Origin of the sequence: Necropsobacter rosorum, assembly GCF_964241405.1 — a bacterium.
Classification (GTDB): Bacteria; Pseudomonadota; Gammaproteobacteria; order Enterobacterales; family Pasteurellaceae; genus Necropsobacter; species Necropsobacter rosorum.
Genome location: NZ_CAXSXF010000006.1, coordinates 57672 through 115342, shown reverse-complemented (window position 1 = coordinate 115342; position 57671 = coordinate 57672). Strand labels below are relative to the sequence as shown.

The 57671-nt window shown below is 49.2% G+C and carries 60 protein-coding genes and 1 other annotated feature (2 of these 61 cut by a window edge); of the genes, 26 read left to right on the top strand and 34 right to left on the bottom strand.

Annotated features, from left to right (window positions below; genetic code table 11):
* Positions 1-371: the 5' portion of an SRPBCC domain-containing protein gene (locus ACESOH_RS10820; RefSeq protein ID WP_373101128.1), read on the bottom strand. Its footprint begins 154 nt before the window's first position; the window shows 371 of its 525 coding nt (coding positions 1-371); the start codon lies at positions 369-371; its stop codon lies off the left edge, out of view.
* 168 nt (positions 372-539) lie between these two features.
* On the opposite strand from ACESOH_RS10820, the gene ACESOH_RS10815 reads away from it, so the two are divergent.
* Positions 540-1436: a LysR family transcriptional regulator gene (locus ACESOH_RS10815; protein ID WP_373101126.1), complete on the top strand. Its 897-nt coding sequence runs from the start codon at positions 540-542 to the stop codon at positions 1434-1436.
* 105 nt (positions 1437-1541) lie between these two features.
* On the opposite strand, the gene ACESOH_RS10810 is transcribed toward ACESOH_RS10815, so the two are convergent.
* Positions 1542-3713 (bottom strand): YecA family protein, encoded by a 2172-nt coding sequence (locus ACESOH_RS10810; protein ID WP_373101125.1) that lies wholly within the window; start codon positions 3711-3713, stop codon positions 1542-1544.
* A 210-nt stretch (positions 3714-3923) separates the two neighbouring features.
* On the bottom strand, positions 3924-4469 hold the full coding sequence (locus ACESOH_RS10805) for a TetR/AcrR family transcriptional regulator (protein ID WP_373101123.1): 546 nt from the start codon (positions 4467-4469) through the stop codon (positions 3924-3926).
* Between the two features lie 167 nt (positions 4470-4636).
* Here ACESOH_RS10805 and ACESOH_RS10800 point away from each other — a divergent pair, with 167 nt between their 5' ends.
* From ACESOH_RS10800 to ACESOH_RS10790, 3 genes are all read left to right on the top strand, one after another.
* Positions 4637-4849 (top strand): hypothetical protein, encoded by a 213-nt coding sequence (locus ACESOH_RS10800; RefSeq protein WP_373101121.1) that lies wholly within the window; start codon positions 4637-4639, stop codon positions 4847-4849.
* 162 nt (positions 4850-5011) lie between these two features.
* Positions 5012-5569, top strand: coding sequence for an HXXEE domain-containing protein (locus ACESOH_RS10795; RefSeq protein WP_373101120.1), 558 nt, complete (start codon positions 5012-5014; stop codon positions 5567-5569).
* A gap of 368 nt (positions 5570-5937) precedes the next feature.
* A complete protein-coding gene (locus ACESOH_RS10790; protein WP_373101119.1) occupies positions 5938-6792 on the top strand; it encodes an aldo/keto reductase in 855 nt (284 codons plus the stop codon).
* A gap of 67 nt (positions 6793-6859) precedes the next feature.
* Here ACESOH_RS10790 and ACESOH_RS10785 read toward each other — a convergent pair whose 3' ends face one another.
* Entirely contained in the window at positions 6860-7756 is an 897-nt protein-coding gene (locus tag ACESOH_RS10785; RefSeq protein ID WP_373101118.1) for a LysR family transcriptional regulator, read from the bottom strand.
* A 107-nt stretch (positions 7757-7863) separates the two neighbouring features.
* Between ACESOH_RS10785 and ACESOH_RS10780 the strand changes: the two genes are divergently transcribed.
* On the top strand, positions 7864-8934 hold the full coding sequence (locus ACESOH_RS10780) for a carboxymuconolactone decarboxylase family protein (protein WP_373101117.1): 1071 nt from the start codon (positions 7864-7866) through the stop codon (positions 8932-8934).
* Positions 8935-8961: 27 nt separating this feature from the next.
* Complete coding sequence (locus ACESOH_RS10775) at positions 8962-10110, top strand: iron-containing alcohol dehydrogenase (RefSeq protein WP_373101116.1); 1149 nt, start codon at positions 8962-8964, stop codon at positions 10108-10110.
* Positions 10111-10417: 307 nt separating this feature from the next.
* Here ACESOH_RS10775 and ssb read toward each other — a convergent pair whose 3' ends face one another.
* A complete protein-coding gene (ssb, locus tag ACESOH_RS10770; RefSeq protein ID WP_373101115.1) occupies positions 10418-10900 on the bottom strand; it encodes a single-stranded DNA-binding protein in 483 nt (160 codons plus the stop codon).
* Positions 10901-11071: 171 nt separating this feature from the next.
* Here ssb and uvrA point away from each other — a divergent pair, with 171 nt between their 5' ends.
* From uvrA to mreD, 4 genes are all read left to right on the top strand, one after another.
* Positions 11072-13903 carry an excinuclease ABC subunit UvrA gene (uvrA, locus tag ACESOH_RS10765; RefSeq protein ID WP_032092304.1) on the top strand — a complete coding sequence of 944 codons (2832 nt, stop codon included), beginning with the start codon at positions 11072-11074 and terminating at the stop codon, positions 13901-13903.
* Between the two features lie 204 nt (positions 13904-14107).
* Positions 14108-15163: a rod shape-determining protein gene (locus ACESOH_RS10760; RefSeq protein WP_032092305.1), complete on the top strand. Its 1056-nt coding sequence runs from the start codon at positions 14108-14110 to the stop codon at positions 15161-15163.
* Between the two features lie 62 nt (positions 15164-15225).
* A complete protein-coding gene (gene mreC / locus ACESOH_RS10755; RefSeq protein WP_373101114.1) occupies positions 15226-16278 on the top strand; it encodes a rod shape-determining protein MreC in 1053 nt (350 codons plus the stop codon).
* The gene (gene mreD / locus ACESOH_RS10750) at positions 16278-16766 is read left to right on the top strand and encodes a rod shape-determining protein MreD (protein ID WP_032092307.1); all 489 of its coding nucleotides are present in this window, start codon (positions 16278-16280) and stop codon (positions 16764-16766) included. Before mreC ends, mreD begins: the two co-directional genes overlap by 1 nt.
* Positions 16767-16872: 106 nt before the next feature.
* On the opposite strand, the gene leuD is transcribed toward mreD, so the two are convergent.
* The 4 genes from leuD to leuA all read right to left on the bottom strand — a co-directional run bounded on the left by leuD (position 16873) and on the right by leuA (position 21629).
* Positions 16873-17475, bottom strand: a complete 603-nt coding sequence (gene leuD / locus ACESOH_RS10745) for a 3-isopropylmalate dehydratase small subunit (protein WP_373101113.1) — start codon at positions 17473-17475, stop codon at positions 16873-16875.
* Between the two features lie 10 nt (positions 17476-17485).
* Complete coding sequence (leuC, locus tag ACESOH_RS10740) at positions 17486-18895, bottom strand: 3-isopropylmalate dehydratase large subunit (protein WP_373101111.1); 1410 nt, start codon at positions 18893-18895, stop codon at positions 17486-17488.
* A gap of 90 nt (positions 18896-18985) precedes the next feature.
* The gene (gene leuB, locus ACESOH_RS10735; RefSeq protein WP_373101110.1) at positions 18986-20062 is read right to left on the bottom strand and encodes a 3-isopropylmalate dehydrogenase; all 1077 of its coding nucleotides are present in this window, start codon (positions 20060-20062) and stop codon (positions 18986-18988) included.
* Positions 20063-20078: 16 nt separating this feature from the next.
* Positions 20079-21629, bottom strand: coding sequence for a 2-isopropylmalate synthase (gene leuA, locus ACESOH_RS10730; RefSeq protein WP_032092311.1), 1551 nt, complete (start codon positions 21627-21629; stop codon positions 20079-20081).
* Between the two features lie 572 nt (positions 21630-22201).
* Here leuA and ccmA point away from each other — a divergent pair.
* The 12 genes from ccmA (at position 22202) to ACESOH_RS10670 (ending at position 30598) form a co-directional block, all read left to right on the top strand.
* Complete coding sequence (gene ccmA / locus ACESOH_RS10725; protein ID WP_373101108.1) at positions 22202-22852, top strand: cytochrome c biogenesis heme-transporting ATPase CcmA; 651 nt, start codon at positions 22202-22204, stop codon at positions 22850-22852.
* Positions 22849-23514, top strand: coding sequence for a heme exporter protein CcmB (ccmB, locus tag ACESOH_RS10720; protein ID WP_032092313.1), 666 nt, complete (start codon positions 22849-22851; stop codon positions 23512-23514). Before ccmA ends, ccmB begins: the two co-directional genes overlap by 4 nt.
* 127 nt (positions 23515-23641) lie before the next feature.
* Positions 23642-24373 carry a heme ABC transporter permease gene (locus ACESOH_RS10715; RefSeq protein ID WP_032092314.1) on the top strand — a complete coding sequence of 244 codons (732 nt, stop codon included), beginning with the start codon at positions 23642-23644 and terminating at the stop codon, positions 24371-24373.
* A 101-nt stretch (positions 24374-24474) separates the two neighbouring features.
* The gene (ccmD, locus tag ACESOH_RS10710; protein ID WP_032092315.1) at positions 24475-24678 is read left to right on the top strand and encodes a heme exporter protein CcmD; all 204 of its coding nucleotides are present in this window, start codon (positions 24475-24477) and stop codon (positions 24676-24678) included.
* Positions 24675-25199 carry a cytochrome c maturation protein CcmE gene (gene ccmE, locus ACESOH_RS10705; RefSeq protein ID WP_032092316.1) on the top strand — a complete coding sequence of 175 codons (525 nt, stop codon included), beginning with the start codon at positions 24675-24677 and terminating at the stop codon, positions 25197-25199. The genes ccmD and ccmE overlap by 4 nt, the downstream gene beginning before the upstream one ends.
* Positions 25196-27181 carry a heme lyase CcmF/NrfE family subunit gene (locus ACESOH_RS10700; protein WP_373101105.1) on the top strand — a complete coding sequence of 662 codons (1986 nt, stop codon included), beginning with the start codon at positions 25196-25198 and terminating at the stop codon, positions 27179-27181. The genes ccmE and ACESOH_RS10700 overlap by 4 nt, the downstream gene beginning before the upstream one ends.
* A complete protein-coding gene (locus ACESOH_RS10695; protein WP_373101103.1) occupies positions 27174-27722 on the top strand; it encodes a DsbE family thiol:disulfide interchange protein in 549 nt (182 codons plus the stop codon). Before ACESOH_RS10700 ends, ACESOH_RS10695 begins: the two co-directional genes overlap by 8 nt.
* Positions 27719-28219 (top strand): cytochrome c-type biogenesis protein, encoded by a 501-nt coding sequence (locus ACESOH_RS10690; protein ID WP_373101102.1) that lies wholly within the window; start codon positions 27719-27721, stop codon positions 28217-28219. The genes ACESOH_RS10695 and ACESOH_RS10690 overlap by 4 nt, the downstream gene beginning before the upstream one ends.
* Positions 28220-29119 carry a c-type cytochrome biogenesis protein CcmI gene (ccmI, locus tag ACESOH_RS10685; RefSeq protein ID WP_373101101.1) on the top strand — a complete coding sequence of 300 codons (900 nt, stop codon included), beginning with the start codon at positions 28220-28222 and terminating at the stop codon, positions 29117-29119. It abuts the gene before it with no gap.
* 136 nt (positions 29120-29255) lie between these two features.
* The gene (gloA2, locus tag ACESOH_RS10680; RefSeq protein WP_373101100.1) at positions 29256-29651 is read left to right on the top strand and encodes an SMU1112c/YaeR family gloxylase I-like metalloprotein; all 396 of its coding nucleotides are present in this window, start codon (positions 29256-29258) and stop codon (positions 29649-29651) included.
* On the top strand, positions 29638-30285 hold the full coding sequence (locus tag ACESOH_RS10675; RefSeq protein WP_051977407.1) for a DUF8095 domain-containing protein: 648 nt from the start codon (positions 29638-29640) through the stop codon (positions 30283-30285). The genes gloA2 and ACESOH_RS10675 overlap by 14 nt, the downstream gene beginning before the upstream one ends.
* Positions 30286-30298: 13 nt before the next feature.
* Positions 30299-30598, top strand: a complete 300-nt coding sequence (locus ACESOH_RS10670; protein ID WP_373101099.1) for a hypothetical protein — start codon at positions 30299-30301, stop codon at positions 30596-30598.
* Positions 30599-30656: 58 nt separating this feature from the next.
* Here the strand turns inward: ACESOH_RS10670 and hda are convergent, their stop codons facing one another.
* The 18 genes from hda to mtr all read right to left on the bottom strand — a co-directional run bounded on the left by hda (position 30657) and on the right by mtr (position 47292).
* Positions 30657-31355, bottom strand: a complete 699-nt coding sequence (hda, locus tag ACESOH_RS10665; protein ID WP_373101098.1) for a DnaA inactivator Hda — start codon at positions 31353-31355, stop codon at positions 30657-30659.
* Between the two features lie 92 nt (positions 31356-31447).
* Entirely contained in the window at positions 31448-32695 is a 1248-nt protein-coding gene (locus tag ACESOH_RS10660) for a nucleobase:cation symporter-2 family protein (RefSeq protein WP_032092324.1), read from the bottom strand.
* Positions 32696-32795: 100 nt separating this feature from the next.
* A complete protein-coding gene (upp, locus tag ACESOH_RS10655; protein WP_032092325.1) occupies positions 32796-33422 on the bottom strand; it encodes a uracil phosphoribosyltransferase in 627 nt (208 codons plus the stop codon).
* A 105-nt stretch (positions 33423-33527) separates the two neighbouring features.
* On the bottom strand, positions 33528-34058 hold the full coding sequence (locus ACESOH_RS10650) for a chorismate--pyruvate lyase family protein (RefSeq protein WP_373101097.1): 531 nt from the start codon (positions 34056-34058) through the stop codon (positions 33528-33530).
* Positions 34059-34061: 3 nt separating this feature from the next.
* On the bottom strand, positions 34062-34712 hold the full coding sequence (gene hisIE, locus ACESOH_RS10645) for a bifunctional phosphoribosyl-AMP cyclohydrolase/phosphoribosyl-ATP diphosphatase HisIE (RefSeq protein ID WP_373101096.1): 651 nt from the start codon (positions 34710-34712) through the stop codon (positions 34062-34064).
* 54 nt (positions 34713-34766) lie between these two features.
* Positions 34767-35540, bottom strand: coding sequence for an imidazole glycerol phosphate synthase subunit HisF (gene hisF, locus ACESOH_RS10640; RefSeq protein WP_373101095.1), 774 nt, complete (start codon positions 35538-35540; stop codon positions 34767-34769).
* A complete protein-coding gene (hisA, locus tag ACESOH_RS10635; RefSeq protein ID WP_373101093.1) occupies positions 35522-36271 on the bottom strand; it encodes a 1-(5-phosphoribosyl)-5-[(5-phosphoribosylamino)methylideneamino]imidazole-4-carboxamide isomerase in 750 nt (249 codons plus the stop codon). The genes hisF and hisA overlap by 19 nt, the downstream gene beginning before the upstream one ends.
* A gap of 30 nt (positions 36272-36301) precedes the next feature.
* Positions 36302-37018 carry a glutamine amidotransferase-related protein gene (locus tag ACESOH_RS10630; RefSeq protein ID WP_373101092.1) on the bottom strand — a complete coding sequence of 239 codons (717 nt, stop codon included), beginning with the start codon at positions 37016-37018 and terminating at the stop codon, positions 36302-36304.
* 9 nt (positions 37019-37027) lie between these two features.
* Positions 37028-37729 (bottom strand): MOSC domain-containing protein, encoded by a 702-nt coding sequence (locus ACESOH_RS10625; RefSeq protein ID WP_373101091.1) that lies wholly within the window; start codon positions 37727-37729, stop codon positions 37028-37030.
* The gene (hisH, locus tag ACESOH_RS10620; protein ID WP_373101090.1) at positions 37726-38322 is read right to left on the bottom strand and encodes an imidazole glycerol phosphate synthase subunit HisH; all 597 of its coding nucleotides are present in this window, start codon (positions 38320-38322) and stop codon (positions 37726-37728) included. The genes ACESOH_RS10625 and hisH overlap by 4 nt, the downstream gene beginning before the upstream one ends.
* Before the next feature lie 79 nt (positions 38323-38401).
* Positions 38402-39406: a PDDEXK nuclease domain-containing protein gene (locus ACESOH_RS10615; protein WP_373101196.1), complete on the bottom strand. Its 1005-nt coding sequence runs from the start codon at positions 39404-39406 to the stop codon at positions 38402-38404.
* Between the two features lie 133 nt (positions 39407-39539).
* Positions 39540-40634, bottom strand: a complete 1095-nt coding sequence (gene hisB / locus ACESOH_RS10610) for a bifunctional histidinol-phosphatase/imidazoleglycerol-phosphate dehydratase HisB (RefSeq protein WP_373101089.1) — start codon at positions 40632-40634, stop codon at positions 39540-39542.
* A gap of 38 nt (positions 40635-40672) precedes the next feature.
* The gene (gene hisC, locus ACESOH_RS10605) at positions 40673-41728 is read right to left on the bottom strand and encodes a histidinol-phosphate transaminase (protein ID WP_373101088.1); all 1056 of its coding nucleotides are present in this window, start codon (positions 41726-41728) and stop codon (positions 40673-40675) included.
* 17 nt (positions 41729-41745) lie between these two features.
* The gene (locus ACESOH_RS10600; RefSeq protein WP_373101087.1) at positions 41746-42747 is read right to left on the bottom strand and encodes a virulence RhuM family protein/type II toxin-antitoxin system death-on-curing family toxin; all 1002 of its coding nucleotides are present in this window, start codon (positions 42745-42747) and stop codon (positions 41746-41748) included.
* A gap of 36 nt (positions 42748-42783) precedes the next feature.
* A complete protein-coding gene (gene hisD, locus ACESOH_RS10595) occupies positions 42784-44070 on the bottom strand; it encodes a histidinol dehydrogenase (RefSeq protein ID WP_373101085.1) in 1287 nt (428 codons plus the stop codon).
* 51 nt (positions 44071-44121) lie between these two features.
* Positions 44122-45021 carry an ATP phosphoribosyltransferase gene (gene hisG / locus ACESOH_RS10590; RefSeq protein ID WP_373101084.1) on the bottom strand — a complete coding sequence of 300 codons (900 nt, stop codon included), beginning with the start codon at positions 45019-45021 and terminating at the stop codon, positions 44122-44124.
* A gap of 28 nt (positions 45022-45049) precedes the next feature.
* Positions 45050-45176, bottom strand: a sequence feature (His leader region).
* An 89-nt stretch (positions 45177-45265) separates the two neighbouring features.
* Positions 45266-46027 (bottom strand): class I SAM-dependent methyltransferase, encoded by a 762-nt coding sequence (locus ACESOH_RS10585; protein ID WP_373101082.1) that lies wholly within the window; start codon positions 46025-46027, stop codon positions 45266-45268.
* Between the two features lie 8 nt (positions 46028-46035).
* A complete protein-coding gene (gene mtr / locus ACESOH_RS10580) occupies positions 46036-47292 on the bottom strand; it encodes a tryptophan permease (protein ID WP_373101081.1) in 1257 nt (418 codons plus the stop codon).
* 198 nt (positions 47293-47490) lie between these two features.
* Here mtr and ppa point away from each other — a divergent pair, with 198 nt between their 5' ends.
* Both ppa and ACESOH_RS10570 read left to right on the top strand, forming a co-directional pair.
* The gene (ppa, locus tag ACESOH_RS10575; protein WP_373101080.1) at positions 47491-48018 is read left to right on the top strand and encodes an inorganic diphosphatase; all 528 of its coding nucleotides are present in this window, start codon (positions 47491-47493) and stop codon (positions 48016-48018) included.
* An 80-nt stretch (positions 48019-48098) separates the two neighbouring features.
* Positions 48099-48869 (top strand): M48 family metallopeptidase, encoded by a 771-nt coding sequence (locus ACESOH_RS10570; protein WP_373101079.1) that lies wholly within the window; start codon positions 48099-48101, stop codon positions 48867-48869.
* Positions 48870-48956: 87 nt separating this feature from the next.
* Here ACESOH_RS10570 and ACESOH_RS10565 read toward each other — a convergent pair whose 3' ends face one another.
* The 6 genes from ACESOH_RS10565 to ACESOH_RS10540 all read right to left on the bottom strand — a co-directional run bounded on the left by ACESOH_RS10565 (position 48957) and on the right by ACESOH_RS10540 (position 55064).
* Positions 48957-49718, bottom strand: coding sequence for an energy transducer TonB (locus ACESOH_RS10565; RefSeq protein WP_373101078.1), 762 nt, complete (start codon positions 49716-49718; stop codon positions 48957-48959).
* Positions 49719-50105: a TonB system transport protein ExbD gene (exbD, locus tag ACESOH_RS10560; protein WP_373101077.1), complete on the bottom strand. Its 387-nt coding sequence runs from the start codon at positions 50103-50105 to the stop codon at positions 49719-49721.
* Position 50106: 1 nt separating this feature from the next.
* Positions 50107-50562, bottom strand: a complete 456-nt coding sequence (exbB, locus tag ACESOH_RS10555; RefSeq protein ID WP_032092343.1) for a TonB-system energizer ExbB — start codon at positions 50560-50562, stop codon at positions 50107-50109.
* Positions 50563-50739: 177 nt separating this feature from the next.
* Positions 50740-52725, bottom strand: coding sequence for a TonB-dependent receptor domain-containing protein (locus ACESOH_RS10550; protein WP_032092344.1), 1986 nt, complete (start codon positions 52723-52725; stop codon positions 50740-50742).
* A 183-nt stretch (positions 52726-52908) separates the two neighbouring features.
* Entirely contained in the window at positions 52909-54189 is a 1281-nt protein-coding gene (locus ACESOH_RS10545) for an HlyC/CorC family transporter (protein ID WP_032092345.1), read from the bottom strand.
* A 65-nt stretch (positions 54190-54254) separates the two neighbouring features.
* Positions 54255-55064, bottom strand: a complete 810-nt coding sequence (locus tag ACESOH_RS10540; RefSeq protein ID WP_373101076.1) for a cytochrome C assembly family protein — start codon at positions 55062-55064, stop codon at positions 54255-54257.
* A gap of 146 nt (positions 55065-55210) precedes the next feature.
* Between ACESOH_RS10540 and ffh the strand changes: the two genes are divergently transcribed.
* Positions 55211-56596, top strand: a complete 1386-nt coding sequence (gene ffh / locus ACESOH_RS10535) for a signal recognition particle protein (RefSeq protein WP_373101075.1) — start codon at positions 55211-55213, stop codon at positions 56594-56596.
* Positions 56597-56648: 52 nt separating this feature from the next.
* Positions 56649-57032: a VOC family protein gene (locus ACESOH_RS10530; RefSeq protein ID WP_373101074.1), complete on the top strand. Its 384-nt coding sequence runs from the start codon at positions 56649-56651 to the stop codon at positions 57030-57032.
* A 39-nt stretch (positions 57033-57071) separates the two neighbouring features.
* Here the strand turns inward: ACESOH_RS10530 and plsB are convergent, their stop codons facing one another.
* Positions 57072-57671, bottom strand: partial view of a glycerol-3-phosphate 1-O-acyltransferase PlsB gene (gene plsB, locus ACESOH_RS10525; RefSeq protein WP_373101073.1) — the 3' portion only. The gene runs 1824 nt beyond the window's last position; only the last 600 of its 2424 coding nucleotides appear in the window; the start codon falls outside the window, past its right edge; it ends in the stop codon at positions 57072-57074.

The window sequence follows — 57671 nt, the reverse complement described above, 5'->3', positions numbered from 1 at the left end:
AAATCTTCCAGTAACCAAGCGTGATACACATCGCTGAAATCATCGCCTTCGCCAAATGTTCCCGACCACGCCAAACGAGCCGGATTGCCGTCTTTTGCCGGCTCAAATTCTTCCACTTTAGACGTAACGTGAAAACCGAAGGTATCAAACACAAAAATCGCCCCCGCAGAAAGTTGTGTGATTGAACCATCGCCTACCACAATATTTTCCGCATTGTTGTAATAAGTCGGCCAGGCTTTGGTGTCAATCAGATATTGCCACACTTCCGCTACGCTCAGGCCTTTAATAATCACTTCGTTAGAAACGTAGTTATCTGTTTCGCCCGGGGTGTATTTTTCAGGCCAAATAATTGCTGGTTGTGAATATGTCATTTTGAATTCCTCTTATTGATTTAATTAAACATTCGTTAAATCGCTTAACGTGAGATGATTTTAGAAAGGTTATGTTATATTGTCTAAATACAAAAAATGATATTTAATATAAGCAAAAATGATATTTGCAAAAAAGAAAGCAAATCTCACCGCTTGTACGGAGCAAAAATGAAAGACCTACGCACCTTAGATTTAAATTTGTTGAAAGCCTTTGACGTGTTAATGGACGAAAAAAACGTGAGCAAAGCAGCAGAACGGTTGGCGATTACCCAACCTGCGATGAGCGGCATTTTGGTTCGTTTGCGGGAAAGTTTTAATGACCCATTATTTGTGCGTGTGCAACGTGGCGTCGTGCCGACCAATCGGGCGTTGGCATTGGCTCAACCGATTAAACAACTGCTTTCTGATGCGGAACAGTTACTCAAGCCACAGGCGTTTGATCCACTAACGGCGGAAATGACAATCCGTATTGCCTGCACCGATTATGCAATGCGTGCAGTGATTGTGCCGTTTTTGCGAGTGTTGAAACAACGTGCGCCAAAGATCAAAGTGGCAGTGCTGGCGATTAACGAAAGTGCGGTACAACATCAATTAGAACAACGGTTACTTGATTTTGCGCTGGTTACGCCAGATTTCCACGCACCAGATATTCACGCCAAAGCCTTGTATGATGAGCAATATGTATGCGCCGTCCGCCACGATCACCCGGTTGCCAAACAAAATAGTTTATCACTGGAACAATTTTGTCAACTGGAACAAGCATTGGTGTCCTATCACGGCGGCAGTTTCAGCGGTGTAACCGATGACGCGCTAGCTAAATTGGGGTTAAGCCGCAACGTGAGTTTATCGGTACAAAATTTTATCGTTCTGCCCGACCTATTGGCACAAAGCGATTTGCTCGCCGTTGTGCCAAGACGATTGGTCAGCAACCTACCGCAACTCAAACTGTTTGAACCGCCTCTTACGATTCAAGGCTTTACTAAAACGCTGATTTGGCACGAACGCACCCATCGAGATGTAGCGTATCGTTGGTTGCGGGAATTGATGACGGAGGCTTGCCAATAAACAAGCGGTAAAATTTCAATTAAATTTTAAAATATTATAGTGTTACATATTTTAAAGTGACAGAAATTTCAATTCCTCAAATATGGTTAGTATACTTACTATATATTACTTATAGATACAACATTTTTTGTATTTCTTCCCACTACCGCATGGACAAAGCTCATTTCTCCCAACTTTCTTTTTGGATTTTTCTGTTTGAAAAAAAAATGTAATCTTTTTAGAAAAAGGAAATATTCCACATTTTCTATCCATTTCATCAGATTGCTGCCATTTATAAATCTTATTTACCCCAAATCGTACTTTAGCATTATCAATGTCAATGGCAATCCCAAACCAACGATCCGATTTGTGTTTATACTTTCCTATTTCACAATGACTATTTAATGTTTGGATTGCTACATCATCAGGCTCATTTGTGCAGTGAATTATTAAACCACAAGAATGATCCTCATCAAAGGTTAACGTAAGATCATGTAACTTTCTATCGCTAGAACCCGCTTTCTGAATTTTACAAATATTTTCATTTAACACAGATACCGTATTTTCACCTATCATTAATAATTCAAAACCCAAATCAATAACATTAGGATTTGGATTTTTTTCAATGTCTTTGATTAATTTATCGAAAAATGTTCCTTGATATTTGGTTAATATTCCTTCAGGGTAAATCCTGTTTGATAATCCTGTTCTACGAGATAACATAGCTAAATCTAGCTCAGAATTTAGATCATCCCTTAAATGTAGCACTATATTTTCTTTATCTAGATACAAATTATTACTTAGATGATAACCAAGAATCGTTAACTCATGATTAGAATGAATTTTATCTCCATATAAGACTCTGCGATTTATATAGCTCAAGAAATAGAGAGGAGTTTGTAGCATTTCAGCAATTGCATCTAAAGTAAAAATATCTATTACAAAAGCTGGCTTTATTATCGAATGCATTTTTTGCTTTAGAAAATTTCTAGCCAGTGTTGCTAGTGCAGGGTAATGATCAGAAACAATAGAAAGAGGATATATTTCAGCAAAATTTCTACAAATATTCAGTTCTTCTCCTGAGAATAAGAACAATCTATTTTTAGAATTTAGAAGTAAATTTCCACATTCAATAGCTTGATCATAAGATGCTTGAATAGCTTTCTTAAAATCATCTTGTAAAGCATCATCATTCCCTTTACGAGCAGCTATAGTTAACTTTTTTGCTTTAGCTTGTAATATAATTGCTCTATTACCAAAAACAACAAGCACATCAATCTCACCTAATTTATTACTATTATTATCTCTTATTTCAATGTTTTTAAATACATTATTCTCACCAAAAATTTCTTTTAACCGCTTATAAGAAAAATCTTCCGTAAACATCCCTCTATGTTCCATTGCTTTGTCTTTATAATTACTATCTTGATTAAACCAAAAGAATGGTGTTTCATATAATGCTTCCAACAAGCTATAATATTGAAAAAGAAGAAATTTACCATTCTCCAACGGTAAAATTGGATATGCGTTAGTTACATTAAAATCATTTATATTTTTAATATCTGGATAATCTATTTTTTCTAGTAAGCTAAATGAATAAATAATTTTTTCTATAGTTTCCTCATCTATATTAGTTTTAGATTTAATATCTTGAATAGAGAAAATATATCCATCTAAAATAGTCCAATTATCTAGAGGCTTATATCTCATAGATAGTAATGTATTTTGTATTTTCTCTAATTGTATCTTTTCTAAAGACAAAACAACCTGATAAAGTTTTTCTACCGAATACCCTTTATTATTGATAAACCATTCATCATCATAGCTATATTTAATTCTTGACAATTCTCTGTATTGAAAGTGATATGCAGATTCGCTGCTATAAAATATAGGCTCTCGTAGCATCTGACCTGAACGCATATATTCTTGAAATTTATCAATTGAATTCAAACAGCCTTCTAAATGTAAATTAGTCTTCATCATTGATAAATGTAATTCTTCTAGTAAGTATTCTGTTTTATCTATAGTTTCTTGAAATAATTCAGGCTTAGGAATTGTTAAATCAAGTGGTGTTTGGCACATTAGACCAATTAGCAAAGATATTTCATTTCGGATTAATCGAGTTTTATTATATTGCCCTAAAATATCATCTGTAGTCACTTCATCAGAACTGGAAAAAATAGAATTATCTCTAAAACAAAAAGAGGCTACTACATGAGCATATCCAGATTGTTGACATAACTGTTTCAACTCTTCAAAAATAATATTTTCATTTCTAACATTCTCTATTGGTAACATCATCTTCTCCTTAAAAAACAACAACGTGTAAAATTATCAGTTTCCTACCTATTTTTACATATTAATTATTATGATTTAGCAAATTTATAACAAACTTTGGGTTCATTTCTTCTACTTAAAAGTTAAATAACCTTAAATTGAAATAATACTTGCAAAAAAGAACGAAAATCTTACTACTTGTGCGGAGCAAGAACAAAAGACCTACGCACTTTATATCCCCATAATCTCAAACATTTCACGCCAATCGAATTGTACTTGCTCAATGGGTGGCAAAATGTTTTGTTCAAAATAGAAACGTAATGTGGTCAAAACGCAAGTGGCGAACAAAGTCGCTTGAAATTCCCAATTTTTGGCTCGTTCGGGAAATTTTTGTTGGGCTTGGCTTAAAAAAGCGTTTTTGAGCAACTGTTGCATTTCGTGAAACAAGCGGTGGCGTTTGGTGTCGATTTTCCACAATGCCAGCAAGATACGGCGTTTTTCATAGAGTTCAGGCATTAGCTCTTTCATCACGGTGCGTACATCAGGGGCAGATAGCCGTTTGTGCAGTAATTTGGCGTAGCCTTGTTTAAATTCCGCAATCATTTTGCCTGCCAAACCGCTTTTGCCGGGGTAATATTTATAAAAAGTGTTGCGATTTACCAAAGCACGCTCGCAAATTTCCTGCACCGCAATCTCTTTAAAGGTTTTTTCATACAATAAATCAATAAACGCCGTCTGAATGGCACGTTGAGTTTTTAATACGCGTAAGCCTGCCATTGTTTTTCCCTTGAATTTTATAGATATTTTATCTACTCCTTATCTAAATAAATAGCTAAATTTGAAAATCTGTATTGATAAAATGACACTTCAAGCAAAACCCACCATATCTTTGCCTTTTGGCTTTTCCTATAATGCCCACATTCATCGCAATTAAAGGACACATTATGTTGAATTTTTACCGTACCCATTGGTACTACTTAACCTTGCCCGTTGCTATGTTAGTCGGGGTTTATTTGCGTTGGAATACGGAACAATTAAGCCGTCTGCAAATTTTGTTGGGGCTGAATTTTATGGCTTTGCTGTTACATCAGTTTGAAGAATACGTTTTCCCCGGCGGTGCACCACTGTTTATCAATATCGGCACCTTCAACGAGTAAGAAAACTATCTTCGTTCCCCCGGCAATATGTTGTCGTCAATGTGGGTAAACAGCTTGGCTCATCTGGTTTATGCCGTAGCGATTTTTTTACCGCAATGGACTTGGCTGGGGATTGCGATGATGTTATTTAATCTAATGCAACTTGTCGGACACGGTTAGCAGATGAATAAGGCATTGAAAACCTGGTACAACCCTGGTTTGCTCACCACCGTTTTGCTGTTCGTGCCAATTAGCCTGTATTACCTTTATCTTGTGGTACAAAACGACAGCACGCCTGACATCGCCGACCGCTATCCGCTCAACAATATGTCGGCACTTTGGACGAACTGGGGAACAACTCTGTTTATGTATCTACCGCCGATTATCTTCCCCAACACCATTTGGCTTGGGCTAGTGCCGATGATTTTCGGTGGCGTGGCACAACTGCTTATTCACGGCATTGTGAACAAAAAAATGCTGAAAAGCCGTTATAACGCAGGTTTAGCAACCACGCTTTTCGGACATTTTCCGCTTTTTGTCGCCTATGTATATCATATTGAAGTTCATCAGCTGGTGATTTGGTGGGAATATTTGTTGGCTGCGGTGCTAATAGTAGCGTGGTATGTGGGCGTTATTCGGATTGTTATCCCGAAATTATGGGAAGATAAAAACTCGCCTTACCCATTTAACCCTGCACAAATGGCGAAGTTTGATCGACTTTATCCGCAGATGAAAAAATAAAACAAGCGGCGGGATTTTGAAAGAAACTCACAAACTGAAAAAACTTCGCAAAATCCTACCGCACTTTATTTTCCATTATTCTTATTAGGGCAACAAATAATTCTGTTTTTATTGATTATTTGCCCATTATTACCGCTCTAAAATAAGCCCGTTCTCTACTTTTATTGAATTTAATTCACAAAGTCATTCGATTTTTTCTATCTAATCAACATAATCAAATCATTTTATAATGCCGTCATTGCAATCATTCAACAAAAGGAAATTCAAATGACACAACGAATTTTAGGCAAAGATTTAACCGTTTCGTCCATTGGCTTGGAGGTTATGGGCTGGAGCACGCTTACGGTGCGCAGGCGGATCGGGCGCAGATGGTGAATTTAATCCAAAGTGCGGTGGATTTGGGCAATACTTTATTTGACACCGCGCCAATTTACGGCGAAAGCAACGAACAATTATTAGGGCAAGCGCTGAAACCGATACGTGAAAAAGCGGTGATTGCCACCAAATTCGGCATTGTGGGAATAGAATTTAAAGAAGGTAAATTCGAGCAGCAATTAGACAGCTCGCCGCAAGCCATTCGTGAGCAAGTGGAAAAATCGCTGCGCAATTTGCAGACGGATTATATCGATCTCTATTTTCAGCATCGTATTGACCCGAAAATCGCGCCTGAAATCGTGGCAGAAACAATGGGCGAGTTAATCAAAGAAGGCAAAATCCACCATTGGGGCGTGTCTAATGTGCCGTTGGATTATATACGTAAAGCCCACCAGATTACGCCGATTACAGCAACGGAAAATCAATATTCCATGCTGTTTCGTGAGCCAGAGCAAGGGCTGTTTGATTTGTACGAAGAACTGTCTATCGGTTTTATGGCGCACAGTCCGCTGGGTAACGGCTTTTTGAGCGGCAAAGCAAACAGCAATTTCGCTAAAAACGATGTGCGCCGTTCGATGAAGCGTTTTAGTGCCAAAGCCGTCAATAAAAATCAGCCGTTGCTGGATTTTATTCATCAACTGGCGCAAGGGAAAAACGCCACCGCTGCGCAAATCGTGTTGGCGTGGGAATTGGCACAACGTCCGTTTATCGTGCCGATTCCGGGCACCACCAAACTTTCCCGTTTACAGGAAAATCTCGGAGCAATGAATGTGCAGCTTTCCGCTGCGGAAGTGGCGGGAATCAACCATATTCTCAATCAGTTGGAGATCGATGAGAGTTATTTTTAAATAAACGCGGTGAGGTTGCCAAACCGTCAGTTCGTCTGAAAAAACGTTTGCCAATCCGACCGCACTTTCATCTGGCGCGGTGGCTCAAATAAATTTTTTCTAACAGTTCATACACCACCAGCACCCGTTTCGCGGTGATGGTTTGTCTGGGGCGATACAAATAATACGCCCATTTTTGTGATTCGCTATAAGGAAACACTTTGACCAGTTCGCCGGTTTCAAAATAGTGCTGGCAATCCATATGCGGCAGCTGGGCAAATATTCTGCCCGCCAAAACCGCTTGTAGCAGGGCTTTCGTGTCGTCGGTCACCACATTGGCTTGATAAATGGGAATCCGTTCGTCATTCACATACCAAGGCCAAGGTCGATTGGTTTTGCTGTTCAGCAGGCTTCCGATCGGAAAGCGTTCCACCAGATCAATGATATTTTCCGGCTGCCCGAGTCGGGCAAGTAGTTTCGGCGCGGCCACAATCGGCTCGTTCAGCATGCGGATTTTTTTCGCGATCCAGTTTTCTTCGGGCGATTGGGTAATTCTCACGCCGATATCGATTTGATCTTCCACCGCTTTTAACACATCAAATCCCGTGCGCCAATCAATGCGAATATCGGGATACGGCGCTAAAGCAATCAGCAACCGCTTCAGCACCCAATCGCTGTAGGCCGACGGCGGTGCGGTGATGCGCACGGTGCCGGCCAGCTCGTTATCATTAAGCTTGGGCGCGCCAAATAAAGCGTGTTCCTGCTGTAAAAACTGTTCCGCTTTGGGCAGCCACTGCGCGCCGAAATCCGATAAGCGAATAGAACGGGTATTGCGTTTAAATAATTGTTCACCCAATTCATTTTCCAATTCGCCCATCACGCGGGTAATCACTTGCGGTGAAACGGAAAACCGCTCCGCCGTGGCTCGAAAGCTTAAGGTTTCGGCGGCAACCACAAAATATTTTAACGCATCTAATCGGTTCATAATCTCATTTTCCGGCATTGTGTTTTCTGTTTTTATTCATTTTAGTGAGATTAAAACGGGATTACAATGTACACATTCAAACGTTAATCATTTCGTGTGATAAAAAGATGAAGAAACCGTTAAAAACAACCGTAATTTTGACCGCACTTTTAACCTTGTCGGCGACAGGTTTTGCCGCCGACACCCTAGTCGCAACCACGCGAACAGCACAAGGAGCAACACAAATGACCCTTTCGCAACGACAATCTTCACTCGCACAAATCGGCGCATTTACCGCCAAAGGTGATATGCCTGAACTAAAAGGAGCGATTGAACAGGCACTTAACAACGGCTTAACCGTGAATGAAATTAAAGACGCTATGGTGCAGCTTTACGCTTACACCGGCTTTCCGCGCAGTTTAAATGCGTTAAATGCGCTTTCTGAAACGGTAAAAGATCGCCAAACAAAAGGCCTGGAAACTGAAATCGGTCGTGAGCCAACTCGTGATACCAAGGCGGATATGCTCGCCAAAGGTACGCAAACCCAAACGGATCTTATCGGTCAAAAAGTGGATTTAACCGCCCTTTCGCCCGATATTGATCGTTATTTGAAAAGCCATTTATTCGGCGATATTTTTGCCAGCGATTTACTTAACTGGCAGGAACGGGAAATCATCACCGTTGCGGCATTAAGCGCGCTGCAGGGGGTGGAAAATCAGCTCAATGCCCATATTCGTATCAGTCAGAAAAACGGTCTGAACGATGCGCAAATTAAAGCGATCCGCCAAATATCAGCACCGGAAATGAGCCAATTCCCTACGGGCGAAGAAAATACCGCTTATGCGCAATATTTTGTCGGTAAAAGCTATTTGAATATGCTTTCTACTGATCAAGTACCGATTGGCAACGTCACCTTTGAACCGGGTACGCGCAACAACTGGCATATTCATCACGCTACCAAAGGCGGCGGGCAAATGCTACTGGTGACCGCCGGACGCGGTTATTACCAAGAATGGGGCAAACCCGCGCAGACACTGAAAGCGGGCGATGTGGTGCATATTCCGGCGGGCGTAAAACATTGGCACGGTGCCGCACCGACCGAATGGTTCCAGCATCTTGCCATTGAAGTACCGGGTGAAAATACCCGTAACGAATGGCTGGAGCCGGTTTCCGATGCCGATTACGCTAAGTTAAAATAATTTTTCATTGTTAAAGAGGAACATAACATGTATCAATTCAGTTTTCGCAATCCGACCCGCATTGAATTCGGGGTCGATAAAGAAAAAAATATCGGCGCCTATATGCGCGAATTTGGTGTGAAAAAAGCCTTAATCGTTTACGGCAGCGAGCGGATTAAACAATCGGGCTTGTTTGATGATGTCGCCACCAGTTTGAACGCGCACGGTATTGAATTCATCGCACTCGGCGGGATTAAAAGCAATCCGGTTTTAAGCAAAGTGAACGAAGGCATTGAACTTGCCCGTCAACACGGTGCGGACAGTATTTTAAGCGTCGGCGGCGGTTCGTGTCTGGACAGCGCCAAAGCCATTGCCGCAGGCGCATTGTATGACGGCGATGTGTGGGATTTCTTTATCGACAAAGCGGTGGTGGAGAAAAATCTGCCCGTTTTCGACATTATGACCCTGGCGGCCACGGGCAGCGAAATGAACAACGGCGGCGTGGTGATGAATGAACAAACCCGGCAAAAATATGCCATTAACGGCGCGGATTTGTATCCGAAAGTCTCGGTGATTAACCCGAAACTGCAAGCCACCGTCAGCCGGGATTATTTGGTCTATTCCGCCGCGGACATTATTGCTCATTCCATTGAAGGCTATTTTACCGCCAGCGTGCAGCCTGAGCTGATCAATATGCAGGTGGAAGCCAATATCAAAACCGTTATCCGTACCACGGAAATCCTGCTTGACAAGCCGGACGATTTGGATGCCCGCGGTGAATTTGCCTGGGCGGCGACCATGGCGTTAAACGGGTTGACGCATGTCGGTACATGCGGAGCGAGTTTCCCTAACCATATGATTGAACACGCATTAAGTGCCATTTGCGATGTTCCGCACGGTGCCGGACTTTCTGTGGTTATGCCGGCGTGGATGACCTGGTACAAAGATCAAAATCGCCCGCAGTTCGAACGTTTTGCGCGAGAAATTTTCGGCTTGCAAAGCGCCGAAGAAGGCATTGCCGCGCTCAAATCCTGGTTCGCCAAAATCGGCACGCCGATCACATTATCCCAGCTTGGCGTCAATGACGAACAACTGACCGCCGTGATCGACAACGCCGTACAAAACGCCATTGACTGGCAAATGAGCGAAACTTATACCAAAACGGCGATTACTCAAGTGTTTGATTTAGCAAAATAATCGTTTTGTATTGAGAGAAAAACCAAGAGGTCGGGGCTGCCAAAACATTGGCAAATCCGACCGCACTTTTAGCCCATTTGATTCGGACCCGGCGTCGGTTTTCGCTCGTTTATCCACCTTGGCACATATTTCACTCGTCCGCACATGCCGGAACGCACAACGCCGTTTCACAATTTATCATTTGCCGGAACGGTATTTCGGTATCAATACCACTCAACCAAAAATACCCTAAATCCAACAAAAAAAAGAGAAGCGTTTCAGATAACGCTTCTCTCAATCATGTTCCGGTTTATCGTTTTGATGTCAGTTAGAACGGGATATCGTCATCAAAGCTGTCGTTTGCCATCGGCGGTTCTGCGGCGGGAGCCGGTTTTGCCGTTTGGCGCGGCGCCTGATAGCTCGGTTGAGGCGCGGCATTTTGTGCCGGGGCGTAACCGCCGCTCTGACCGCGTTCTGCGCGGCTGTCCAGCATTTGCAGCACATCGCCCTGAATTTCGGTCGTGTAACGATCCTGACCGTTCTGATCCTGCCATTTGCGGGTTCTTAAACGCCCTTCCACATAAACTTTGGAGCCTTTGCGCAGGTATTCGCCCGCCACTTCCGCCTGACGACGGTAAAAGACGATGCGGTGCCATTCCGTGACTTCACGCCGTTCGTTAGTGTTTTTGTCCAGCCAGCTTTCGCTGGTCGCCACGCTGATATTCGCCACGGCTTCGCCGTTCGGCATGGTGCGCACTTCAGGGTCATTGCCCAAATTACCTACAATAATAACTTTATTTACTCCGGCCATACTGTCCTCTGCTCAATACCGTCTGATAGAAATTTTCGCTATTTTGCCCTAAAACGAGAAAAAGATCTATCACTTAAAACAAAATTTACTGGATATTTGCACAGTTATTTAAGAATATGCGATAATGCTCGCAATTTTAAAACTGTGTTATCCCAACTTACCTATCACATCATGGAAAAAATCGACATTCGTGGGGCGAGAACCCATAATCTGAAAAATATCAACCTCACTATTCCGCGCGACAAACTGATTGTTATCACCGGTTTATCCGGTTCCGGCAAATCATCCCTTGCCTTTGATACGCTGTATGCGGAAGGCCAGCGCCGTTATGTGGAATCGCTGTCCGCTTATGCCCGCCAGTTTCTGTCCTTAATGGAAAAACCGGATGTGGATCATATTGAGGGGTTGTCGCCGGCGATTTCCATTGAGCAAAAATCCACCTCCCATAATCCGCGTTCCACCGTCGGCACGATTACCGAAATTCACGATTATCTGCGTCTGTTATTCGCCCGGGTCGGCGAGCCGCGCTGTCCCAATCACGATGTGCCGCTGACCGCACAGACCATCAGTCAAATGGTGGATAAGGTGCTGGCGCAGCCGCAAGAAAGCAAAATGATGCTGCTTGCGCCGGTGGTGAAAGAACGCAAAGGCGAACATGTCAAAATTTTGCAGCACATTGCGGCACAAGGGTATATCCGCGCGCGCATCGACGGCGAAATCTGCGATTTATCCGATCCGCCGACTCTGGCGTTACAGAAAAAACACACCATTGAAGTGGTGGTGGATCGCTTTAAAGTGCGGTCGGATATCGCCACCCGGTTAGCCGAATCCTTTGAAACCGCGCTGGAATTATCGGGCGGCACGGCGGTGGTGGCGCAAATGGATAATCCGCAGGCGGAAGAACTAGTGTTTTCCGCCAATTTCGCCTGTCCGCACTGCGGCTATTCCGTTCCCGAGCTGGAACCGCGCCTGTTTTCCTTCAACAATCCGGCAGGCGCCTGTCCGACCTGCGACGGGTTGGGCGTGCAGCAATATTTCGATGAAAAACGGGTGGTGCAGAATCCGTCGATTTCTCTTGCCGGCGGTGCGATCAAGGGCTGGGATCGACGCAATTTTTATTATTATCAAATGCTGACCTCATTAGCCAAACATTATGCCTTTGATATTGAAACCCCTTTTGAAGCGCTGCCGAAAAAAATCCAGCAGGTTATTCTGCACGGTTCGGGTAAAGAGGAAATCGAATTTCAATATATGAACGATCGCGGTGATGTGGTGGTACGTCATCATCCGTTCGAAGGTATTCTGAACAATATGGCGCGCCGCTATAAGGAAACCGAATCCCTGTCGGTGCGTGAAGAACTGGCGAAAAACATCAGCACCCGCCCCTGTGCCGACTGCGGCGGTTCGCGCCTGCGTCCGGAAGCGCGCCATGTGTATATCGGTCAGACCAATCTGCCGGCGGTTTCCGAAATGAGTATCGGTGACACCCTGAATTTTATGGATACGCTGACGCTGAGCGGGCAGAAAGCGCAGATTGCGGATAAAATTCTGAAAGAAATCAAAGAGCGCCTACAGTTTCTGGTGAATGTGGGGCTGAATTATCTGTCGCTGTCCCGTTCCGCCGAAACCCTCTCCGGCGGCGAAGCGCAGCGCATCCGTCTTGCCAGTCAGATCGGCGCCGGGCTGGTGGGCGTGATGTATGTGCTGGACGAACCTTCCATCGGGCTGCATCAGCGCGATAACGAACGCCTGCTGAACACGCTGATTCACCTGCGCAATCTCGGCAATACGGTGATTGTGGTGGAACACGATGAAGACGCCATTATGGCGGCGGATCATATTATCGACATCGGCCCGGGTGCGGGCGTACACGGCGGCTATGTGGTCGCGCAGGGCAACGCGCAGGAAATTATGGCCAATCCGGATTCCTTAACCGGCAAATTCCTGTCGGGTAAAGAAAAAATCGAAATTCCGTCGAAACGCACCGCACTTGATAAGCAAAAAATACTCAAATTAAACGGTGCCAGCGGCAACAATCTGCAACACGTCAATCTGGAAATTCCGGTGGGGCTGTTCACCTGTATCACCGGCGTGTCCGGTTCGGGCAAATCCACCCTGATTAACGACACCCTGTTCCCGCTGGCGCAAAATGCGCTAAACCGCGCTGATAATATTGATTTTGCGCCGTATAAATCCATTGAAGGGCTGGAATTTTTCGACAAAGTGATCGATATCGATCAAAGCCCGATCGGTCGGACGCCGCGTTCCAATCCCGCCACTTATACCGGTCTGTTCACCCCGATCCGCGAATTATTCGCCGGTGTGCCGGAATCCCGCGCGCGCGGCTATAATCCGGGGCGTTTCAGTTTTAACGTGCGCGGCGGACGCTGCGAAGCCTGTCAGGGCGACGGCGTGATCAAAGTGGAAATGCACTTCTTGCCCGATGTGTATGTGCCTTGCGATCAATGTAAAGGCAAACGTTATAACCGCGAAACACTGGAAATCCGCTACAAAGGCAAAACCATTCATCAGGTACTGGATATGACCGTGGAAGAAGCGCGCGAATTTTTCGACGCCATTCCGATGATCGCACGCCGCCTGCAAACCCTGATGGATGTCGGCTTGTCTTATATCCGTCTGGGTCAGTCCTCCACTACGCTGTCGGGCGGCGAGGCGCAGCGGGTCAAACTGGCAACCGAGCTGTCGAAGCGGGATACCGGCAAAACCCTGTACATTCTGGACGAACCGACCACCGGTCTGCATTTCGCCGATATTAAACAGCTGCTTGAGGTGCTGCACCGTCTGCGCGATCAGGGCAATACCATCGTGGTGATCGAACACAATCTGGATGTGATCAAAACCGCCGACTGGATTGTGGATCTCGGCCCGGAAGGCGGCAGCGGCGGCGGACGGATTATTGCTACCGGCACGCCGGAACAGGTCTGCACGGTGAAAGGCTCGCACACCGCCCGCTTCCTGACCCCGATGTTAAAAAAACGTTAAAATAATTTACCGCACTTCAGGGGCGCACATGTCCGTGTACGCCCCGCCAATTCCCGCCATCGCCTCCCGCCAAGTGCGGTCGGATTTCACCGGGTTTCGGTAAAAATTTCTGTTATAAACGCCGATTTTTTGGTACATTTAGCACAATTTTTTTCAACGCGCACTATTGCGTATTTCTTATACAATTTATTTTACGGAATTCCTATGCTATTCAAAAAAATTAGAGGTCTGTTTTCCAATGATCTCTCTATCGATCTCGGTACGGCAAATACGTTAATTTATGTTAAAGGTCAGGGCATCGTACTGGACGAACCCTCCGTGGTAGCCATCCGGCAGGATCGTTCTGGCTCGCTGAAAAGCATTGCGGCGGTCGGTAAAGAAGCGAAACTGATGCTGGGTCGTACCCCGAAAAGCATTCTGGCCATCCGTCCGATGAAAGACGGCGTGATCGCCGATTTCTTCGTCACCGAAAAAATGCTGCAATATTTTATCAAACAGGTACACAGCGGCAATTTCATGCGCCCGAGCCCGCGCGTGCTGGTCTGTGTGCCGGCGGGCGCCACCCAAGTGGAACGCCGCGCAATTAAAGAATCGGCCATCGGTGCCGGCGCGCGCGAGGTGTACCTGATTGAAGAACCGATGGCGGCGGCGATCGGCGCCAAACTGCCGGTGTCCACCGCGACCGGTTCCATGGTGATTGATATCGGCGGCGGTACCACCGAAGTGGCGGTCATCTCCTTAAACGGTATCGTATATTCCTCTTCCGTGCGTATCGGCGGCGACCGTTTCGATGAAGCGATTATCGCTTATGTGCGCCGCACCTTCGGCTCGATTATCGGCGAACCGACTGCCGAGCGCATTAAACAGGAAATCGGCAGCGCTTATATTCAGGACGGCGATGAAATCAAAGAAATGGAAGTGCACGGGCATAATCTGGCGGAAGGCGCCCCGCGGACCTTCAAACTGACCTCGCGCGATGTGCTGGAAGCCATTCAGCAGCCGCTGAACGGTATTGTCACCGCAGTCCGCACCGCACTGGAAGAATGCCAGCCGGAACATGCCGCCGATATTTTTGAACGCGGCATGGTGCTGACCGGCGGCGGCGCTTTACTGCGTAATATCGACATTCTGCTGTCGCAGGAAACCGGCGTACCGGTCATCGTCGCCGAAGATCCGCTAACCTGCGTGGCGCGCGGCGGCGGCGAAGCGCTGGAAATGATCGACATGCACGGCGGCGATATTTTCAGCGACGAAATTTAATTGCGTGACATCATCAAAAAAGTGCGGTTATTTTCACCGCACTTTTTGTCCCGGATAACGATATGAAACCCATTTTCGGCAAATCGCCTTCCCTCGGCTTGCGGCTCATTATGGCGGTGATTGCCTCCATTGCGCTGATTTTGTCCGACGGTCAGACCAATACCATGATCAAAGCCCGCAGCGTCATGGAAACTGCGGTGGGCGGGCTGTATTATCTCGCCAACACGCCGCGCACCGTGCTCGACGGCGTATCGGATAATCTGGTCGATACCAATAAACTGCAAATTGAAAACAAAGTGCTGCGCGAACAATTACGGGAAAAAAACGCCGATTTATTGCTGCTGGATCAGCTGAAAGTGGAAAATCAGCGCCTGCGTCTGCTGCTCAACTCGCCGCTGCGCACCGACGAATACAAAAAAATCGCCGAAGTATTAACCGCAGAAACCGATATTTACCGTCAGCTGGTGGTGATTAATCAGGGGGAAAAAGACGGCGCGTATGTGGGGCAACCGGTGATTGACGAAAAAGGCGTAGTCGGGCAGATTATTTCCGTCGGCAGCGATACCAGCAGGGTCTTACTGTTAACCGATGTGGCGCATTCCATTCCGGTACAGGTGCTGCGCAACGATGTGCGGGTGATTGCCAGCGGCACGGGACGCAGCGATGAGCTGACGCTGGACAATGTGCCGCGTTCCGTGGATATCGTAAAAGGCGATTTACTGGTGACATCCGGGCTGGGCGGGCGCTTTCTGGAAGGCTATCCGGTGGCGGTTGTGGAAAATGTGTCGCGCGACGGCAAAAACTATTTCGCCACGATCACGGCAAAACCGCTCGCCTCCATGGAACGCCTGCGCTATGTGCTGCTGCTGTGGCCGACCAACGAAGATATGCACAAAGCGCAATCCATTACGCCGGAAGAGGTCAGAAAAGCGGTGCGGCAACGGCTGGAAAACCAAGGCGCCGAAGCCAATAAAGTGAATAAAACGCCGGTCACCGAAGAAACCGACAGTCAGACCGCGCCCGCACCGGCGGAAGAACTTCACCCCGAACCGCCGGCAGAAATCGCACCGGAGCCTGTTGCGCCGGAATTACAGCAATACCGGGAGGAGGACTGATGCGAAGCCATTTTTTACTGCAATGTCTGATTGTCGCCTGCATTTTCATTGTGGCCATGGTGTTGGAAATCATGCCTTGGCCCGCCGGAATGCAGAGTTTCAAACCGGCATGGGTCGTGCTGGTATTGTTATACTGGGTGTTGGCGATTCCGACCAAAGTCAGCATCGGCTCGGCATTTTTGCTCGGCGTGGTGTGGGATTTGGTGCTGGGTTCCATTTTGGGCGTTCATGCGCTGGTTCTGTCGGTGTTTGCCTATTTAATCGCCCTGAACTATCTGATTTTGCGTAATCTGTCTTTATGGATGCAAAGCCTGTTGGTTATTTTGTTTGTGTTTGCCGTGCGATTAGGCATTTTTGTGATCGAATTGCTGTTGCACAACGCCAATTTCAACTCGCAGGAAATTTTCGGCGCCATTGCCAGCGGTATTCTGTGGCCATGGGTATTTCTATTGCTGCGCAAAATCCGCCGCCAGCTGAATTTACGCTAAAAAACGAGCAAATTAATCGCAAATCTGACCGCACTTAACAAGATTAATGCTGGATTTACGCTAAAAAAACGGGCTATTAACCTTAGCCCGTTTTTCAATTGTTCAATCAACGTAAAAACGCCGGAATCCGGCTTTCGTAGGCGGCAATCTCTTTTTCGTGCTGCAAAGTCAACCCGATATTATCCAGCCCGTTGAGCAAACAATGGCGGCGGAACGGGTCGATATCAAAATGATAGACCTTATCGCCCACCGTCACCGTTTGGGTTTCCAGATTCACCTCGATTTTCTGTCCTTCGTGCGCCCATACCCACTGGAAGATTTCTTCCACCTCCTGTTCGCTTAAACGGATCGGCAACATATGATTATTGAGGCTGTTGTTATAGAAAATATCGGCAAAACTCGGCGCAATCATCACTTTAAACCCATAGTCCGCCAATGCCCAAGGCGCATGTTCGCGCGAAGAACCGCAGCCCAGATTTTTACGCGCCAGTAAAATGCTGGCGCCCTGATACTGCGGATAGTTCAGCACGAATTGCGGATTCGGGCGGGTGCCTTCGGCATCAAGATAACGCCACTCGTGAAACAAATGTTTGCCGAAACCCACCCGGGTAATCGCCTGCAAAAACTGTTTCGGGATAATCGCGTCGGTATCCACATTCGCCGCATCCAGCGGCACCACTAAACCTGAAAGTTGTTTAAAACCTGCCATTGCGCGCTCCTTAATTTAATTCCACATTACGAATATCAACGAATTTGCCGAATACCGCCGCCGCCGCCGCCATCGCCGGGCTGACCAAATGCGTCCGCCCGTTGCGTCCCTGCCGGCCTTCGAAGTTACGGTTGCTGGTCGAGGCGCAGCGTTCCCATTCGCCCAGACGATCATCATTCATGCCCAGACACATGGAACAGCCCGGATTACGCCATTGCGCGCCGGCCGCAATAAAGATTTTATCCAGCCCTTCTTTTTCCGCCTGTTCCTTCACCAAACCGGAACCCGGTACGACCAAAACCCGTTTCACATTCTCCGCTTTGTGGCGCCCTTTCATCACGGCCGCCGCGGCGCGCAAATCTTCGATGCGGGAATTGGTACAGGAACCGATAAATACTTGATCCACCGGCACTTGAGTGAGATCCGTATCCGGTGCCAGCCCAATGTAAGCCAGCGCTTTTTGCGCCGAGGCGCGCGCAACAGGATCGCACATGTCCGCCGGATTCGGTACCCGCTGATCGATACCAATAACCTGCCCCGGATTGGTTCCCCAAGTGACCTGCGGGGCAATTTCACTCGCCTCCAGCACGATCACGCTGTCAAATTGCGCTCCCTCATCCGATTTCAGGGTTTTCCAGTATGCCAGCGCATCATCCCAATCCTTGCCTTGCGGAGCATACGGGCGATCTTTTAAATACGCAAACGTGGTTTCATCCGGTGCGATAAGACCGGCTTTCGCCCCTAATTCAATCGCCATATTGCAGACCGTCATGCGTCCTTCCATGGAAAGGTCACGAATGGCTTCACCGCAGAATTCCACCACATGTCCGGTACCGCCCGCCATGGTGGTTTTACCGATAATCGCCAGCACGATATCTTTCGCTGTGATACCCGGTGCGACTTTGCCGCGCACTTCGATTTTCATGTTTTTTGCCCGCGCCTGTTTCAGCGTCTGAGTGGCCAGCACATGTTCCACCTCGGATGTGCCGATACCGAACGCCAATGCGCCGAATGCGCCGTGGGTGGCGGTATGCGAATCACCGCACACAATCGTCATGCCGGGCAGCGTCAGCCCCTGTTCCGGCCCGACTACATGCACGATCCCCTGCTGTTTGGTGTGCATATCGAACAGGGTAATGCCGGTCTGTTTACAGTTTTTTTCCAGTTCCTGCACCTGAATTCTGGCCTGCCCCGTCAGTTTATTGACATCGCGGATCTGCGTGGAAATACTGTGATCCATGGTGCCGAAGGTTTTGCCGGTCTGACGCACCTGCCGATGCGCCACGCGCAGCCCGTCAAACGCCTGCGGGCTGGTGACTTCGTGAATCAAATGGCGGTTAATGTATAAAATCGGCGTTTCGCCTTGCGCTTCATACACCACATGGGCGTCGAAAAGTTTTTGGTAGAGTGTTTTTTTCATGGTTTTCTCGTCGGGTAAATGCTGTTTAATCCAAGGTGAAAAGTGCGGTGCAAAAATTGTCGGAAAATCGACCGCACTTTGATGCCGCCGCTAAATTGCCTGCGCAATTAACGTGCCCATTTCCGAGGTGGAAACCGGTCGGCTGTCATCCGCCAGATCAGCGGTACGATAACCCTCGGCAAGCACTTTTTTCACGGCGTTTTCAATGGCATCCGCCGCGTCGGCTAAATTAAAGCTGTAACGCAGCATCATGGCGGCGGACAGAATCTGCGCAATCGGATTGGCAATGCCCTGGCCGGCGATATCCGGCGCGCTACCGCCGGCCGGTTCGTATAAACCGAAGCCGTTTTCATTTAAACTGGCGGACGGCAACATGCCCATGGAGCCTGTGATCATCGCGCATTCGTCGGAGATAATGTCGCCGAACATATTAGAGCACAGCAACACATCAAAAAATTCCGGCTGTTTAATCAGCTGCATGGTGGCGTTATCAATATAAATATGATCGAGCCGCACCGCCGGATACTGTTTCGCCACTTCGGTAACGGTTTCACGCCACAGCACGGAGCTTGTCAATACATTGGCTTTGTCCACCGAAGTTACATGTTTATTGCGTTTCATGGCCGTTTCAAAGGCGACTTTGGCGATCCGCTCGATTTCATAACGCTGATAAACTTCGGTATCATAGGCTTTTTCCTGCGCGCCGCTGCCCTCACGCCCTTTCGGTTGACCGAAATAAATCCCGCCGGTCAGCTCGCGCACCGTCACCATATCAAAGCCTTTCGCGGCGATATCGGCGCGCAGCGGACAGAATTTTTCCAGCCCCCGGTACAAGGTTGCCGGGCGAAGATTACAAAACAGCGCGAAATGCTTGCGCAGCGGCAGCAACGCACCGCGTTCCGGTTGTTGCTCCGGCGGCAGGTGCGTCCATTTCGGCCCGCCCACCGAACCGAATAAAATCGCATCGGCGTCTTCACAACCTTGCAGGGTTTCCGCCGGCAACGGTGTGCCCTGATGATCAATGGCAATGCCGCCGACCTCAAATGTGCGGTAATTCAGTTTAAAATGATATTTTTGCTGTACCGCTGCCAGCACTTTCATGGCTTCCGCCATAATTTCCGGGCCGATCCCATCGCCGCTTAATACCGCTACATTGAACTGTTGCATGTTGATTATTCCTTATTTAATGTGAAATTTTGTGTGATTTTAAATCCGCCACTTTATGCGCGCGATAAATGGCGTTGATCGCATGAATTAACGCACGCGCCGAGGATTCGACGATATCCGTCGCCAAACCGACGCCGTGGAAGCGGCGGCCTTCGTGTTCCACCACGATATCCACCTGCCCCAGCGCTTCCGCCCCTTCGCCTTTGGCGGTCAGGTTATAGCTTAACATCTTCAAATCAATGCCGGTGATCTTCAAAATCGCGTTGAATACGGCGTCCACCGGGCCGTTGCCGCCGCTGGAAACCTGACTGATACGCTGACCGTCCAGTTCCACCTGCACAAAGGCGGAAGCCGGCAAATGGCTGATCATCTGCGAGGTGATCACATCCAGCGTTAAACGGTCTTCATCGCCCTGCTGCATGTCGATAAAGGCAAGGGCTTCCAGATCATAATCAAATACCTGACCTTTCTTGTCCGCCAGTTTCAAAAAGGCTTCATACAATTTATCCAAATCGTATTCATTTTGCTGATAGCCCATGGCTTCCATGTGATTTTTCACCGCCGCACGGCCGGAGCGGGCGGTCAGGTTTAATTTTTCTTTTTTCAGCCCGATAGTTTCCGGCGACATAATTTCATAGGTGTTTTTATTTTTCACCATGCCGTCCTGATGGATGCCGGAAGAATGGGCAAAGGCATTGGCGCCCACAATCGCCTTATTCGGCTGAATCGGCATGTTGCAAAGCTGGCTGACCAGCTGACTGACACGATGAATTTCCTGCGTATTGATTCGGGTATCCGCGCCGAACAGCGAGCGGCGGGTTTTTAGCGCCATCACCACTTCTTCCAGTGCGGTATTGCCCGCGCGTTCGCCGATACCGTTAACCGTACATTCGATCTGGCGCGCGCCGTTTTGCACCGCGGTCAGCGAATTGGCGGTGGCCATGCCCAGATCGTTGTGACAATGCACGGAAATCACCGCTTTATCCACATTCGGCACGCGGTTCATCACATTGGCGATAATCTCGCCGTATTCCATCGGCAGGCAATATCCCACGGTATCCGGAATATTCACCGTGGTGGCGCCCGCTTTAATCGCCGCTTCCACCACCCGGCAGATATTGTCGATACCGGTTCGACCGGCATCTTCGCAGGAAAATTCCACATCATCGGTATAACGGCGCGCGCGTTTCACCGCGTTAATCGCCATCTCCACCACATCGTCAAAAGTGCGGCGCAGTTTGGCTTCCACATGCAGGGCGGAAGTGGCGATAAAGGTATGAATCCGGAACGCTTCCGCCACCTTTAATGCCTCTGCCGCGGCATCAATATCTTTTTCGATGGCGCGCGACAGCGCACACACCCGGCTGTGCTTAATATTGCGCGCAATGGTTTGTACCGATTCAAAATCGCCAGCAGAGGACACCGGAAATCCGACCTCCATGACATCGACGCCCAGACGTTCCAGCGCAAAGGCGATCTGCAGCTTCTCTTTTACCGTTAAACTGGCCTTTAACGCCTGTTCGCCGTCACGCAATGTGGTATCGAAAATAATTACCTTATCTGTCATATCATTATCCTTACATAGATTGAGCCGGTTTAAAGTGCGGTCGATTTTACCTCGCTTCAGAACGAAAAAACCCGCCTCTTCAGTGCGGGTTTTAAATTCTGGTTTTACATTTACTTTGCTTTATCCACAACCTATCCGCACAACATCGGTGAGAGGAGGAGAAGGTTGAGAGATAAAGCGGCGTTAAACATAACAATAAAATCCATTCGGTCAAAAACGCTTTCAATCTTACGCTTTAGAATTTATCTGTCAAATAGTTTTTCAGGATTTTATCTTTACCCAAACGATTAGCACAATTCAAAAACAATATAATATTTCAATATAAAAATCATAATCAGAATATCATTCCGATTTAACTGAAAACTTTATTTTTTTATCCCGCACTTTTGCACAAACACCTGTTATAAAAATATTTGCCGGCCGCCTTGTCGCACAGGGAATCTTGCGCTAAATCAAGAAGGCGCCGATTTACAACTAAAGAGGTAGAAATTTCCCGCGATGACGCCTACGCCATCGCATAACCTTATGATAGAATTCGATAAGTTTAATTCAGTCGGGACAACGATTACGGCATGCGGAGCAGCAACCAATTACAAACCGAACAACTGGCCTGTCGGCGCGGGGATAAAACCCTGTTTACGGCGCTGGATCTGCATTGGCACAGCGGAGATTTCATTCAGATTGAAGGCCACAACGGCATCGGTAAAACCAGCCTGCTGCGGATTTTAGCCGGTCTGGCGCGGCCGTGGCAGGGTAACGTGCGCTGGAACGGCGCCGAAATCAGCAAAAACCGCGAGGAATATCAGTATAATCTGTTGTACCTAGGTCATCAGGCGGGCATTAAGCCGGAACTGACCGCGTGGGAAAACCTGCGTTTCTACCAGCAGATCGGACATTGCCGTCAAGGCGACGAGATATTATGGCAGGTGCTGCACACCGTCGGTTTGCTCGGGCGCGAAGACATCGCCACCGCGCACCTGTCCGCCGGACAGCAAAAACGTATCGCGCTGGCGCGCCTTTGGCTGTCGCAGGCACCATTATGGATTCTGGACGAACCGTTCACCGCCATTGATAAACGCGGAGTGCAGGTGCTGACCGCGTTGTTCGAGCGCCACAGTCAGGCGGGCGGCATGGTGATTTTAACCAGTCATCAGGAAGTGCCGAGCGACTTACTGCACAAAGTGCGGCTGGAAAATTACCGATTGGCGGGAGAGGCAGCATGATATTTATCCGGATCATTGCGCGGGAAATACACATCGCCCGCCGCAAACAGGCGGAAATTTTAAATCCGCTGTGGTTTTTTCTGATTGTCCTGACGCTGTTTCCGCTGGTTATCGGGCCGGAGCCGAAACTGCTGGCGAAAATCGCCCCCGCGATTGTCTGGGTGGCGGCGCTGCTGTCCGCGCTGCTGTCGTTTGAACGCCTGTTTCGTGATGATTTCACCGACGGTTCACTGGAGCAGTTAATGCTGACCGCACTGCCGCTGCCGCTGACCGCACTGGCAAAAGTGATTGCCCACTGGCTGCTGACCGGGCTGCCGCTGATTTTATTATCGCCTATCGCTGCGCTGCTGCTGTCGCTGGAGGTACGGATTTGGTGGGCGCTGGTGCTGACGCTGTTAATCGGCACGCCGATTTTAAGCTGTATCGGTGCCATCGGCGTGGCGCTCACCGTCGGCTTACGCAAAGGCGGCGTGTTGCTCAGTTTACTGGTATTGCCGCTGTTTATTCCGGTGCTGATTTTTGCCGCCTCGGTGCTGGATGCCGCAGGGTTAAATCTGCCCTATAACGGACAGCTGGCGATTTTAGGCGCGCTGTTGGCGGGCGCATTAACCTTGTCACCGTTTGCCATTGCGGCGGCGCTGAGAATCAGTATGGAACAATGACCGTTATGCAATATCGCGCTATTGACGCTCTCATATAAAAAATCAGCAAAAACCGACCGCACTTTTTTGCCGGCGGCCGTTACAAAAAAGAGTAAAGAAACGTAATTAACAACAAGGATCAAAATCGATGTGGAAGTGGCTTCACCCTTATGCCAAAGCGGAAACCCAATATCGCTTATGCGGAAAATTTATGCCGTTGTTCGCAATATTAACCGCACTTTTACTTATTGTCGGCGTCCTGTGGGGGCTGGCCTACGCACCGGCGGATTATCAGCAGGGTAACAGTTTCCGGATTATGTATGTGCATGTGCCGAGCGCCATTTGGTCAATGGGAATTTATGCCTCTATGGCGCTTGCCGCGCTGATCGCCTTAGTCTGGCAAATCAAGCAGGCACATTTGGCGATGATCGCCATGGCGCCGATCGGCGCGGTATTCACCTTTCTGGCGCTGATTACCGGTGCCATCTGGGGCAAGCCGATGTGGGGAACCTGGTGGGTATGGGATGCGCGCCTGACGGCGGAACTCATTTTGTTTTTCCTGTATCTGGGCGTGCTGGCGCTGTATTCCGCTTTTCAGGATCGCGCAATCGGCGCGAAAGCCGCCGGCGTGCTGTGTCTGGTCGGCGTGGTGAATTTACCGATTATTCATTTTTCGGTGGAATGGTGGAACACGCTGCATCAGGGCGCCAGCATCACCAAACTGGAAAAACCGTCGATCGCAACGCCGATGCTGATTCCGCTGATTCTGTGCATTTTCGGTTTTATGGCGCTGTTTATCTGGCTGACTCTGGTGCGTTATCGCACGGAGTTGCTGAAAGAAGATCAGAAACGGGCGTGGGTCAGGGATTTAGTCAAATAAACAGGGGCAAAAACTGATAAAAAATGCACCGCACTTTTTGGCTTTACCGCCGAAATAAGTGCGCACCGATTTATCATGATGTTATTGTTAAAGGATAATATATGTTTTTTCAATCATTCGACGATTTTATCCATATGGGGGGATACGGCTTCTATGTGTGGCTGGCTTACGGTATTTCCTTTATTGTTATTCTGGCGCTGATTATTCAAAGCATCGCCGGTAAACGCGCGCTGTTTAAAGACATCAAGCGTCAGCAGCAGCGGGAACAGCGCCAGCGGGCGGCAAACACCGGAGGAACATTATGAATCCGCGACGTAAATCACGCTTATCCATTATTGTCTTTGTGCTGCTCGGCGTTGCCGTGGCGGCGACGCTGGTGCTGTATGCGCTGCGGCAAAACATCGATTTATTCTATACTCCGTCGGAAGTGATCTACGGCAAAAACGACGATGCCTCCACCAAACCGCAGGTCGGGCAGCGTATCCGGATCGGCGGTATGGTGGTTGCCGGCACCGTGCAGCGCGATGCCGACAGTCTGAAAGTGAAATTTGATCTGAACGATATCGGCCCGTCCGTCAGCGTGGAATATGAGGGCATTTTGCCGGATCTGTTCCGCGAAGGACAAGGCATTGTGGCACAAGGCGTGCTGGTTCAGCCGACCGTATTGCAGGCCAGCGAAGTGCTGGCGAAACACGATGAAAACTATGTGCCGCCGGAACTGGATGCACAAATGCAGAAAGTGCATAAACCGATGGGCGTTTCGGATCTGAAAGGCGAAAGCGAACGCGACCGCCAGCAAATACATACACAAGAAGGTCAGCAATGATTGCCGAACTGGGAAACTATGCCTTAGCGTTAAGTCTGGCGATTTCATTACTGCTTGCCGTTCTGCCCTTATGGGGAGCGGAAAAAGGCAACCCGCAGCTGATGTCGCTGGCACGCCCCATGACTTACGGACTGTTCGTCAGCCTGAGTATCGCCTTTGCGGCACTGTTCTATTTATTTGCCGTTAATGATTTTTCCGTGCAGTATGTGGTGAATAATTCCAATACCAGCCTGCCGATAGCCTACCGCCTGTCTGCCGTTTGGGGCTCTCATGAAGGCTCATTGCTGTTGTGGATTTGGCTGCTGACCTTGTGGAGCGCCGCCGTCGCGTTATTCAGCAAACACCTGCCGCAGGAAGCCGTGGCGCGGGTATTGGGCATTATGGGAATCATTACCATCGGTTTTCTGATTTTCGTTTTGTTTACTTCCAACCCTTTTGCCCGCACGTTCCCTGATTTTCCGGTGGACGGGCGGGAACTCAACCCGCTGTTGCAGGATGTGGGGCTGATCTTTCACCCGCCGCTGCTGTATATGGGCTATGTCGGCTTTTCCGTTGCCTTTGCCTTTTCTATCGCTACGCTGATGACAGGCAAACTGGATACCGCATGGGCGCGCTGGTCACGACCGTGGACCATGGCGGCGTGGATCTTTCTGACGCTGGGCATCGTGCTGGGTTCCTGGTGGGCGTATTATGAACTCGGCTGGGGCGGCTGGTGGTTTTGGGATCCGGTGGAAAACGCCTCATTAATGCCGTGGCTGGCGGGAACAGCCTTACTCCATTCCCTCGCAGTAACCGAAAAACGCGCAGCCTTCAAAGCCTGGACGGTGCTGCTGGCGATTTTGGCCTTTTCATTGTGTTTACTGGGAACATTTCTGGTGCGTTCCGGCATTCTGGTATCCGTGCACGCCTTCGCCTCCGATCCGACCCGCGGCTTATACATTCTGGCCTATCTGGTGGTGGTTATCGGCGGTTCGCTGGCACTGTACGCCTATAAAGGCAGCCAGATCCGCGCGCGCGATAACTATCAGCGCTATTCGCGCGAAAGCCTGCTGCTGTTGAATAATATCCTGCTGATGACCGCACTTGCCGTGGTCTTGCTGGGCACATTGCTGCCGCTGGTACATAAACAGTTGGGGCTGGGTTCGATTTCCGTCGGCGCGCCGTTTTTCAACCAAATGTTTATGCTGATTATGATCCCGTTCGCCTTTTTGCTCGGTATCGGCCCGCTGGTGAAATGGCGGCGCGATCAGGTTTCCGCCATCCGCAAGCCGGTGCTGATCAGTCTGGCGGTGATGTTAATTCTCGGCATTTTTCTACCGCACTTTTTACATGATCAGATCACCGTCAGCGCCGCGTTAGGCGTGATGATGGCGGTATTTATCGTCATGCTCGCCGGCTATGAGCTGCAACAGCGCGCCACCCACCGCAGCGGTTTTTTCCGCGGCGTGGGTAAACTTTCCCGCTCGCACTGGGGCATGCTGTTTGCGCATTTAGGGGTTGCCATGACGGTATGGGGTATCGCATTCAGCCAGAATTACAGTATCGAACGGGATGTGCGTATGAACGTGGGCGACAGCGTACAAATCGCCGGTTATGAGTTTAAATTCCAAGGCATCAGCGATGCCAACGGCCCGAATTATCTGGGCGGTAAGGCGCAGGTTGAGGTGTTCAAAAACGGCAAACCGGAAACCACGCTCTATGCGGAAAAACGTTTTTACACCGTCAGCAAAATGTCCATGACGGAGGCGGCCATCGACTGGGGATTTAGCCGCGATCTCTATGTGGCGCTGGGCGAAAGTCTGGGCAACGGCGCCTGGGCGCTGCGCTTATATTACAAACCGTTTATCCGCTGGATCTGGCTGGGCGGGCTGTTTATGGCATTCGGCGGGCTGCTTTGCATGCTTGACCGGCGTTACCGTTTCGCCGCATTATTAAACAAAGGCGCCAACGCCAATCATCACCCGGGAACCTCACATGAATAAAAAACTGTATCTGCCGCTGATTGTTTTTTTACTGTTAATTATTGCGTTTTTCGTCCAGCTGCAACGTAATTCGCAGGGCGACGATCCGAAAGCGCTGGAAAGCGCGCTGATCGGCAAACCGATACCGGCTAAACACTTAACCGATTTATTCGACGCTAAACAGCATGACGACAGCCTGTTCAAGCAGGGCAAACCGCTGCTGGTCAATGTGTGGGCGACCTGGTGTCCGACCTGTTATGCCGAACATCAGTATCTGAATGAACTGAAACAGCAGGGAATCGACATCATCGGGATCAACTATAAAGACAACAGCGCAAAAGCGCTCAAATGGCTCAAGGATCTGGGCAATCCTTATCAAACCGTGATCAAAGACGAAAAAGGCGCATTCGGCCTTGATCTGGGCGTTTACGGCGCACCGGAAACCTTTATTGTGGACGGCAACGGCATTATTCATTACCGTCATGCCGGCGATGTGAATCCGCGGGTCTGGCAGGAAAAACTGGAACCCGTCTATCGCAAACTGACGGAGCAGCAAAAATGACAAAAACCCGTGCTTTTTTAACCGCACTTTTTACCTTCGCGCTCAGTTTGTCCGCCCCGGCGACAATCGACGCACTGGATTTCAGCTCCGTCCAACAGGAAAAGGATTATCAGTCGCTGACTCAGGAGCTGCGCTGCCCGCAATGTCAGAACAATAATATCGCCGATTCCAACGCCACCATCGCGGTGGATATGCGCGCCAAAGTGTTTGAACTGCTGCAAGAGGGAAAAAGCAAACAGGATATTGTGGATTATATGGTCGCCCGCTACGGCAACTTTGTCACCTATAATCCGCCGTTGACCGTCGCCACGGTGATTTTGTGGGTGGCGCCCGTCGCATTGATTTTATTCGGAATTTTCTTCATCCTGCGGCGCAAACCGCAAAGCGGGGCAAAGCAACCCGCCGCCAGTGCCGACCATGCGGAGGCACAAAGCCCGGCGCTGAACGCGGAACAACAGCGTCGTCTGCAGGCATTACTTAAAGATAAGGAACAATAAATGAATTTCTGGTTGACCGTATTACTGCTGACTTTGCTGATTGCGCTGATTTGCTTTTATCCGCTGCTGCGCCGTTCGGCCACAACCAACAGCGCGACGGGGCGGGATGAATTAAATAAAGCCTTTTATTTCAGTCGTTTGCATGAAATTGAGCGCGAAACGCAGCTGGGTTTATCGGACAACGCCGCACAGCTAAAAACCGAACTACAGCAATCCTTGCTGGAAGATATTCCGCCGCAATATGACGAGGCGGCGACCGATAAAAAACGCTATGGCAAAATCTGGTTTTTGTCCGCCTTTCTGACCCTTGCCATTCTCGCCGCACTCGCGTACATGCGGGTCGGCGCCTGGCAGGCGGAAGCCATGCTGGAAAAAAGCTATGAAAAACTACCGCACTTTTATCAGCGTTTGAAAGAAGAACAGACCAATCCGTTAAACGACAGCGAGTTGCAGCAATTCGCCACGGCGCTGCGGGTAAAACTGCAAAAAACGCCGAATGATGCGGAAGGCTGGTGGCTGCTCGGTCAAACCGCCATGGCATCGGATAAGGCGCAGCTTGCCTTAGACAGTTACGCCCGCGCCAACCGACTGGCGCCCGATAACATTGAGTACAAGCTGGCTTATGCGCGCGTTTTAATGTTTTCCGATGATCAGAGCGACAAATCGAAAGGCATGGAACTGCTTAAAGAAGTGCTGCGTCAGGATCACACCAATATGCAGGCGCTCAGTCTGCTGGCGTTTCAGTATTTTGAAACGGAAGACTATAAAATGGCGGCGGTCACTTGGGCGATGATGCTGCGTTTAATGCCGTCGGATGATCCCCGTGTTCCCTTGATCGAAAAAAGTATCCGCGCCGCGCGGGATGCCGTTGCCGAGCAGTCGGCCAAACCGCAGAACTAACTTATTGAAAATAATATTTATTCAAGATCAAACGAATCGCCTGTTCGTCTCTTTTTTAACCAGAAAAGGCGCAAATTTCACTCAACTAAATGAATAAAAAATGCTATATTGAGCCAAACATTCAGCGGAGTAGAAAATGGATTCGTTTGTTTCAGGATTTCATCACGTCGCCATCATTGTTTCGGATTACGCAAAATCAAAGGCGTTTTATACCGAGATCTTAGGCGCGACGGTTGTCGAAGAAACGTATCGCGCCTCAAGAAACAGTTATAAACTTGATTTATGTTTTCCCGATAACAGCCGAATCGAACTGTTTTCTTTCCCTACCCCGCCGCCTAGGTTGACTGCACCGGAGGCTTGCGGGCTGCGCCATCTGGCGTTTAAAACCGATAATATTGAAAATGCCGTTGCCCGCTTACGGGCAACAGGCGTTTCGTGTGAACCCATTAGAGTCGATGATCTGACAGGAAAACGCTTTACTTTTTTCCGTGATCCGGATGATTTGCCTCTAGAGCTTTATGAATTTGAATAATCTGATTGAAAAGTTAGTCAAAATGAATAGAAACTATCTCATTACTGCTATCACCTCAACCCTAATAGCGAGCAATTGCATAGCGCAGCCGCCCGTATCCATTCATATTTCGGAATCCGGTACGGTTATTAAAAACGGCGGACAACTCAGCAAAACGGAACAGCCTAACGACTTTTTCAGCTTTGCCGGAAACAATAAGCCGCAATCAAAAACCTATCTCAGTAAAGCGGAAAAACATCAGCTGGATCCGGATAATGTCAGCGATGTCAAAAAACTGGCCAACAGCATTGAGTTTGAAATTTATGAACTCAGTGAAAATCAAACCGCGCACACCGTGTTTGAATCCGGCGCCGGAATCTGCCGCGGGTTTAGATCAAACACCGGCGTTGAAGTTACCGATTCGCGCACTTATTATATCAATCAGGGAAATAACGACTATTACGCCAGCATTGCCGGCGCCACCGTGTATTCGGAACAGCTGCCGAATAATATTCAGTATGCCCCGGTGTTCAACATTCAGGATCTCAGCATGGCCAAACGGGTTCAGGAAGAAGAACATAAATACGGTAAGAAAATCGCCACCCAGAATATTCAGAAAAACTCCGATATTCTTTCCAGCACAATTTGCAAATAACGCAGGAGATATTATGCAGAAAACCTATATGATAATAAGCTGTACTTTGGCGTTAGCCGCTTGCCAGTTGCCACCGCCGGCAACCTCAAGCGCGCCGCTGGATATGCAAAGCGTGGCACAATACAACGCCAAAGTGTATAGCGGCAATACGGTCAGCGCGGCACAGAAAAATCAACCGCAGGCGGCGGTCAACATGCCGTTAAACGCCAGCGACTACCAGCCTAAACCCGTGGCGGCGGCGTATCCGTCACGCGTGGTACTGGCGCCGAGTATCGGTTATTATCGCGGCTACCGACACTGGCATCATTGGTAAATCCTTTCAACACGAAAAGATCGCGGCGTGAAAAGTGCGGTCTTTTTTTCATTAATTTTTATAACGCCAGAATTTCCTTCACAAAGGGAATGGTCAGTTTGCGCTGCGCCTGCAAAGAGGCTTTATCCAGCTTCGCCAGCGCCTTAAACAGGGTTTTCATATCACGATCCAGCCGCTTTAACAGAAAATTCGCCGTCTCTTCCGGCAACTCAATGCCGCGTTCACGGGCATTTTGCTGTAATACTTTGATTTTCTGCCCATCATCCAACGGATGCAGCTGATAAATCTCGCCCCATGACAGGCGGGAGGCCAGATCCGGCAAATTCACCGCCAGCGCGGTCGGCGACTGATCGGCGCTGATCAGCAGCAGGCATTTTCCGTATTCGCGGATGCGGTTAATCAGGTCGAAAATCGCCAATTCCCATTGCGCATCGCCCATCACCGCCTGAATATCATCCAGACACACCAGCTCCTGCTGCTCGAGATTGTCCAGTACGGCAGGGGAAAAATATTGCGATTTGTTCAGCGGCACATAAATCGACGGGCGTTCGCGGAGTAAAAAATAATTGGAACAGGCTTTCAGCAAATGACTTTTTCCACTGCTTTTCGCCCCCCAGAGATAAAAAAACGGTTGTTGCAGGCGAGCAAAATTTTTATACAGCGAATTCAGTAACAATAAATTATTGTCCGTATAAAAATTCTCTAAAGTATCGTCTTCAATCTGATGAATCGGCAACGGCAGCTGAAAATTTGACAATCCGTTTTTCCCTGAAAAAAGCTAAAAGTGCGGTAAGAATATACAAAAAAAACAGGGATAAATAAAGATTATCCCTGTTCTTCGGTCAAAGATTAATCGACCGTCTGATCTTTTGCTTTCGGCAGCAGCAGATTAAGTATAATCGCCACCACGGCGCACAGGCTGATGCCCTTGAGCGACACTTCGCCGAAATTCACGAACATGCCGCCGATACCGAACGTCATGACCACGGAAATAATGCACAGATTACGCGCTTCGGTCACATCCACTTTGCCGCGGATTAGGGTACTCATGCCCACCACGGCGATAGAACCGAACACCAGCATCATAATCCCGCCCATCACAATGGTCGGAATGGTGGCTAAAAACGCGCCGACTTTGCCGCAGAAGGAAATCGCAATCGCCCATATCGCCGCCCAGGTCATAATCGTCGGGTTAAAGTTGCGGGTTAACATCACCGCACCGGTGACTTCCGCATAAGTGGTATTCGGCGGCCCGCCCAGCAGCGATGCGGCGGAAGTGGCGATACCGTCGCCCAGCAATGTGCGGTGCAAACCCGGTTTTTTCAGGAAATCCTGACCGGTCACCGAACTTATCGCCATAATCCCGCCCACATGTTCCACCGCCGGCGCAATGGCGATAGGCAATAGATATAAAATGGCTTCCAGTTTAAATTCCGGCGTCGTAATATGCGGCAGGCTGAACCAAGGCGCCTCCAGCACGGGTTTAAAATCAATCAATCCTAAAAACAGGCACAGCACATAACCGACGGCAATGCCGAACATAATCGGAATTAACTTCATGATACCTTTGGAAAATACCGCCACCGCCAGCGTGGTCAGCAAGGTCACCATGGAAACCAGCACCGCGTCGTTATACTGATAATGACTACCCTTGCCCAACGCCATATCCACCGCCACCGGCGCCAAGCCCATACCGATGATGATAATGACCGGCCCGACCACTACCGGCGGGAAAATCCGCTGCAAGGCGCCGGCACCTTTTAGCTTAACCAGCGTGCTCAGCGCCAGATACACCAGACCGGTACAAGCCAGCCCGCCCATAGTCACCGCAATGCCCCAAGTCGCCACACCGTATTGAATCGGTGCGATAAACGCAAAAGACGAGGCCAGAAAAATCGGTACCTGTTTACCGGTACAAAGCTGGAATAATAAGGTGCCGATGCCGGCGGTTAATAAGGCCGTGTTGGCGTCCAGCCCGGTAATGAGCGGCACTAACACCAACGCACCGAAGGCGACGAACAACATTTGCAGACCGACAAAGGCCTGTTTGGCTTTACTTTGCACCTCGGCGGGCGCATGCTGATGGATTTCTGTCATGTAAGTTTCAACTCTCTGTCTGAATTAACTTAAAAGTGCGGTCGGTTTTTAACGCAAACGCACGGAAAAAAACGGCATCGGATGCCGCTTGAAATCGGGGTTATTTGGTACCGAAAATCTTATCGCCCGCATCGCCCAGACCGGGGATAATATAGCCGTGTTCATTTAAATGGCTATCGATGGAAGCGGTATATAATTCGATATCGGGATGGGCTTTTTCCAGCGCGGCAATCCCTTCCGGCGCCGCCACCAGCACCAACACTTTAATCTGCTGGCAGCCTTTCTGTTTTAACAAATCGATGGTGGCGATCATTGAACCGCCGGTCGCCAGCATCGGATCCACCACAATCGCCAGACGCTCTTCCAAATCGCTCGCCAGTTTTTGGAAATACGGCACCGGCTCTAAGGTTTGTTCGTTACGGTACATGCCCACCACGCTGATACGGGCGCTCGGAATATGTTCCAGCACGCCGTCCATCATGCCAAGACCGGCACGCAAAATCGGCACCACGGTCACTTTTTTGCCTTTAATCCGGTCGATTTCCACCGGCCCGCACCAACCGTCAATAATCACTTTTTCCGTTTCCAGATCTTCCGTCGCTTCATAGGTCAGCAGGCTGCCGACTTCCGTCGCCAGTTCACGAAAGTGCTTGGTACTGATATCGGCGGCGCGCATCAGCCCCAGTTTATGCTTAACCAACGGATGTTTGACTTCGACAATCTTCATTTTATACCCCTTTTTTTGAGAAAAAATTACAAATCGGCAAATTTTAAATCAGAATCCGTAAAATTAACAGTGATTTACCTGAAATTTGTGATTTGGCACGAAAATTCAGCCCGCAGCGCGGCGGTGAAAATCGAAATCCGCTAAAAACAATTCCTTGATTTCCAATGGATATCCCGCCAGCGAAAATACCGAACGCCGCGCATACAAACCGCTTTGGCGATCCCGGCGCCAGCCTAACGACAGGCGCTGCGGTTTTTGCGCAAACAGCCAAGGGCCGATCGGTTGATTCGCCAAGCGGATAACAGCCGGCGCCGCATTTGCCACCGTGCGCTGCGGCAGGCGGGTTTGGGCGAAGATCCAATTGCTGCCGTCCCCTTGCAGTATCACCTCACGCAGCCAGACCGGCTCAGCAAGTGCGGTGCTTTTTGGCGCAGTTTTTTCCTTTACCCAGCCGGCACCGACCAGCTGCACCGTGAAACGGCGACAGATTTGCTGTAATTGCGCGGTCAGCGAGCCCTGATGCAGCAGCCACGATGCGATTTCGGCCGGCGGTATGGAATGCGCCGCATGCCATTTTCCGCCTGCCAATAGGGTGCGATAGCGCTCAATCGCCGCCGGCGTAACGCTCATACTCATCAACTACTTATTCGATCCTTCAGGATGCAACCCGATGCCACTGTGGCGCGCTTTGAGTTTGTCATTCACATCCGCCCAAGACAATCCCGCATTTTGCAGCAATACGGTTAAATGATACGCCAGATCCGCCGCCTCGCTGACAATTTCATGCTTATCGCCGCTTAAGGCGGCCAGCGCGGTTTCAACCCCTTCTTCGCCGACTTTCTGGGCTATTTTCTTAGTGCCTTTGGCATACAGCGCAGCGGTATAGGAACTCGCCGGATCCGCACTTTTACGCGTGGCAATCAGCCGTTCCAGTTGAGCAAAAAACAGCCAGCCCGACACCTCGTTGCGTGCGAACTGATGAAAACAACTGTCCGCCCCGGTGTGACAAGTGGCGCCGACAGGATCGGCTAAAATCAGCAGCGTATCTTTATCGCAGTCCAGACTCATATCCACCACATGCAGAAAATGTCCCGAGGTTTCCCCTTTCGTCCATAACCGCTGCTTAGTGCGGGAAAAAAACGTGACCTTATTCTCCGCCAGCGTTTTTTCTAGCGCCGCCTGATTCATATAACCGAGCATCAGCACCTCGCCGCTTTGGTAATGCTGCACGATTACCGGCAGAAGCTGATCGACTTTTTGCCAGTCGATAGTGTGTATATTGATTTGCATATTTTTCCTTATTTTTTACCGCGCGGAAACCGCTTTTATACCGGCTCCGAGCCTTTAACGACGGACTTCCACGCCCTCGTTGTCAAGATAGACTTTCAGCGCCCCGATATCAATAATCCGTTTATGAAACACGCTTGCCGCCAATGCGCCGTCCACCTTCGCCTCAATAAAGGCGTCACGGAAATGTTTCATTTCGCCGGCGCCACCGGAGGCAATCAGCGGCACGCGGCACACCTCACGCACCATTTTCAGCTGTGTCAAATCATAACCGTTACGCACCCCGTCCTGATTCATCATATTCAACACAATCTCGCCCGCGCCGCGGCGCTGCACTTCCTGCACCCAGTCAAGCAGCTGCCAGTTGGTCTGTCGGGTGCGTTTTTCATCGCCGGTGTACTGATTGACCCAATAGCGACCGCTTTCGGCCTCAAACCAGCTGTCGATCCCAACCACCACCGCCTGCACGCCAAACCGCTCTGCAAGGCGGGAAATTAACGCCGGATCAGCAAGTGCGGGCGAATTAATCGAAATTTTATCCGCCCCGAAAGCAAAAATCTGTTCGGCGTCCGCCAGACTTTTAATGCCGCCCGCCACGCAAAACGGAATATCGATAACCTGCGCCACCCGTTCCACCCAGCTTTTATCCACCGTGCGACCGTCCGATGAGGCGGTAATATCATAAAACACCAGCTCATCGGCGCCCTCCTGCGCATAACGCTGCGCCAAAGGCACAATATCGCCGATAATTTCATGGTTACGGAACTGCACGCCTTTTACCACCTGCCCGTCGCGGACATCTAAACAGGGAATTATCCGTTTTGCCAGCATGCGATCGCCTCCGCTACAGTAAATTTGCCTTCCAGTAATGCCCGTCCGATAATCACACCGCCTACGCCCGTGCCTTGCAAGGCACGCACATCATCCAGCGAACCGATGCCTCCCGATGAGATAAAACTGACCTCCGGAAACGCCGCGCACAGCTCCCGGTATAAATCCACATTGGCACCGGCCAAGGTGCCATCGCGTGAAATATCGGTGCACAGCACATGCTGCAAACCGACTGCGCGGAACTCCTGGATCAAGGCTTCCAGCGACACGCCGCTGTTTTCCTGCCAACCGTTGACCGCGATCTGTTTTTCGCCTTGCGGATTAATATTCACATCTAACGCCAGCACGAATTTTTCTGCCCCATAGGTGTTAAACCAGCGTTTCACCTGCTCGCGCGCGTTTACCGCCGTCGAACCGATAACCACCCGGTTCGCCCCGACCGCCAGTAAATCCACCACATCCTGCTCGCGGCGAATCCCGCCGCCGACCTGAATCGGGCAAGCCAGCCGGGCAATAATATCGCCGATCAGTTTGGTTTGCCGCTTGGCCGGATCTTTCGCTCCGCTGAGATCAGCCAAATGCAATTGCGTTGCACCTTGCTCGACATAATGTTGAAACTGTTCGATCGGATTATCGCTATAACGGGTCTGCTGTGCATAATCTCCCTGATATAAACGGACAACACGCCCGTCAATCAGGTCAAGTGCGGGGATGATGATTGAGTTTTGCATTATTTTTATTTCCTTCTTCCTTTGCGATCACTATCCGCGGTAAGTGATCACCAATTGATCTAAAAAACCGTACAGCGCTTGGTTCATTGGCCGGTAATCAAAATCCAGAATGGTCTGCGGCGGCTGCACGAATTTATACTGCCGGCTTTGCGCCGTCAAATCGCCTTCGGCGTCAATCAGTAAGCGCACCACGGCGTTGTTCAGTTCAGCATGGCATTGCAAACCATATACGAGCGTCCCGTAACGGATGATCTGACGCGGACAGCCTGCGCTGTAAGCCAGAATTTGCGCCTTATCCGTTAATCCCGGCATATCGTTGTGCCAATGCCCGATCGGCATACCGTCGGTAAAGGCGGCAAATTTTGCATCGTGTTTTCCCGCCGGCGTGAAAAAAAGCGGGAAATTGCCGATCTCCCGTTCAGGGCTGTGCGCATATTTCGCCCCCAATGCTTCGCCGATCAACTGCGCTCCCAGACACACACCCAGCACCGCTTTGCCGGCGTCAATACATTGTCGGATCAGCGCCTGTTCCGCCGCGCTGTCAAAATACGGGCATTCCGCCTGAGTGGTCGCGGGGCTTTGCGGCCCGCCCAGCACAATCAGCATATCAATATTTTGCACCGAGGTTGGCAGCGACTGTCCGGCATACACATGAGAAAATGCCGTTTGATAACCGCGCGCATGCGCCCAATCCAGATAAGCGCCGGGCGCTTCAAAAATTTCATGTTGAATAAAATGGATATTCATCCTATTTCCTTAAAATTCGGGGGTATTGAAAAAAGCGCTTTCACTTGAATTCAATGCCTGTTTTTCCGCTTGTTTGCGCAGCGTTTTCTTATAGCCTTCCGCCAGCGGCGGGCAGTCGAGCGCCCGCGCTAATATCGCTTGATCCAGCGTTTTCGCCGGTTGAGAAAGCAGCCGATGCACCACCGCCACCGTCATTGCCGGATAAGGGCGCGCCAGCAGCTGTAACGAATCGCCCTGCCGGATTTGCCCCGTTTGCAGCACGCGGGCATACCAGCCGACCAAGCCCTGTTCCACCACCAGTTTACGGGTGTGAGCCAAGCCGGTGTTTTTCGACAACGTATTGCACGGTTTACGCGGCTGACAAACTTCTACAATAACGCCGCCGATTTGCCATTGATCACCGATGCAAACCGCCTGTTCATCCAGCCCGGATACTACGAAATTTTCACCGAAACGGGAATCCTGCCGATAATCGTATTCCAGTCCCAAAAGTGCGGTCAGTTTTTCCAACGTTTTTTGCCCGTTGAAAAACAACGCTTTATCTACGCCGCCGTGGTGTTTTTTATCACCCACCGTATCACCGACCAGCCCAAGCCGGCTGACCGTCGCTTGCTGCACGGCTTTTTTGCGGATCGCCGTGTCAATCACAGAACCGTCCGCTAAGTTTAACCGCTCAACCGGTGAGATTTTGATCGCTAAAATCCGATTCATTTCACCTTCTCCACAAAATTTCTCAACAATGCCGCACCGTTTTTGCCCGACCGTTCAGGATGAAACTGCACGCCATAAAAATTGTTCTGCGCAATTGCCGCCGAGAAATCGGTGCCGTAATGGCTGGTGGCGATGGTGCAGGCATTAGGCGACACCGCATAACTGTGCACAAAATAAAAATGGCAGTGTTGCGCAATGCCGGCAAATAACGGATGATCCGGCACATAACGCACCTGATTCCAGCCCATATGCGGCAACGGCAGACCGCGATGCGGCATTAACGCCGTATGTCCGTCGATAAGGTTTAAAGTCGGCACATCGCCCTCGGCGGAATATGCCGTCATTAACTGCATGCCGAGACAAATCCCCAGCACCGGCTGCTCGGCATGCCGAACGCTCTCGATCAAATCGCGTGCCTGAAGCTGAGACATTGCGGCGGCGGCCGTCCCCACTCCGGGCAGCACTAATTTATCCGCCGATTTGATTTTATCGAGATCACGGCTGATCTCGGCACGATACCCCAAGCGATCAAAGGCAAATTTGACCGACGACAGATTCGCACAGCCGGTATCGATGATAATGATGTTGGTCATAGACTATCCTGCAATAATGTGTTTTTATTATGCTGTCAACCGCCGATTTTAGCAAAACACCGCCAAAACCGACCGCACTTTATTCTCTGTGTTGAACAAAATACCGCCCTTTCTGTTCCTCCACTTTTTGTTCAAAATTTTTAATCTCTTTTTGCACTTCCTCCAGTAAAGTATCTTCCGACGGAAGATAAAGGCGGTATTGGCTGGCAAAAATTTGTTTTTGATTTTCCGGCAGCGAGAATTTCACCACGCTGTCATTTTTATCTGCACATAATAAAACACCGATAGTCGGGTTTTCATGCGCAAGTTTTTCAACCCGATCAAAATAATTCACATACATTTGCAATTGACCGAGATCCTGATGAGTCAGTTTATGCGTTTTAATCTCAAAAATCACAAAACACTGCAATAAACGGTTATAAAACACCAGATCGACAAAAAACTCGTCACCGTCCAAATGCAGCCGTTTCTGGCGGGCAACAAAAGAAAATCCGTTACCTAACTCCAGTAAAAAATCCTGCAAATGCGTGATAATCGCCTGTTCCAAATCCTTTTCATAATAAGCGCTTTCCCGCCGCAAACCGAGAAATTCAAGCACCATAGGATCCTTAATAATCTGTTTCGGATCGCTCGGTAACACGTCGTTACGAGCCACCGCCAGCACGCTTTGTTTATCGTTGCTAAGTAACAGACGTTCATACAGATTGCTGTGAATCTGCCGTTCCAGCTGGCGTGAACTCCAGTTGTTTTTCACGCATTCCGCAATATAAAACTCGCGTTCATCCGTATCATCAAAGGAAAGCAACAATTTATATTGCGTCCAGTTCAATTGCGTCCGCAATGCGGACGCAATCGGAAAACACCGATAAAACTGTCGATACCGTTCTAATTGCCGAGCAGAAAAACCGCTGCCGAATTCCGGTTGCAGCTGCTGTGCAAGGGATTTAATCAAATAGCGTCCGTAATCCGCCCGCACCTGCCCTCGCTGCTCTTCCTCAAAAATGCGTTTACCGATATGCCAATACATTAATACCCGTTGAAAATCTACCGCACGAACCGCACTTGCACGGGATTGTGTGATCATTTCCTTAATATCGGAAATAATAGTTTGGTGTTGTAATGATGTCATAATCCGACGCCTAATCTTCTCCGAATCGATTTATGCACGCTTCGGCAAAACCGGAAAATTTCGCCAAAACCGACCGCACTTTAAACGGTTATAACACGCCTTTTGAGCTTGGTAATGTATTCCCCTCAATCCGAATCGCCTGTCTTAGGGTTCGGCCGAAAACTTTAAACAGGCTTTCGATTTTGTGATGATCATTGTCGCCGCTGGCTTTCAGGTGCAGGGTGGCCAGCAGGGCAAAAGCAAGGGATTGGAAAAAATGCGCGGTCAGTTCGGTGCTGAAATCGCCGACTTTGTCACGTTTGAATTTGGCGCTGAATTTGATAAACGGGCGACCGGATAAATCCAGTGCGCATTGCGCTTTGCATTCGTCCATCGGCAAAACAAAACCGAAACGGGCGATGCCGCGTTTGTCGCCGATTGCCTGTTTTAGCGCCTGTCCAAGCGCAAGTGCGGTGTCTTCCACGGTGTGATGATCGTCAATATGCAAATCGCCTTTGCATTGCACATTCATGCGGAATCCGCCGTGAGTGGCAATCTGATCCAGCATATGATCGAAAAAACCGACGCCGGTATCGATTTGGTTGACACCCGTTTCATCCAGCCATACCTGCACTTTAATATCCGTTTCTTTGGTTTTGCGCAAAACCTCGGCATAACGCGGCGCACGCGTGCCGATATTAGTCACCGCTTCGCCCAAAAGCTTTTCGGCAATCAGCGTCCAGTTTAAATTTTGCGGGTGATACTGCAAGGCGCGAATACCCAGATTTTCCGCCAGCTGAACATCCGTTATGCGATCGCCGATGACAAAGCTGGTTGCCGGATCAAACCATTTTTTATCGATATAGTTCTTTAGCAGTTTGGTTTGCGGTTTACGGCAGGCGCAACGGTCTTCCGGTTTGTGCGGGCAAATCAGCACCTCGTCAAACTCAATTCCCTGCGATTTAAACAGTGCCAGCATGGCGTTATGCGGTTTGTCAAAATCCGCCTGCGGAAAAGCAGGCGTTCCAAGCCCGTCCTGATTGCTTACCATCACAAAACGGTATTTATTTTTCAGCTGCAATAAGGCGGGGATTACATAGGGCTCAAGTTTCAGTTTTTCCAGACTGTCAATCTGAAAATCGGTTTTCGGCTCGTCAATTAACGTGCCGTCGCGATCAATAAAAAGCATAGATTGTTGTGTCATTTCGGTATTTCCTGTGGCGAATTAAAATACATTTTATACTAAGCTAGGGCGCGAATCGCTGCAATCACTTTGCGGTTTTCCGCTTCGGTCCCGACGGTTATCCGGATACAGTTTGCCAAACCCGGTGCGTTGTGCTGGTCGCGTAAAATAATGCCTTGTTGCCATAAGGCGTTAAATACCTTTTCGCCGTCTTCAAATTTCACTAGCACATAGTTGGATTCGGTGGCAAAAATCTTTTCCACACAGGCCAGCCCGGCAAGTTCGGCAATCAAAGCCGTGCGGTTGGCCAGCACGGTATTTACCCGCACTTTCATTTGGGCAATCCCCTGTTCGCTCAATGCCTGCGCGGCAATATCGGACACCGGAACCGGCAGCGGATAAGGTGCGATCACTTTTTGCAGCACGCCGATAAGCTCGGCGTTGGCTAAAGTGAAACCGCAACGCAATCCCGCCAGCGCAAAGGCTTTGGACAGCGTGCGGATAATGGCTAAATGCGGAAAATGCGCCAGCTCATTAACCAGACTCGCCTGCGGGCAGAACTCAATATAGGCTTCATCCACCACCACAATGGCGCGATTACGGGTCATCTCCAGCAAACGGAGAAGATCCGCGCGGTTTACCACATTTCCCGTCGGATTATTCGGGCTACAGACAAACAGCACTTTCACGCCGTCGAGCTGTTTTTCAATTTCCGCCAGCTCCAGCTGAAAATCCGCGTTTAACGGCACGCGTTTCAACGCAATCCCGCAGGTTTCGGCGCTCACCGCATACATGCCGTAAGTCGGCGGGCAGTACAGCACGCTATCCGTCGATTCGCAAAAGGCACGGATAATCAGCTCGATACTTTCATCCCCGCCGCGGGTTACGATCACATTTTCCGGCTGCACACCGGCATAGGCCGCATAACCTTTGACCACTGCGGCAGGCTGCGGATCGGGATAGCGGTTAAACAGGCGCGCGGTTAAATCGAAATCCGGCGAAACCGGATATTCGTTGGCATTCAGCCACACATCGCCGTGGCCGCCCAAGCGGCGTGCGGATTGATAAGGCGTCAGCGCCTGAACGTTTTTTCTGCTAAGTTGTGAGATGATCATGTTGTGTTTTCCTTAAATTAGGCTTGCGTATCTTTTAATAAAATGAAATGTTGGATCAGTTTAATCATTAACTCTTTCTGCGCCGGCAGGCTTTCCGCCACCAATAATGCCAGCGCCACCAAGGTATTGTCATTAATCAGTTGCTCTACCGGCTTTGCCAACAGGGGCTGATTCAAGCGTAAATACCAAAGAAACAAAAACGAACCGGTGCGTTTGTTACCGTCCGCCAGCGGGTGATTTTTAATCACGAAATAGAGCAAATGGGCGGCGCGGCTTGCCACATTCGGATAAAACAGCTCATCACCGAATCCTTGTTCAATTGTGGCGATCGCCGATGCCAGACCGTCACTGCGCAGCTGCCCGAAAAGTTCGGTCGCTTCGCCTTTTGCCACTAATGCCTGTTTTAATTGCGCGATGGCTCGCTGCGCTTCGTCAAAGGACAACGCTTTCATTTGCGGCTGTTTCAGGCGGATTGCCGACAGGTTTTGTTCATCATAGGCCTGCAGCAAACTCCAGGTACGCGCATAGTCCTGTACCACATTAATCACCGCTTGTCCGTCCTGATTGACCAAAGCCTGATTGGTTAGCGTACGGCTCAGCAGCATCACTGCCTGACTGAATTCCACGCCTTTTTGCTGTAAACGACGCTCATTAACGGCATAACCTTGCACCAGATAGTCTTTTAAGCGTACGGTCGCCCAAATACGAAATTGAGTTGCGGCAGTCGATTTTACGCGATAACCAACGGAAATTATGGCATCTAAGTTATAATGTTTGAGTTGACGAGTCACATTACGCTTACCTTCCCGACGAACTACCGAGAAATCCTCGGTAGTTGTCATTTCATTCAATTCACCTTCTGCAAAAATATTTTTTAAGTGAAGGCTAATATTGTCCGTACTGGTTGCAAATACTTTTGCCATTTGCGCCTGTGAAAGCCATACGGTGTCCTGTTCAAAGCGCACTTCAACCTGCGTTTGTCCGTCTTGGGTTTGGTAAATTTCGATCGGATTATTCATGATTTCCGCCTGAGTTAACTAAACGGTTAAAAATCGCTATTTGATTTTCGCCAGCCGGATACTTACCGCCTGTTTATGGGCATCCAGCTGCTCGGCGCTTGCCATAAGTTCAACGGTATTCGCCAGCGCTTTAAAGCCCTGCGGACTGAGTTCCTGCACGGTCATGCGCTTGCTGAAATCCGCCAGACCTAAGCTGGAATAGGTGCGCGTATAACCGTAAGTCGGCAGCACATGATTGGTGCCGCTGGCGTAATCGCCCATACTTTCCGGCGAATAGGCGCCTAAGAAAATCGATCCGGCATTGTCCAGCGCGGGCAGTAAATCGCGGGGTTGCCGGGTTTGCACGATTAAATGCTCCGGCGCGTATGCATTGCTGATTGCCACACATTGCGCCAAATCCTCGGCGATAATGATTCGGCTGTGCGCCAATGCTTTGCGCGCGATTTCCGCCCGCGGCAGGGCGGCGAGTTGCTGCGCCACACAAAGTGCGGTCTGTTTTGCCAGCGTTTTGCACGGTGTCAGCAAAATCACCTGCGAATCCGCGCCGTGTTCCGCCTGCGACAACAAATCGGAGGCCACAAAATCGGGATCGGCCTGTTCATCGGCAATCACCAGCACTTCCGACGGCCCCGCCGGCATATCGATATTCGCACCGTCAATTAGCTGGCTGACCTGATGTTTGGCTTCCGTCACAAAGGCATTGCCCGGGCCGAAAATTTTATCCACTTTGGCCACACTCTGCGTGCCGAATGCCATTGCGGCGATCGCCTGTGCGCCGCCGATGGCATAAACGGTTTCCACGCCGCAAAGATTGGCGGCATACAGAATTTCGTCTGCAATCGGCGGCGGCGTACAGAGCACGATTTTTTTGCAGCCGGCAATCTTTGCCGGAATCGCCAGCATCAATACCGTGGAAAATAACGGTGCCGAACCGCCGGGAATATACAAACCGACCTGGTTTATCGGTCGGGTGAGCACCTGACAGCGTACGCCCGGCTGCGTTTCCACATCGACCGGTTGGGGTTCTTGCGCCTGGTGAAAAGCGGTAATATTACGTTTGGCATTTTCAATCGCCTGTTTCAGCGCGGCGGGAAGGCGGGCGGCGGCCTGTTCAATCTGCTGCTGTGTTACAGTCAGGCTGTCGAGCGTAATGTTATCGAATTTTTTCGTTAATTCAAACAGGGCATTGTCCCCGGCGGTTTTAACCGAATTAATGATATTTTCCACCGCACTTTTAATCTCCGCCGAGGCGGAAATTGCCGGGCGGGTCAGGGCTTGTTGTCGTTCACTTGCGCTGAGGTCGCGCCAGATCAGTGTTTGCATATTTTTTTCCTTTATAAAGCGAGAGTTATATTGTGTCTTGCACTAGGTTTATCATTCCATCATTTTTTCGATCGGCAATACCAGAATCGAACTGGCGCCCGCCTCTTTTAAACGTTCCATCGTCTCCCAGAACAGATTTTCCTGACTGACCACATGCATCGCGACCCGGGCATTATCATGCGCCAGCGGAATAATGGTCGGGTTTTCCACCCCCGGCAACAGCGCGGTAATTTGCTCCAGTTTATCTTTCGGCGCATGCAGCATAATATATTTGGATTCGCGCGCCTGAGAAACGCCCTGAATACGGGTCAGCAACCGATTTACCAGATCTTGTTTATCCGCGCTTAACAGTTCCGCCCGCTGAATCAGGCAGGCTTTCGAACGATAAATCACTTCCACTTCTTTCAGGCCGTTAGCCTCAAGCGTGGCGCCGGACGAAACCAGATCACAAATCGCATCGGCAAGGCCGGCACTTGGCGCCACTTCCACCGAGCCGTTCAGCAGCGTACTTTTAAACGGGACATTCTGGGCTTTCATGTAGCGTTTGAGTAAATTCGGGTAGGAGGTGGCAATCCGCGCATCGGCGAAATCCTGCACGTTGTTGTAATGATGATCTCGATCCACGGCCAGCGATAAACGACAAGCGCCGAAATCCAACTGGCGCAGCTTTTTATAAGTGACGCTTTCCCCCGCCGCAATGCGTCCCAGTTCTTCCTCTTCCAGCACATTTTCACCGATGATGCCGAGATCGACCACGCCGTCAAAAATCAACCCCGGAATATCATCATCGCGCACGCGCAGGATTTCAATCGGCATATTTTCCGAATAGGCGATCAGGCGCTGTTCGTTCCAGTTGATTCTCACCCCGCACTGACTGAGCAGTTCGCTGCAATCTTTACTTAAACGCCCTTTTTTTTGCAGTGCGATTCTTAACCGTTTGTTGTCTGACATATTTTTTCCTTGTATTTAACTTTAATGATAAAAAAACCTCTCGAAAGTTGTCTTCCGAGAGGTTTAAATCGCTTTCTACTGCACTGACTCGGAAGACTTATCTTCCAAGCACCACAACACGCCTGAAAGATTAATCAGGGGAATGATGGTGATGATGAGAAGTGCGGTTGAAATTCATGTTGTTTGCTCCAAAATTGCTTGACATTTAATCTACTCGGAAAATTGTTGCCAAGCAAGGCTTTTTTTAAACTTTTTTCGCTTTCACAAAAAATAATACCGGACGATGGCGTAAATCTTTAAATTCCGCCTGCCACGCCGGCTGCTCCGCCAGCATCGGTTCTTCAATCCGCTCTATGCAAAAGCCCGCCTCAATCAGATTGTTGATGATCGTCGCGACGGTGCGGTGATAGGTTTTAAACGGTTGTTTGAACCAGTTGCGCGCACGCTCGCCTTCCTCGCGGTAATAATTCAGCCGATAGGCAATCTGTTGTTTATGCTCATCTTTTTCCCACCGTTCGCCGCCGCGATAACAGGTGACGATCGGATGTTCCTGAGAAAACACCAGCTTGCCGCCCGCCTTGAGTTTGGCATGAATATCACGCAGCAGGGCGGGGAAATCGGCAACATAATGAAAGGCGAACGAGCTGGTGACCAGATCAAAATCCGCCGGCGGCAATGCAGCAAGCTTTTCCATCGGCAGCTGGTATAACGCAAAGTGCGGTCGGTTTTGCGGCTGTTTTTCCAGTGCAAGGCGCGCCTGTTTCAGCATGGATTGCGATAAATCGACGCCCACCGCCAATGCCGCACCGCGCTGTAAATAAAGCTGCAAATGTTCGCCTGTGCCACAGCCCAGATCCAGCAGCGTTTTGCCGTGCAAATCCGGCAGTAACGCCAGCATGGTCGGTTTTTCAACGAGGTTATTTACGCTGTGCGGATTGCGCCGCAATGTCTGGTAACGGGCAAAAAAATCCTCCTGATCATAAACCGATTGCGGTATATCGTTCATGGCGCGCCTTATCCCGTGAACACCGGCAGCCAGCCGAACTGCATCGCCAATTGTGCGAAAATGTTCAGTACGCCGAACAGAATAATGAAATAAATCATCATATTACCGCCATAAACCGTATAACTGCGCTGCGGAAATTTCTGTCGGCAGGCTTTTGCCAGCAACGCCGGCACAATTGCCGCCCAAATGGTCGCCGCCAGTCCGGCATAACCGATCGCCAGCACAAAACCGTAAGGGAATAGCAGGCTGAGAATCAGCGGCGGCAAGAAGGTCAGCAATGCGGTTTTCGTTCTGCCTGAGGCGCTGTCGTCCAGTTTAAACAAATCGGCAATATAATCGAATAGCCCGAGAGTCACCCCAAGAAATGAGCTGGCGATGGCCATATAAGCAAAAAAGCGCAGTACCAGCCCCAGATAATCCGTTTGTACATAGTCGCTCAGCGCATCCAGCAATACGGCGATATCGCCGCCTTTTTCGATCACCGGTGCGAATTGGTTACGCGGCAGATTGCCCTGAATCGCCAGCTGCCACAGGATATAAATGACTAACGCAATCAGCGTGCCGACAAACACCGATTTCATCACCTGACCGGCGTCACGCCGATAATATTTCACCAGACTCGGCACGTTTTGGTGAAAACCGAAAGACACCAGACATACCGGCAGCGCAACCAGCACATAAGGCAAATACTGCTGTTCGCCCGGCGCCATGCTGTCAAACAGCACTTCGGTTTTCACCGAGGGAATCAGGCCGGCAATGGACAACACAAATGCGATCACCATTCCGCCGATCAGCAGCGTACTTAACCGGTCCACCGCTTTGGTGGACAGCCACACAAACAGCGCCAGAATAATACAGAAAATCAGCGAGCCGAAAGTACGCCCGATTTGCACCGCACTTTGTTCGGTACTCAGCAGCTGATTCAGAAAACTTTCGGTAATGCCGCCGCCCGACGTGATGTAGGCATAGGTCAGAATATACAGCACGAACGCCACCGATAACCCGTTAATCAGATTCCAGCCCTTGCCGAGCAAATCTTTCACGATGGTGTCGAAACTGGCGCCGGTGGGATAATGCAGATTGGCTTCCAGCAGCATCAGCCCGGAGGTGGTCATACAAAACCAAGTATAAATCAAGACGATAATCGAACCGACGAACCACACGCCGGCGGTCGAAGTCGGATTAGCCAGCATACCCGCACCGATGGTGCCGCCCGCGATAATCATAGCGCCGCCGAACAGCGACGGAATTTTTTGATTTGACATAGATTATTTTCCATTTAGAGCCTGAATAAAGTTGAACTATTATAATAGTACAAAATAAAAAAACAACGGCATTCGGCGCAAAATTCCGCGTCCGGCGGATTTTTCCCCGTGGGCGATGGCGTAACTCGACAAATCCCGCCGAATAAAGCTATAATTGAGCCGTTTTATTCACACCTAACTTTTAAGAAGGAATACAAAATGGGTTTAGAAAACGTACCGGCAGGCAAAGCGTTACCGGATGATATTTATGTGGTAATCGAAATCCCGGCCAACTCGGATCCGATTAAATACGAAGTCGATAAAGAAACCGGCACCCTATTCGTTGACCGTTTTATGGCGACCGCCATGTTTTATCCGGCAAACTACGGTTATGTGAATCATACGCTGTCTTCCGACGGCGATCCAGTGGACGTGCTGGTGCCGACACCTTATCCGTTGCAGCCGGGTTCGGTAATTCGCTGCCGTCCGGTCGGCGTATTGAAAATGACCGACGAATCCGGCGGTGATGCGAAAGTGGTTGCCGTACCGCACAGCAAATTAAGCAAAGAATACGATCACATTAAAGATGTTAACGATTTACCGACCTTATTAAAAGCGCAGATTCAGCACTTCTTCGAAAATTATAAAGCGCTGGAAGCCGGTAAATGGGTGAAAGTCGAAGGCTGGGGCGATGTCAACGAAGCCCGTCAGGAAATTCTGGATTCTTTCGAACGCGCTAAAAAATAAACCTGTGATTAACATACCGTTCTGTACAGGGCGGTATTTTTTTATCCGAATCAGCGAAAGACACGAACAAGGGAACAATAATGCGCAATACAGTAACAACATTGGCTTCCGTCTCATTACTTGCACTGCTGCTGGGTGCCTGCGTCGATTCCGCCAGCCTCAACCAACAGGCGGCTTTAAGTTATACCAAAACCGTCAATCAGGCGAAAACGCAGGGGATCGTCGATACCAGCTCGCCGACGGCAAAACGCATCCACAAGGTGTTTAACACCATACGCCCTTATGCGGATAAAGAAAACCAAACCGGGCAGGTGTTTAACTGGCAGCTGACCGTAATTAAATCCAAAGAACTCAATGCGTGGGCGATGCCGGGCGGCAAAATGGCGTTTTATACCGGACTGGTGGATAATCTGAAACTGAACGATGATGAAATTGCCACCGTGATGGCGCACGAAATGGCGCATTCGCTAAAAGAACACGGCAGAAAACAGGCGAATATGGGGCAGTTTACCAACGTTCTGGCGCAGGTTGCGCACGTCGCGCTGTCCACTCAAATCGGCACCGACGGCAGTGCCATGGTAGTCGGGCTGACCAAAGACTGGGCGCTGGATAAACCTTACTCGCGCAGTGCAGAAACCGAAGCCGATGAGGTGGGATTATTTTTAATGGCTAAAGCCGGTTACAATCCGCAGGCTGCCCCCAAATTGTGGGATAAAATGCAAAAAGCCTCTTCCGGCTCAAAAAGCGTATTGGCGGCGTTATCCTCAACTCACCCGAGCGATGCGGACAGACAGGCCAATCTGCTGCGTTTAATGCCGGAGGCCACCGCGGTTTATAACGCGCGCAACTGATTTTTTGCCTAGCGGTGAAAAGCAAAGTGCGGTCGGTTTTTGAAACATTTTTATAACCGACCGCACTTTCTTTTATGTCTTTATGATTTACTGTAATTTAAAGCTAATCGGCACCGACAGCGAGGCGCTCATGCCCGCAGGACGCGGACCGATGGAACGGGCGCTCTGCACGGCGGCCATGGCGGCTTTATCCAGATCATCACTGCCTGATGACTTGCTCATGCCCACCTGACTTAACGAACCGTCCGCTCCGATACTGAAGTTTACTGTCACAATACCTTGTTTACGCATCATTTTCGCCCGCTGCGGATAACGTTTATGCCGTTCGATTTCACGACGTAATGCCGTACGGTAAGCGCTCAGCTCATCGGCACTGGCACCGCTGCCGACTAAATTCGGGTTATTGGTCGTCACCGCGCCCGGCCCCGTTGCCAGCGAATTGACTTTCGCCTCGGAATTGACGTTACGATCGCCTTTCGGCAAATCTTTTCTGAGCGGCTCTTTCGGTTTGTTTTTCGGTTTCTCTTTCGGCTTTGGTTTCGGTTTTTCTTTTTTCTGTTCCGGCTCTTTCGGTTTTTCCGGCTTCGGAGGATCCGGTTTCAGTGTCGGATCGGCCACCGTCTCTTTGACCACCGGTTCAGGTTCCGCCGCCGGCGCCGGTGTCGGTTCGGGCTCTTCCTCCACCATGCCCATGATCATTTCCATGGAAATATTGGTATCCACCAGCTGAGCCATATGTCCGTTGGCGCTGTCGTCCTGTTTTACCGCATACCACACGGCGCCGATCAGGGCGGAATGGAACAGTAAAGACAGGAAAAACCCCAGCCAGGAATGATGTTTCGTTGCCATTTACTCGCCTTTTTCCTTCATGGTGACAATGGCGACATTTTTAATCTCGTTTTTCGCCATTAAATCCGTCAGCGTCACAAAATCCTGAAAGGTTGATTTGGCATCCACTTTTAACGTCACTTTCTGCTCTTTCGGCCAGCCGGCAATTTCTTTTTCGAGTTCCGGCAACGAAATCGGTTTATCGTTAAAGTAAATGTCGCCGTGTTCCGTTACGGTCAGCAGTTTGGCCAAATCATCGGATTTAAACGCCACGGTACTGCTCGCTTTCGGTACATTGACCTGAATTTTGCCCTGCGAAATAAAAGACGCGGTAATCAATACGATCGCCAGCAGCACCAACATAATGTCGATGAAAGGGATAATATTGATTTCATCAAATTTTTTCACGTTACGCCCCTACATTTTTCTGACCGTTCAAGGCTTTCCATTTCAAACGGTTCACTTCAACTTTACGCAACAAGCCGTTATAAAACACCATGGAAGGAATCGCCACCAGAATACCGACCGCGGTGGCTTTCAGCGCCAGCGACAAATTCAGCATAATCGCCGCGGCGTCAATATCTCCGCCGGAATTACCCAGTTCATAAAAAGTCAGTAAGATCCCGATTACCGTACCGAGCAGCCCCACATAAGGCGCATTGGATCCGATCGTTGAAATGATGGTCAGATTGCGGTTTAAATCAATATCCAGTTCGTGAATGTTGGTATAACTGGCCACTTTGACCCGGCTTAAAAAAATAAAGCGTTCGATCACGAACCATAACATCAGAAAACTCATCAGACCCAATAATCCGAGAATAATGTAATCGACATAGCTTTGTAAAAATGCAAATAATTGCGGCATTTGATATATCCTTTCAAAGATGACTTGTAGGTAAGATTAGAATAATTTTCGTAGCATTAATCGCTATTGAGAATTAATCTCAATTAGATTCAGGATTGTAGCAAATTTGCTATAAGAGGTCAAAAACTAGTTAATGAAAAAGAGCGGTATTTTTTACCGCTCTTTAGGAAAGGAAAATCAGAATTTATACGATACGGATAATTTATAATTGCGACCCGGATCAAGATCCGCCGAGCTGTAATATTGCGTACTCTGATCCTTATACGCTTTATTAAAGACATTGTCGATTCCGGCGGTCAGCTCCAACCCTTTGACTTGTTCCGGCGCCCAGGTCACATAAACATTGCTGACGGAATAACTCTCTTTATATAAATATCCCGGTCTGATCGGCGTCCCACGTCCGCCAAGCTGAGTGAACATATTCAGGCCTCTCACCCACATCGTATTCCAGCCTAACTCAACCTGCGCAGTCGGAATATATTGGCTGATCCCTAATGTGTAGCGATCACCGGTATCCGGAAACGCCGCATAATGATCAGCTTTTTGTTTACTGCGCGCTCTGGCGTAACTGACATGGAAACTGGTATTGTCAATACGATATTTCGCAGCGGTCTCAACCCCTTTCAATACCACTTCTCCGACACTCTGATAACCGCTGAAACCGCCTTGATCGGTATTTTTATTCAGATTGTCGTAATTGGTATGGAAATACTTCGCCGTAATGGAAAAACCGTCATTCGCCGTTAATACGTTATCTTTTGCAAAATTAAAACCGGCTTCTTTATTGTCGCCTCTGATTGCCTCCAGTGTCGGCGAATACGCACGCGTACCGCGTAAATAAATTTCACCGGCATCAGGCCCTTTAAACAGTTCCGTGTAATTGGCAAACAGTACCAAATCATCCGTCAAACTGTATTTCAAGCCCAGCGCTTTAGACCAGCGATGATAGGTTTTATCAAAATCAGTGGCTAAATCCGCTTTATAATGATCATAACGAATCCCCGGAATAATCAGCAAATCGCCCAATGCAATGGTATCTTCAAGATAAACGGAAGCACTGTCTGTTTTTGCGGTATAACTATTAATGGCAGAACCCAGCGCCAGCGCTTTGGTGGAATAATATTCACCGCCAAACAGCACGGCATGATGCGTGATACCAAGATCAAATTCTGCGGTATTAGATAATGTTCCGCCAACCGTTCTGACTTTACTCTGCGGCGCTCCCATTGAGGACATTTCGGTTTCCGTATTATACAAATTCGCCTTCAGGTTCACCCAGCCATTTTCACTCGGATTATAAGCATAACCCAAATTATACGTTTTACGGGTTAAACCGGCATAAGCCTTGCTATGATTATCTGCTCTGTATCCCGGTTGTCCCTCTTGCGGTACATCACCTAAACAGCTGCCGAAATTCGCCCGGAAACAACTTAATGCGGTGTTTGTATAGCGTTCAGCCGATAATTTAATCCATTGATCTTTATCAATATTATATTTCGCTTTAAATAAATAATTCTGCAAATGACCTTTATTGGCGTTTTCCAGCCCGTTACCGTCTTTGCCGTTTTCCTGATGGCGATAATTGAAATACCCTAATAAATCCAGACCACCACTACGACCATATAGCGTTGCCATACCCTGCTGGGAATTGCCGTTCGAGCCGTAGGCATATTTCAGTTTCGCTCCGACATTGCGGCCTTCTTCCAGTAAATCCGCCGCATCGACGGTTTCAAATTTAATTGAACCGCCGAGCGATCCGGCACCGGTTGCGACCGAGTTGGAACCGACATCAATATCAACGCGTTTTAGAATTTCCGGATCAATACCGTAGTTACCCGCATGGTGGAACGCATAACCGTTTTGCCGCGCTCCATCCACTGTGACGGTTAAATATTCTTCGCTGACACCGCGAATGTTATAACGCTCTACTACAGAACGCGCACCGTTCACATTAACGCCCGGCACACCGCGCAGCACATCGGACATTTTCGTTGCCTGACGGACTTTCACCACGCCTTTAGCAGCAACATTCTGCACCTGCGGCGAGAAATTATCACTGACCACATCAATGGTATCCAACGCATCCGTATTGGCCTGTTCCGCCTGCACCGCCGTTGCGACAAATGTAGCTAATGGTAATAATACAAAGTGTGTTTTTTTCATGATCCTTCCTATAAATAACTACCTCAACAAAAACAGGAACAATTATCATTTATGCATCGTTTTATTGTCAAGGCTAACAGGAAAAGAAAATTATTTTTTTTCGTAATCTAAGACCGGGCGTGATTACCCATAAAAAAAGCGAGGATAACGGCTCCTCGCTTTTTATGCTGTTCAGCAATCACGCTATTGTGCAGGTTCCGCACGGGCTATTTTTTCCACTTTGGCCTGTTTTACCATATTCTCCGCTACTTCCAGAATCGTGATGCGTAGCCCGTCGATTTCGCACACCTCGCCGACATCGGGAATTTCTTCCAGATGTTCCAGAATCAGGCCGTTAAACGTGCGCGCATCTTCCGTATCCAGGTGCCAGTCAAACAGCTTATTTAAATCACGGATATTGGCGGAGCCTTCGATAATCATCGAGCCGTCCGACTGCTGGGTCACTTCTTTGTCAATGGAAGGTGCGGTGGAAGTGGTAAACTCACCGACAATTTCCTCCAGAATATCTTCCAGCGTCACCAGCCCTTTAATATCCCCGTATTCGTCCACTACCAGACCGACGCGCTCTTTTTTATTACGGAAATTCAGCAACTGCGCATTCAGCGGCGTGCCTTCCGGAATAAAATAGGCCTCGTCCACGGCGCGAATCAGGGTTTCTTTGGTGAATTCATTTTTATCCATCATCAGCCGGTAGGCTTCGCGCACCCGCAAAATCCCCAGAATATTTTCATCCATACTTTCTTTATACAGCACCACTTTACTGTGCGCCGCGTGATTGAGCTGACGCATAATCGCTTTCCAGTCGTCTTCAATATCGATCCCGCCGATATCATTACGCGGCACCATAATGTCATCAACGGTGACTTTTTCCAGATCCAGAATGGAAAGCAGCATATCGTGGTGGGCGGACGGAATAAATTTACCCGACTGATTGACAATCGCGCGCAGCTCTTCCGTACTCAGCGAATTGGCGCGCACCTCGCTTTTCACCCGGAACAGCTTCATCAGCCCGCGGATAATCAGGTTCATCAAATACACGATCGGGCTGAAAAGTTTAAGCAGGATGGTCAACAAATGGCTGGAAATAAACGCAATCCGTTCAGGATAAAGAGCGGCAATGGTTTTCGGGAAAATTTCGGAAAACACCAGCATCACGAATGTCAGCACGCCGGTGGCAATCGCCACCCCCACATCGCCGTACAGCCGCATGCCGATAATCGTCGCAATGGCCGAGGCGGAAATATTCACCAGATTATTACAGATTAAAATCAGACTGAGCAGAATATCGGTTTTTTTCAGCAATTTCTCCGCTTTTTGTGCGCCTTTATACCCTTTTTCGGCCAGCACGCGCATCCGATAGCGGTTGGCCGACAGCAGCCCGGTTTCCGATCCGGAAAAATAGGCGGACAAAATAAGCAAGATAACTAACGTGATAAACAGACTGCTAAGGGGGATGCTATCCAAAATAAAACGATCCTTATGTTGGTTAAACGTAAAAGTGCGGTAATTCTGACCGCACTTTTTGAAAATCAGAGTTCAAACATGACGCGACTGCCGAAATACGCCACAGTCAGCAGAATCATACCTGAAATCGTATAAATTATCATCCTTTTTCCGCGCCAGTGCAGCTTCCAGTGACCAAGCAGCGACAGCCCGAACACCACCCACGCCAGAAAGGAAAATATCGCTTTTTGAATATTCTGCGCGGCAAAAAAATCCGCCAGATAAAACGCGCCGGAAATCAGCGTTAAGGTCAGCAGCAGTTCGCCGCTGAACATTAAACGGAAAAAATGCCGCTCCACCGTCATCAGCGGTGGGATAATCGGCGAGAGAGGCAGGGTTTTGTTTTTCAGATTGCGATCCAGCCAGAACAATTGAATGGCATATAACGCGGCAATAAAACAGACCGCATAGGCAAACAGCGCCAGCGCAATATGGATCAATAAACCGATATTCTGAATCAAATGCTGAATCACGGTAGGCGGCAAAAATGCCTGTAAAATCAGATTGATCATGGAAAAGCAATAGACAATCGGCAATAAAAACCACAGCGTGTTGACGCGCAGTAGCATCGCGGCGGTGGCTAAGGCGGCAATCATCGCACTGATCAGCGAGCTGATTTCAATCAGGGTGAAATTCTGTCCCGCCAGCAAACGTTGAAAAAAGGCGGATAAGCCGACGAAATGAAAAACAATGGCCAAAAGTGCGGTCAGAAAAAACAGCGTTTTATTGGCTTTTCCCGACTGACGCGGTTCGCCGCTCTGCGCGTTCAGCAGCAACGGCGTGATCAACAGAATACTGATTAAATACAGTAACATCGAAATCATTGCAAACCACATGACATTGATCCTTTAAACTAGCAAACACGGTTTTATTCTAGCTTTGGCGCCGCAAAATCGCTATAAATTTCTTGCAAATGATGAAAATCGGCCAGATTTCAGTATAATTGGGAAAATTTTTTCATAAGAACTGATTAGGAAAACGCATGTTTGAAAACTTATCGGATCGCCTGTCCAAAACCTTACGCAATATTACCGGAAAAGGCCGTTTAACCGAAGATAACATCAAAGACACGCTGCGCGAAGTGCGCATGGCGCTGCTGGAAGCCGATGTCGCGCTACCGGTGGTGCGCGAATTTATCAGCAACGTGAAAGATCGCGCCATCGGCGAAGAAGTCAATAAAAGCCTGACGCCCGGTCAGGAATTTCTCAAAATCGTGCAATCCGAGCTGGAAGCGGCAATGGGCGAGGCGAACGAAAGCCTGAATCTCGCCGCACAGCCGCCGGCGGTGATTTTAATGGCCGGTCTGCAAGGGGCGGGGAAAACCACCAGCGTGGGAAAACTGGCGAAATTCCTGCGCGAACGGCAAAAGAAAAAAGTGCTGGTGGTTTCCGCCGACGTTTACCGCCCGGCGGCGATCAAACAGCTGGAAACGCTGGCGCAGGCAGTCGGCGCCGATTGTTTTCCGTCCAGCACACAGCAAAAACCGGTGGCCATCGTACAGGCTGCGCTGGCTGAGGCAAAATTAAAATTTTACGATGTGTTAATCGTGGATACCGCCGGCCGCCTGCATGTGGACGGCGAAATGATGGAAGAAATCAAACAAATTCACGCCGCACTTAATCCGGTCGAAACGCTGTTTACCGTGGATGCGATGACCGGTCAGGATGCCGCCAACACCGCCAAAGCTTTCAACGAAGCCTTGCCGCTGACCGGTGTGATTCTGACCAAAGTGGACGGCGATGCCCGCGGCGGCGCGGCGCTGTCTATCCGCCAGATTACCGGCAAACCGATTAAATTTTTAGGGGTCGGTGAAAAAACCGACGCGCTGGAACCGTTCCACCCGGATCGCGTCGCCTCCCGCATTCTCGGTATGGGCGATGTGCTGTCGCTGATCGAAGATCTACAGCGCTCAGTAGATCAGGAAAAAGCGGAAAAAATGGCGAAAAAATTCAAGAAAGGGGATAATTTCACCCTGGAAGATTTCCGCGAGCAACTGATCGAAATGAAAAAAATGGGCGGCATGATGAGCATGCTGGAAAAACTGCCGGGCGCGAAAAATCTGCCGGCGCATGTCAAAAATCAGGTTGACGATAAAATGTTCAATAAAATGGAAGCCATGATTAATTCCATGACCCTGAAAGAACGCGCTCATCCCGACATTATTAAAGGCTCGCGCCGGCGCCGTATCGCACAGGGTTCGGGTACGCAGGTACAGGATGTTAACAAACTGCTCAAACAGTTTGACGAAATGCAGCGCATGATGAAAAAAATGCGCAAAGGCGGCATGGCGAAAATGATGCGCGGCATGCAAGGCATGATGGGTGGCATGGGCGGTTTAGGCGGCCTCGGCGGTATGTTCAAGCGGTAATCTTTCCACAAAGTGCGGTAAAATTTACCGCACTTTTTTAGATAAAAACACCATGATAGACATTTCACATCTGGATCATTTAGTCCTGACGGTGGCAGACAGCCAGCGCAGCATTGATTTTTATACCCGCGTGTTAGGGTTTAAGGCAGTCACGTTCGGCGATAATCGCAAAGCGTTGGTGTTCGGACAACAAAAAATCAATCTGCATGTTAAAGGCCAAAGCATCGCTCCCCACGCGCAAAACCCGGTTTGCGGCAGTGCGGATCTGTGTTTTATCGCCCGAACCGCGCTGGAGCAGGTTATCGCCCATTTACGCCATCAGGGCGTGAAGATAGAAAGCGATATTGTCGAGCGCACCGGCGCACAGGGGAAAATCCGTTCCATTTACCTGCGCGATCCGGATCAGAATCTGATTGAAATCAGTAATTATCTATAATAACCGACACGCGCTGCCTAAAAGCAGCGCGTGGTTTGATTATTCTTCGCCTTTTTCCACCGCACTTTTAATGGTCAGGCCGATTTCGGTTGAGATCATATGCGCCAGAATGGTGCTGAGTTCGCCCAGTTTTTCAATATCGGCATGATTGTCTTCGCTAAAATATCCGCTTTGTTTTAAACTGGCGATAAATGCCGAGAATACCGCTTTATCGAAAAACTCCGGCGCATTAATACCATGCAGCACCGACAAACGCTGCGCCACGGACTGACTTTCTTTTTCCAGCACCGCGCGCAAAATCGCCGGATCTTTTTGCAAAATGCTGACGGTAATGTAATAGCGCTGCAAAATCTCACGCACCCCGGCAGACCATAGCTGCAAAGTGCGCACATGCGGCTTGTTGATTGCCAACATGTTTTCGTTGCATTTAATAATTTCCTGACGTTGCAGTTCGGCAACAATTTTTTCTATCCGCGCTTGCAGTTCTTCCGGCGGAAAATGCAAAAACAGCTCGCCTTTCAGGAACGGATAAATTTTACTGACCGCCTCCAGCAACAACGATTTCTGAATCGCTTCATAATGCAGTACCACGCTGGCTACCAGCGACGGTAACACAAATAAATGCTGAATATTATTGCG

Coding starts and splice junctions, on each gene's coding strand:
- ACESOH_RS10815 (WP_373101126.1), top strand. CDS start 540: ATGAAAGACCTACGCACCTTAGATTTAAATTTGTTGAAAGCCTTTGAC.
- ACESOH_RS10810 (WP_373101125.1), bottom strand. CDS start 3,713: ATGTTACCAATAGAGAATGTTAGAAATGAAAATATTATTTTTGAAGAG.
- ACESOH_RS10805 (WP_373101123.1), bottom strand. CDS start 4,469: ATGGCAGGCTTACGCGTATTAAAAACTCAACGTGCCATTCAGACGGCG.
- ACESOH_RS10800 (WP_373101121.1), top strand. CDS start 4,637: ATGTTGAATTTTTACCGTACCCATTGGTACTACTTAACCTTGCCCGTT.
- ACESOH_RS10795 (WP_373101120.1), top strand. CDS start 5,012: ATGAATAAGGCATTGAAAACCTGGTACAACCCTGGTTTGCTCACCACC.
- ACESOH_RS10790 (WP_373101119.1), top strand. CDS start 5,938: ATGGTGAATTTAATCCAAAGTGCGGTGGATTTGGGCAATACTTTATTT.
- ACESOH_RS10785 (WP_373101118.1), bottom strand. CDS start 7,756: ATGAACCGATTAGATGCGTTAAAATATTTTGTGGTTGCCGCCGAAACC.
- ACESOH_RS10780 (WP_373101117.1), top strand. CDS start 7,864: ATGAAGAAACCGTTAAAAACAACCGTAATTTTGACCGCACTTTTAACC.
- ACESOH_RS10775 (WP_373101116.1), top strand. CDS start 8,962: ATGTATCAATTCAGTTTTCGCAATCCGACCCGCATTGAATTCGGGGTC.
- ssb (WP_373101115.1), bottom strand. CDS start 10,900: ATGGCCGGAGTAAATAAAGTTATTATTGTAGGTAATTTGGGCAATGAC.
- uvrA (WP_032092304.1), top strand. CDS start 11,072: ATGGAAAAAATCGACATTCGTGGGGCGAGAACCCATAATCTGAAAAAT.
- ACESOH_RS10760 (WP_032092305.1), top strand. CDS start 14,108: ATGCTATTCAAAAAAATTAGAGGTCTGTTTTCCAATGATCTCTCTATC.
- mreC (WP_373101114.1), top strand. CDS start 15,226: ATGAAACCCATTTTCGGCAAATCGCCTTCCCTCGGCTTGCGGCTCATT.
- mreD (WP_032092307.1), top strand. CDS start 16,278: ATGCGAAGCCATTTTTTACTGCAATGTCTGATTGTCGCCTGCATTTTC.
- leuD (WP_373101113.1), bottom strand. CDS start 17,475: ATGGCAGGTTTTAAACAACTTTCAGGTTTAGTGGTGCCGCTGGATGCG.
- leuC (WP_373101111.1), bottom strand. CDS start 18,895: ATGAAAAAAACACTCTACCAAAAACTTTTCGACGCCCATGTGGTGTAT.
- leuB (WP_373101110.1), bottom strand. CDS start 20,062: ATGCAACAGTTCAATGTAGCGGTATTAAGCGGCGATGGGATCGGCCCG.
- leuA (WP_032092311.1), bottom strand. CDS start 21,629: ATGACAGATAAGGTAATTATTTTCGATACCACATTGCGTGACGGCGAA.
- ccmA (WP_373101108.1), top strand. CDS start 22,202: ATGCGGAGCAGCAACCAATTACAAACCGAACAACTGGCCTGTCGGCGC.
- ccmB (WP_032092313.1), top strand. CDS start 22,849: ATGATATTTATCCGGATCATTGCGCGGGAAATACACATCGCCCGCCGC.
- ACESOH_RS10715 (WP_032092314.1), top strand. CDS start 23,642: ATGTGGAAGTGGCTTCACCCTTATGCCAAAGCGGAAACCCAATATCGC.
- ccmD (WP_032092315.1), top strand. CDS start 24,475: ATGTTTTTTCAATCATTCGACGATTTTATCCATATGGGGGGATACGGC.
- ccmE (WP_032092316.1), top strand. CDS start 24,675: ATGAATCCGCGACGTAAATCACGCTTATCCATTATTGTCTTTGTGCTG.
- ACESOH_RS10700 (WP_373101105.1), top strand. CDS start 25,196: ATGATTGCCGAACTGGGAAACTATGCCTTAGCGTTAAGTCTGGCGATT.
- ACESOH_RS10695 (WP_373101103.1), top strand. CDS start 27,174: ATGAATAAAAAACTGTATCTGCCGCTGATTGTTTTTTTACTGTTAATT.
- ACESOH_RS10690 (WP_373101102.1), top strand. CDS start 27,719: ATGACAAAAACCCGTGCTTTTTTAACCGCACTTTTTACCTTCGCGCTC.
- ccmI (WP_373101101.1), top strand. CDS start 28,220: ATGAATTTCTGGTTGACCGTATTACTGCTGACTTTGCTGATTGCGCTG.
- gloA2 (WP_373101100.1), top strand. CDS start 29,256: ATGGATTCGTTTGTTTCAGGATTTCATCACGTCGCCATCATTGTTTCG.
- ACESOH_RS10675 (WP_051977407.1), top strand. CDS start 29,638: ATGAATTTGAATAATCTGATTGAAAAGTTAGTCAAAATGAATAGAAAC.
- ACESOH_RS10670 (WP_373101099.1), top strand. CDS start 30,299: ATGCAGAAAACCTATATGATAATAAGCTGTACTTTGGCGTTAGCCGCT.
- ACESOH_RS10660 (WP_032092324.1), bottom strand. CDS start 32,695: ATGACAGAAATCCATCAGCATGCGCCCGCCGAGGTGCAAAGTAAAGCC.
- upp (WP_032092325.1), bottom strand. CDS start 33,422: ATGAAGATTGTCGAAGTCAAACATCCGTTGGTTAAGCATAAACTGGGG.
- ACESOH_RS10650 (WP_373101097.1), bottom strand. CDS start 34,058: ATGAGTATGAGCGTTACGCCGGCGGCGATTGAGCGCTATCGCACCCTA.
- hisIE (WP_373101096.1), bottom strand. CDS start 34,712: ATGCAAATCAATATACACACTATCGACTGGCAAAAAGTCGATCAGCTT.
- hisF (WP_373101095.1), bottom strand. CDS start 35,540: ATGCTGGCAAAACGGATAATTCCCTGTTTAGATGTCCGCGACGGGCAG.
- hisA (WP_373101093.1), bottom strand. CDS start 36,271: ATGCAAAACTCAATCATCATCCCCGCACTTGACCTGATTGACGGGCGT.
- ACESOH_RS10630 (WP_373101092.1), bottom strand. CDS start 37,018: ATGAATATCCATTTTATTCAACATGAAATTTTTGAAGCGCCCGGCGCT.
- ACESOH_RS10625 (WP_373101091.1), bottom strand. CDS start 37,729: ATGAATCGGATTTTAGCGATCAAAATCTCACCGGTTGAGCGGTTAAAC.
- hisH (WP_373101090.1), bottom strand. CDS start 38,322: ATGACCAACATCATTATCATCGATACCGGCTGTGCGAATCTGTCGTCG.
- ACESOH_RS10615 (WP_373101196.1), bottom strand. CDS start 39,406: ATGATCACACAATCCCGTGCAAGTGCGGTTCGTGCGGTAGATTTTCAA.
- hisB (WP_373101089.1), bottom strand. CDS start 40,634: ATGACACAACAATCTATGCTTTTTATTGATCGCGACGGCACGTTAATT.
- hisC (WP_373101088.1), bottom strand. CDS start 41,728: ATGATCATCTCACAACTTAGCAGAAAAAACGTTCAGGCGCTGACGCCT.
- ACESOH_RS10600 (WP_373101087.1), bottom strand. CDS start 42,747: ATGAATAATCCGATCGAAATTTACCAAACCCAAGACGGACAAACGCAG.
- hisD (WP_373101085.1), bottom strand. CDS start 44,070: ATGCAAACACTGATCTGGCGCGACCTCAGCGCAAGTGAACGACAACAA.
- hisG (WP_373101084.1), bottom strand. CDS start 45,021: ATGTCAGACAACAAACGGTTAAGAATCGCACTGCAAAAAAAAGGGCGT.
- ACESOH_RS10585 (WP_373101082.1), bottom strand. CDS start 46,027: ATGAACGATATACCGCAATCGGTTTATGATCAGGAGGATTTTTTTGCC.
- mtr (WP_373101081.1), bottom strand. CDS start 47,292: ATGTCAAATCAAAAAATTCCGTCGCTGTTCGGCGGCGCTATGATTATC.
- ppa (WP_373101080.1), top strand. CDS start 47,491: ATGGGTTTAGAAAACGTACCGGCAGGCAAAGCGTTACCGGATGATATT.
- ACESOH_RS10570 (WP_373101079.1), top strand. CDS start 48,099: ATGCGCAATACAGTAACAACATTGGCTTCCGTCTCATTACTTGCACTG.
- ACESOH_RS10565 (WP_373101078.1), bottom strand. CDS start 49,718: ATGGCAACGAAACATCATTCCTGGCTGGGGTTTTTCCTGTCTTTACTG.
- exbB (WP_032092343.1), bottom strand. CDS start 50,562: ATGCCGCAATTATTTGCATTTTTACAAAGCTATGTCGATTACATTATT.
- ACESOH_RS10550 (WP_032092344.1), bottom strand. CDS start 52,725: ATGAAAAAAACACACTTTGTATTATTACCATTAGCTACATTTGTCGCA.
- ACESOH_RS10540 (WP_373101076.1), bottom strand. CDS start 55,064: ATGTGGTTTGCAATGATTTCGATGTTACTGTATTTAATCAGTATTCTG.
- ffh (WP_373101075.1), top strand. CDS start 55,211: ATGTTTGAAAACTTATCGGATCGCCTGTCCAAAACCTTACGCAATATT.
- ACESOH_RS10530 (WP_373101074.1), top strand. CDS start 56,649: ATGATAGACATTTCACATCTGGATCATTTAGTCCTGACGGTGGCAGAC.